This window comes from Halomonas sp. AOP25-F1-15, assembly GCF_052378675.1.
In the GTDB taxonomy this organism is placed as follows: Bacteria; Pseudomonadota; Gammaproteobacteria; order Pseudomonadales; family Halomonadaceae; genus Vreelandella; species Vreelandella casei.
Genome location: NZ_JBQSXV010000008.1, coordinates 56,731 through 114,401, shown reverse-complemented (window position 1 = coordinate 114,401; position 57,671 = coordinate 56,731). Strand labels below are relative to the sequence as shown.

General features: G+C 52.2%; 51 protein-coding genes and 1 pseudogene (2 of these 52 only partly in view). 16 read left to right on the top strand and 36 right to left on the bottom strand.

Features of this window, described 5'->3' with window-relative positions:
- The 7 genes from truA to leuC form a co-directional block, all read right to left on the bottom strand.
- Window positions 1-785: the 5' portion of a tRNA pseudouridine(38-40) synthase TruA gene (truA, locus tag ACT3TF_RS15085; protein WP_444672452.1), read on the bottom strand. The gene continues 151 nt to the left of window position 1, outside the view; only the first 785 of its 936 coding nucleotides appear in the window; it begins with the start codon at window positions 783-785; its stop codon lies beyond the left edge, outside the window.
- Window positions 786-942: 157 nt separating this feature from the next.
- On the bottom strand, window positions 943-2,595 hold the full coding sequence (locus ACT3TF_RS15080; RefSeq protein WP_441684307.1) for a glucan biosynthesis protein D: 1,653 nt from the start codon (window positions 2,593-2,595) through the stop codon (window positions 943-945).
- A 135-nt stretch (window positions 2,596-2,730) separates the two neighbouring features.
- Complete coding sequence (locus ACT3TF_RS15075) at window positions 2,731-4,107, bottom strand: type IV pilus assembly protein FimV (RefSeq protein WP_444672451.1); 1,377 nt, start codon at window positions 4,105-4,107, stop codon at window positions 2,731-2,733.
- A 177-nt stretch (window positions 4,108-4,284) separates the two neighbouring features.
- Window positions 4,285-5,397: an aspartate-semialdehyde dehydrogenase gene (gene asd / locus ACT3TF_RS15070; protein WP_096279665.1), complete on the bottom strand. Its 1,113-nt coding sequence runs from the start codon at window positions 5,395-5,397 to the stop codon at window positions 4,285-4,287.
- A gap of 204 nt (window positions 5,398-5,601) precedes the next feature.
- A complete protein-coding gene (gene leuB, locus ACT3TF_RS15065; protein WP_096279662.1) occupies window positions 5,602-6,681 on the bottom strand; it encodes a 3-isopropylmalate dehydrogenase in 1,080 nt (359 codons plus the stop codon).
- A gap of 37 nt (window positions 6,682-6,718) precedes the next feature.
- Window positions 6,719-7,366 (bottom strand): 3-isopropylmalate dehydratase small subunit, encoded by a 648-nt coding sequence (leuD, locus tag ACT3TF_RS15060; protein WP_096279660.1) that lies wholly within the window; start codon window positions 7,364-7,366, stop codon window positions 6,719-6,721.
- Between the two features lie 3 nt (window positions 7,367-7,369).
- Complete coding sequence (leuC, locus tag ACT3TF_RS15055; RefSeq protein ID WP_096279658.1) at window positions 7,370-8,821, bottom strand: 3-isopropylmalate dehydratase large subunit; 1,452 nt, start codon at window positions 8,819-8,821, stop codon at window positions 7,370-7,372.
- Between the two features lie 155 nt (window positions 8,822-8,976).
- Between leuC and ACT3TF_RS15050 the strand changes: the two genes are divergently transcribed.
- From ACT3TF_RS15050 to rlmF, 3 genes are all read left to right on the top strand, one after another.
- Entirely contained in the window at window positions 8,977-9,894 is a 918-nt protein-coding gene (locus tag ACT3TF_RS15050) for a LysR family transcriptional regulator (RefSeq protein WP_096279656.1), read from the top strand.
- A 240-nt stretch (window positions 9,895-10,134) separates the two neighbouring features.
- Window positions 10,135-10,473, top strand: a complete 339-nt coding sequence (locus ACT3TF_RS15045) for a hypothetical protein (RefSeq protein WP_444672450.1) — start codon at window positions 10,135-10,137, stop codon at window positions 10,471-10,473.
- An 88-nt stretch (window positions 10,474-10,561) separates the two neighbouring features.
- The gene (gene rlmF / locus ACT3TF_RS15040; RefSeq protein WP_096279652.1) at window positions 10,562-11,506 is read left to right on the top strand and encodes a 23S rRNA (adenine(1618)-N(6))-methyltransferase RlmF; all 945 of its coding nucleotides are present in this window, start codon (window positions 10,562-10,564) and stop codon (window positions 11,504-11,506) included.
- A 66-nt stretch (window positions 11,507-11,572) separates the two neighbouring features.
- On the opposite strand, the gene ACT3TF_RS15035 is transcribed toward rlmF, so the two are convergent.
- The 5 genes from ACT3TF_RS15035 to ACT3TF_RS15015 all read right to left on the bottom strand — a co-directional run bounded on the left by ACT3TF_RS15035 (window position 11,573) and on the right by ACT3TF_RS15015 (window position 14,160).
- Complete coding sequence (locus ACT3TF_RS15035; protein WP_096279650.1) at window positions 11,573-11,806, bottom strand: hypothetical protein; 234 nt, start codon at window positions 11,804-11,806, stop codon at window positions 11,573-11,575.
- 119 nt (window positions 11,807-11,925) lie between these two features.
- Window positions 11,926-12,330 (bottom strand): GFA family protein, encoded by a 405-nt coding sequence (locus ACT3TF_RS15030; RefSeq protein WP_444672449.1) that lies wholly within the window; start codon window positions 12,328-12,330, stop codon window positions 11,926-11,928.
- A gap of 232 nt (window positions 12,331-12,562) precedes the next feature.
- Window positions 12,563-12,832 (bottom strand): tautomerase family protein, encoded by a 270-nt coding sequence (locus tag ACT3TF_RS15025; protein WP_441684321.1) that lies wholly within the window; start codon window positions 12,830-12,832, stop codon window positions 12,563-12,565.
- Between the two features lie 123 nt (window positions 12,833-12,955).
- Window positions 12,956-13,441: a transposase gene (locus ACT3TF_RS15020; protein ID WP_444625604.1), complete on the bottom strand. Its 486-nt coding sequence runs from the start codon at window positions 13,439-13,441 to the stop codon at window positions 12,956-12,958.
- A 161-nt stretch (window positions 13,442-13,602) separates the two neighbouring features.
- Entirely contained in the window at window positions 13,603-14,160 is a 558-nt protein-coding gene (locus tag ACT3TF_RS15015) for a TetR/AcrR family transcriptional regulator (protein WP_444672448.1), read from the bottom strand.
- An 86-nt stretch (window positions 14,161-14,246) separates the two neighbouring features.
- Here ACT3TF_RS15015 and ACT3TF_RS15010 point away from each other — a divergent pair, with 86 nt between their 5' ends.
- From ACT3TF_RS15010 to ACT3TF_RS15000, 3 genes and pseudogenes are all read left to right on the top strand, one after another.
- The gene (locus ACT3TF_RS15010) at window positions 14,247-14,990 is read left to right on the top strand and encodes an SDR family NAD(P)-dependent oxidoreductase (protein WP_444672447.1); all 744 of its coding nucleotides are present in this window, start codon (window positions 14,247-14,249) and stop codon (window positions 14,988-14,990) included.
- A 177-nt stretch (window positions 14,991-15,167) separates the two neighbouring features.
- Window positions 15,168-15,932, top strand: coding sequence for an alpha/beta fold hydrolase (locus tag ACT3TF_RS15005; protein ID WP_444672446.1), 765 nt, complete (start codon window positions 15,168-15,170; stop codon window positions 15,930-15,932).
- Between the two features lie 358 nt (window positions 15,933-16,290).
- A pseudogene (locus ACT3TF_RS15000) lies at window positions 16,291-17,366 on the top strand (IS3 family transposase).
- A gap of 281 nt (window positions 17,367-17,647) precedes the next feature.
- On the opposite strand, the gene ACT3TF_RS14995 reads toward ACT3TF_RS15000, so the two are convergent.
- The gene (locus tag ACT3TF_RS14995) at window positions 17,648-18,364 is read right to left on the bottom strand and encodes a DUF6882 domain-containing protein (protein WP_442347393.1); all 717 of its coding nucleotides are present in this window, start codon (window positions 18,362-18,364) and stop codon (window positions 17,648-17,650) included.
- A gap of 544 nt (window positions 18,365-18,908) precedes the next feature.
- Window positions 18,909-19,487, bottom strand: coding sequence for a DUF416 family protein (locus ACT3TF_RS14990; protein ID WP_444625608.1), 579 nt, complete (start codon window positions 19,485-19,487; stop codon window positions 18,909-18,911).
- Window positions 19,488-19,705: 218 nt separating this feature from the next.
- Here ACT3TF_RS14990 and ACT3TF_RS14985 point away from each other — a divergent pair, with 218 nt between their 5' ends.
- Window positions 19,706-19,933 (top strand): phage integrase N-terminal SAM-like domain-containing protein, encoded by a 228-nt coding sequence (locus ACT3TF_RS14985; RefSeq protein ID WP_444672445.1) that lies wholly within the window; start codon window positions 19,706-19,708, stop codon window positions 19,931-19,933.
- A 534-nt stretch (window positions 19,934-20,467) separates the two neighbouring features.
- A complete protein-coding gene (locus tag ACT3TF_RS14980; RefSeq protein ID WP_444672444.1) occupies window positions 20,468-21,784 on the top strand; it encodes a hypothetical protein in 1,317 nt (438 codons plus the stop codon).
- 86 nt (window positions 21,785-21,870) lie between these two features.
- Here ACT3TF_RS14980 and ACT3TF_RS14975 read toward each other — a convergent pair whose 3' ends face one another.
- Window positions 21,871-22,392 (bottom strand): zinc ribbon-containing protein, encoded by a 522-nt coding sequence (locus ACT3TF_RS14975; RefSeq protein WP_096279638.1) that lies wholly within the window; start codon window positions 22,390-22,392, stop codon window positions 21,871-21,873.
- Window positions 22,393-22,553: 161 nt separating this feature from the next.
- Here ACT3TF_RS14975 and leuS point away from each other — a divergent pair, with 161 nt between their 5' ends.
- The 5 genes from leuS to ACT3TF_RS14950 all read left to right on the top strand — a co-directional run bounded on the left by leuS (window position 22,554) and on the right by ACT3TF_RS14950 (window position 28,196).
- Window positions 22,554-25,139: a leucine--tRNA ligase gene (gene leuS, locus ACT3TF_RS14970; protein ID WP_096279636.1), complete on the top strand. Its 2,586-nt coding sequence runs from the start codon at window positions 22,554-22,556 to the stop codon at window positions 25,137-25,139.
- Entirely contained in the window at window positions 25,136-25,630 is a 495-nt protein-coding gene (locus ACT3TF_RS14965) for an LPS-assembly lipoprotein LptE (RefSeq protein WP_096279634.1), read from the top strand. The genes leuS and ACT3TF_RS14965 overlap by 4 nt, the downstream gene beginning before the upstream one ends.
- Window positions 25,627-26,694, top strand: coding sequence for a DNA polymerase III subunit delta (holA, locus tag ACT3TF_RS14960; RefSeq protein WP_096279632.1), 1,068 nt, complete (start codon window positions 25,627-25,629; stop codon window positions 26,692-26,694). The genes ACT3TF_RS14965 and holA overlap by 4 nt, the downstream gene beginning before the upstream one ends.
- Before the next feature lie 157 nt (window positions 26,695-26,851).
- Window positions 26,852-27,256 (top strand): PA2779 family protein, encoded by a 405-nt coding sequence (locus tag ACT3TF_RS14955; protein WP_441686036.1) that lies wholly within the window; start codon window positions 26,852-26,854, stop codon window positions 27,254-27,256.
- A gap of 10 nt (window positions 27,257-27,266) precedes the next feature.
- Window positions 27,267-28,196, top strand: a complete 930-nt coding sequence (locus ACT3TF_RS14950; RefSeq protein ID WP_441686034.1) for a PA2778 family cysteine peptidase — start codon at window positions 27,267-27,269, stop codon at window positions 28,194-28,196.
- Window positions 28,197-28,324: 128 nt separating this feature from the next.
- Here ACT3TF_RS14950 and sthA read toward each other — a convergent pair whose 3' ends face one another.
- The 9 genes from sthA to ACT3TF_RS14905 form a co-directional block, all read right to left on the bottom strand.
- Window positions 28,325-29,716: a Si-specific NAD(P)(+) transhydrogenase gene (sthA, locus tag ACT3TF_RS14945; protein ID WP_096279626.1), complete on the bottom strand. Its 1,392-nt coding sequence runs from the start codon at window positions 29,714-29,716 to the stop codon at window positions 28,325-28,327.
- Window positions 29,717-29,808: 92 nt separating this feature from the next.
- Window positions 29,809-30,063 (bottom strand): (Na+)-NQR maturation NqrM, encoded by a 255-nt coding sequence (nqrM, locus tag ACT3TF_RS14940; RefSeq protein ID WP_441673294.1) that lies wholly within the window; start codon window positions 30,061-30,063, stop codon window positions 29,809-29,811.
- A gap of 306 nt (window positions 30,064-30,369) precedes the next feature.
- The gene (nqrF, locus tag ACT3TF_RS14935; protein ID WP_096279622.1) at window positions 30,370-31,602 is read right to left on the bottom strand and encodes an NADH:ubiquinone reductase (Na(+)-transporting) subunit F; all 1,233 of its coding nucleotides are present in this window, start codon (window positions 31,600-31,602) and stop codon (window positions 30,370-30,372) included.
- 71 nt (window positions 31,603-31,673) lie between these two features.
- Window positions 31,674-32,291: an NADH:ubiquinone reductase (Na(+)-transporting) subunit E gene (gene nqrE / locus ACT3TF_RS14930; protein ID WP_096279620.1), complete on the bottom strand. Its 618-nt coding sequence runs from the start codon at window positions 32,289-32,291 to the stop codon at window positions 31,674-31,676.
- Window position 32,292: 1 nt separating this feature from the next.
- Window positions 32,293-32,961 (bottom strand): NADH:ubiquinone reductase (Na(+)-transporting) subunit D, encoded by a 669-nt coding sequence (locus tag ACT3TF_RS14925; RefSeq protein ID WP_096279618.1) that lies wholly within the window; start codon window positions 32,959-32,961, stop codon window positions 32,293-32,295.
- Between the two features lie 2 nt (window positions 32,962-32,963).
- Window positions 32,964-33,785, bottom strand: coding sequence for a Na(+)-translocating NADH-quinone reductase subunit C (locus ACT3TF_RS14920; protein ID WP_096279616.1), 822 nt, complete (start codon window positions 33,783-33,785; stop codon window positions 32,964-32,966).
- Window positions 33,785-35,011: an NADH:ubiquinone reductase (Na(+)-transporting) subunit B gene (locus ACT3TF_RS14915; RefSeq protein ID WP_096279614.1), complete on the bottom strand. Its 1,227-nt coding sequence runs from the start codon at window positions 35,009-35,011 to the stop codon at window positions 33,785-33,787. Before ACT3TF_RS14915 ends, ACT3TF_RS14920 begins: the two co-directional genes overlap by 1 nt.
- Window positions 35,011-36,390 carry a Na(+)-translocating NADH-quinone reductase subunit A gene (locus ACT3TF_RS14910; RefSeq protein ID WP_441686030.1) on the bottom strand — a complete coding sequence of 460 codons (1,380 nt, stop codon included), beginning with the start codon at window positions 36,388-36,390 and terminating at the stop codon, window positions 35,011-35,013. The genes ACT3TF_RS14915 and ACT3TF_RS14910 overlap by 1 nt, the downstream gene beginning before the upstream one ends.
- A 312-nt stretch (window positions 36,391-36,702) precedes the next feature.
- Window positions 36,703-38,157, bottom strand: a complete 1,455-nt coding sequence (locus tag ACT3TF_RS14905) for a glyceraldehyde-3-phosphate dehydrogenase (protein WP_096279610.1) — start codon at window positions 38,155-38,157, stop codon at window positions 36,703-36,705.
- 256 nt (window positions 38,158-38,413) lie between these two features.
- Between ACT3TF_RS14905 and mfd the strand changes: the two genes are divergently transcribed.
- Together mfd and ACT3TF_RS14895 are read left to right on the top strand one after the other, a co-directional pair.
- Window positions 38,414-41,863, top strand: coding sequence for a transcription-repair coupling factor (mfd, locus tag ACT3TF_RS14900; RefSeq protein ID WP_444672443.1), 3,450 nt, complete (start codon window positions 38,414-38,416; stop codon window positions 41,861-41,863).
- Window positions 41,864-41,947: 84 nt separating this feature from the next.
- On the top strand, window positions 41,948-43,063 hold the full coding sequence (locus tag ACT3TF_RS14895; RefSeq protein ID WP_096279606.1) for a L,D-transpeptidase family protein: 1,116 nt from the start codon (window positions 41,948-41,950) through the stop codon (window positions 43,061-43,063).
- 140 nt (window positions 43,064-43,203) lie between these two features.
- Here the strand turns inward: ACT3TF_RS14895 and ACT3TF_RS14890 are convergent, their stop codons facing one another.
- From ACT3TF_RS14890 to ACT3TF_RS14870, 5 genes are all read right to left on the bottom strand, one after another.
- Window positions 43,204-43,467: an Lpp/OprI family alanine-zipper lipoprotein gene (locus ACT3TF_RS14890; protein WP_096279604.1), complete on the bottom strand. Its 264-nt coding sequence runs from the start codon at window positions 43,465-43,467 to the stop codon at window positions 43,204-43,206.
- 214 nt (window positions 43,468-43,681) lie between these two features.
- Window positions 43,682-44,311 carry a L,D-transpeptidase family protein gene (locus ACT3TF_RS14885; protein WP_096279601.1) on the bottom strand — a complete coding sequence of 210 codons (630 nt, stop codon included), beginning with the start codon at window positions 44,309-44,311 and terminating at the stop codon, window positions 43,682-43,684.
- A gap of 182 nt (window positions 44,312-44,493) precedes the next feature.
- Window positions 44,494-44,955 carry a DUF6586 family protein gene (locus ACT3TF_RS14880; protein ID WP_096279598.1) on the bottom strand — a complete coding sequence of 154 codons (462 nt, stop codon included), beginning with the start codon at window positions 44,953-44,955 and terminating at the stop codon, window positions 44,494-44,496.
- Window positions 44,952-47,579 (bottom strand): type I DNA topoisomerase, encoded by a 2,628-nt coding sequence (topA, locus tag ACT3TF_RS14875; RefSeq protein ID WP_096279596.1) that lies wholly within the window; start codon window positions 47,577-47,579, stop codon window positions 44,952-44,954. Before topA ends, ACT3TF_RS14880 begins: the two co-directional genes overlap by 4 nt.
- Before the next feature lie 291 nt (window positions 47,580-47,870).
- Entirely contained in the window at window positions 47,871-50,297 is a 2,427-nt protein-coding gene (locus ACT3TF_RS14870) for a DUF3141 domain-containing protein (RefSeq protein ID WP_096279593.1), read from the bottom strand.
- Between the two features lie 405 nt (window positions 50,298-50,702).
- Between ACT3TF_RS14870 and lipA the strand changes: the two genes are divergently transcribed.
- A complete protein-coding gene (gene lipA, locus ACT3TF_RS14865) occupies window positions 50,703-51,761 on the top strand; it encodes a lipoyl synthase (protein ID WP_096279591.1) in 1,059 nt (352 codons plus the stop codon).
- 118 nt (window positions 51,762-51,879) lie between these two features.
- Here lipA and lipB read toward each other — a convergent pair whose 3' ends face one another.
- From lipB to mrdA, 7 genes are all read right to left on the bottom strand, one after another.
- Window positions 51,880-52,545 (bottom strand): lipoyl(octanoyl) transferase LipB, encoded by a 666-nt coding sequence (lipB, locus tag ACT3TF_RS14860; RefSeq protein ID WP_444672442.1) that lies wholly within the window; start codon window positions 52,543-52,545, stop codon window positions 51,880-51,882.
- 2 nt (window positions 52,546-52,547) lie between these two features.
- Window positions 52,548-52,859, bottom strand: a complete 312-nt coding sequence (locus ACT3TF_RS14855) for an HP0495 family protein (RefSeq protein WP_096279587.1) — start codon at window positions 52,857-52,859, stop codon at window positions 52,548-52,550.
- Window positions 52,860-52,918: 59 nt separating this feature from the next.
- A complete protein-coding gene (locus ACT3TF_RS14850; protein ID WP_096279585.1) occupies window positions 52,919-54,118 on the bottom strand; it encodes a D-alanyl-D-alanine carboxypeptidase family protein in 1,200 nt (399 codons plus the stop codon).
- Between the two features lie 85 nt (window positions 54,119-54,203).
- Entirely contained in the window at window positions 54,204-55,226 is a 1,023-nt protein-coding gene (locus tag ACT3TF_RS14845; protein ID WP_444672478.1) for a septal ring lytic transglycosylase RlpA family protein, read from the bottom strand.
- Window positions 55,227-55,258: 32 nt separating this feature from the next.
- A complete protein-coding gene (gene mltB, locus ACT3TF_RS14840) occupies window positions 55,259-56,308 on the bottom strand; it encodes a lytic murein transglycosylase B (RefSeq protein ID WP_096279583.1) in 1,050 nt (349 codons plus the stop codon).
- A gap of 87 nt (window positions 56,309-56,395) precedes the next feature.
- On the bottom strand, window positions 56,396-57,556 hold the full coding sequence (gene rodA, locus ACT3TF_RS14835; protein WP_096279581.1) for a rod shape-determining protein RodA: 1,161 nt from the start codon (window positions 57,554-57,556) through the stop codon (window positions 56,396-56,398).
- Window positions 57,557-57,559: 3 nt separating this feature from the next.
- Window positions 57,560-57,671, bottom strand: the 3' portion of a protein-coding gene (gene mrdA / locus ACT3TF_RS14830) for a penicillin-binding protein 2 (RefSeq protein WP_096279579.1). The gene runs 1,796 nt beyond the window's last position; 112 of the gene's 1,908 nt are visible here — the last part of the coding sequence; its start codon lies off the right edge, out of view — the gene reads right to left on this strand; its stop codon occupies window positions 57,560-57,562.

The window sequence follows — 57,671 nt, the reverse complement described above, 5'->3', positions numbered from 1 at the left end:
TCAAACCGCTCATCATAAACGGAATCGACAAAATGCAGCCCGCAGGCTGGCGCGGTAACGTCGCCCTGACGGCGATTCTGCAGCGCTAACAGTTCGCCAATATAGGCCTCGCTCTTCGCACCACGCCCAACGCTAACTAGCGCGCCGGCAATGTTACGAATCATATGATGCAAAAATGCGTTGCCTTGAATATCGATCATCACAAGCTGGCCATAGCGTTTTACATCAACAAAATGCATATGCCGCCAGGGCGTTTTAGACTGGCAGCCAGCGGCACGAAAGCTGGAAAAATCATGTTCGCCCACCAGCGACTGGGCGGCACGATGCATGGCGTCTGCATCTAGCGCGTCACGGCACCAGGTCACATTCGCCCGCTCTAGCACCGGACGGCTGACTTGATTTAGCAACACGTAGCGGTAACGACGGCCAAGCGCGCATAGGCGCGAGTGAAAGTCATCCCCCACAGGCTTTACCCAGCGCACGGCAATATCTCGAGGCAGATGGGTATTGACACCAAATATCCAGGCTTTTTCTGAGCGCCCGACCGGCGGGTCAAAATGCACGACTTGACGCGTGGCATGCACCCCGGAGTCGGTGCGCCCGCTGGCGTGAATCTGGATCGGCTCATTGGCCACCTTGCTCAGCGCGCCTTCTAACGACGCCTGAACGGAAGCTGCATGCTTTAGGCGCTGAAAACCACAGTAATGGGTACCGTCGTATTCAATACCCATTGCCAAACGGCCAGTAAGCGGAATTTTCTCATCGAAGTGATAGGACAGCGTCATCAAGCCACGTCATTTTAAAGATTTTGAAGGTTCGCTATTATCCCGGCCTCGCGGCTTGAATGCCACCTCTTCAATTGTTCACTCTTCCTCAACCTGCCTGCGCAGCTTTTTAGCAGGGACTATTGTTGCCGTTCTGACGCTCGGGGTGAATTCAACCTCAGCGTGCTGGGACTCTCTCCGGGAACTGGCGGTCTTCCGGCATCGGCGGGAAGTACTGATAGACCCAGGTCTCACTGATGGTTACGCCCTCGGCGCTTAGCGTCAGGCGCATGTCGAGTGGGTCTAAAGCGTCGCTGGTGGGATACCAATCGAACTGAATACGGAAGCCCTCGAAGTCATCTACCCAAAAAATCTGAACATTCTTGACCTCGCCTTCGGGCACGTCGAGGTGGGTCTGAAGCCCGATCTCATTGTCGTGGAAGTGCTTAACATCACCACCGACAAAATCGATAGCGATGCGCTGAGCCCAGACGTCCGGAAAGTGCTCACCCGGCGCCCAGCCCTCGGGGAAACCACCGATACCGGTAAACGTCTTGCGGACTCGCGCTAGGTCGCTCTGCACTGGCGGAAGAGCACTCCAGTGAAGCTTGTAGGCGTAGTGCAGTGCCTGCCCCGCCTCTACCGCCGCTTCCGGCTTCCAGAAGGCCACGATGTTGTCCATGGTCTCACCAGAGGTGGGGATCTCAAGCAGCTGAATTTCACCTCGCCCCCAGTCGCCCAGAGGCTCAACCCAGAGACTAGGACGGTTGTGATAGTTGCCCACGATATCTTCGTAGCTGTCGAACTCGTGGTCAGTTTGCAGCAAGCCAAAGCCCTTGGGGCTGTTGTCGCTGAACGAGTTGAACTGCAAACGTGGCGGGTTATTAAGGGGCCGGCAGATCCACTCGCCGTTGCCGCGCCAGATCGAGAGACGATCGGAGTCGTGGATCTGTGGGTGGAAGGTCAGGCACATGTCGCGCTGCTGGGTACCGCAGCTGAACATGCTGGTCATCGGCGACAGCCCGAGCTGGGCAATCGATTCTCGCGGAAAGAGATGCTTGTCGATCTCCATCACCACTCGGTTATCTTCACAATGGATGACGAAGCGGTAGGCGCCAGCTAGGCTCGGAGAGTCAAGCAGCGCATGGGCCACGAAGGTCGTGGCGCCGGCTTCCGGTGTTTCGAACCAGAAGCGAGTAAACGCCGGAAACTGCTCGTTGGCTTCATCGGTGTAGGTATTGACGGCAATACCGCGGGCGGAGATGCCGTACTGATAGGTGTCATCGACCGCGCGGAAGTAACTGGCGCCGAGGAAAGACACGATATCGCGCTCGGTCAGTGAAGGCTCCTTAAACACCCGAAAACCGGCAAAGCCAAGTTCGCCCTGCCCTTCGAGCTGCGAGACATCGACGTGAGCGCCCGAATAGTTGAACAGGTCGGGACGAAAGTGAATCTCTCTCGCCTGGCTGGTCTCAGGGTCCACCGAATACATCCGCACCGGCTGGTCGAATGCCATCCCCACGTGGAAGAACTGTACGTCAAGCGGGCCATTCAACTGATCCCAGAGAGAGTGGTTGGGATCGTAGCCGATTTCGTTGTAGCGCTGTGGCGTGAGATTGCTCAGCGTCGGCGGCAACTGCTGGACAGTGCTCTGATAGGGTTTGACGGCGAGGTCGCGGGCATAATCCTGAAGCCAGTCGAAACTGAAGGCTTGAGAATCGCCATCCGCGATACGACTAGAGGCGCTGGCCGCGGCGAACAGAGGTGCCGAAGGCAAGCCATACCAGGCCGCTAGCGCCAACGCGCTCTTGAGCACACTTCTACGATCCATGAACACCTATCCTTTGTATGTAGACAGTCAATTCGCAGCATTTACGATCCGAGACCTCTTAGCTGCAAGCGAGATGCGAATTTCAGACGCCGTATTTCGACGGCAGTTCCCTACATCAAGCCTTGAGCGCCCTCGTCACCGGTTATCAACCGGCTTGAATGCCACCTCCTCAATTTCCCACGACGCCTCGATTGAGCCAGGGGCGCGATTAGCGCCAGTTGCACGATGCGTAGCAAGCTGTTCGTTAGGCGGATGATAATCAACCTGCCAGTGGTCGGGGTTTTCATCCCTTTCACCCTCTCCCAGTGGGCGTCTATTGTGATCATCATCGACCTTCTTATCCGGCCCGGGCATTAACGTGGGTGAAGCAGAGGGCTTTATCACGGCCTTCGCCATCGCTGCGTCGTCCCAGGTCTCATCTTGATGCTTACGCCGCCAGATCAATAACACAACCAGTAGAACGATGGCCGTTAGCCCAAGCGGCCACTGGTAATCCGCGATGAAAGTGTTCGCACTCTGCCCCTCGCTCGTACTGGCAGCGGGTCGCGCAGGAGATTGCTCCGCAGCAACCGCTTGGCTAGAGAGCGCATCGCTGAGCGCCTCCGCCAGTGAGGCAATATCGCTGCGCAGCTCACTTAACTCGGTACGCATTAGTTCGCGCTCGTCACGCACCTGTTGAAGCGCCGCCTGGTTTGAGCGCAGCTGCTCGGCCAGCCCGCCGGGAAGTAAGGCCTCAGGCGGCTCAATGTCCTCTTCAATCGCCGCGGGCCGGTCTACTGTCAAAAAAGCATCAGCATTAGCAGCACCGCTGGAAAGATCAGTCTCGCTTGTCTGCAGAGCTTGGGTAGAGTCTGCTGGGACATTCGGCATGTCCACACCTGAGCGTGCCATTACGCGCTCTTCATTCGGCACCCGCAGCGTTTGGCCTGCTCGGATCTCGTTAGCATTACCTGACGGAAAAATATTAGGATTAGCGTCAACAAGCGCTGCCATCATCTGCTGAACGCTAGCCTTTGCAGGCTTAGTTCGCTCGGCAACGCTCCATAGCGTGTCGCCACGATTGATATAAGCGCGCTGTTGGTCTTCATTAGAGAAATTATTTAAGACCACGCGCTGGGCGTAATCTTGCGGATCAAAGAGTAGCGTGACATCGCGGGTCTGCGACCCGCCTGGGTACTCCAGAGTCAGCAGCAGCTCAAGCCAAGGCTCCTGCATGGTCTGCTGTGAACTTAAATATACCTGGCGGCGGCCCTGTCGTTCCTTAACTTGGGCAGTCACGCTAGCGGCTGACGGCGTCCACTCAAGCCCTGCAGCAGCGAAATCGGTCTGATTGGCAACCCTAACGCTAATATCTTCTAACGGGTAATCACTGTTTCCAAGCAGCGATAGAGAAGCCTTCAACGGCTCATTTAAATAAGAACTGACGTTCGCGTACCCCAGCTCAACGGCAATGGCGAGAGGACTCACCAAGCTCAGTGAGACACACACAGCCCATGCGCGTATTGGTTTCATAAAGCTCCCTAGCGTATTACTTTATTTCTCCCACCGGCTAAACTTGGCGGCGTTACTTCCCTCCCCATAACTTAACTAAATATTGGCTTATTTCCCATTCGTGAGCGTTGTTGCCACGAAAAAAAACGGGAAGCTGCGAACAGCTTCCCGTTTAGACTGATGTACAACCGCCGTCAATTACTGCTCGCGTAAAATCTTAAGCATGCGCTTAAGCGGCTCTGCGGCGCCCCAAAGCAGTTGATCGCCAACGCTGAACGCAGACAGATACTCACCGCCCATTTGTAGCTTACGAAGGCGCCCTACCGGCACTTGCAGCGTGCCGGTAGCGGCAGCAGGCGTTAGCCCAGCGATGGTGGCGTCTTTATCATTAGGAATCAATTTGACCCATTCATTGTGCTTAGCAATGCGGTCTTCAATCTCATCTAGCGGCACATCATGCTTAAGCTTGATCGTGAACGCCTGACTATGGGAGCGCATCGCGCCAATACGCACACACAGGCCGTCAATGGGAATCGGGTTGTTGTCGAGGCCCAAAATCTTGTTGGTCTCAACGCTGCCCTTCCACTCCTCACGACTCTGGCCGTTATCCAACTTAGTGTCGATCCACGGCAACAGGCTGCCCGCTAGCGGTGCGCCAAAGTTATCGGTCGGAAAATCGCCGCTGCGCATAGCAGCCGTTACTTTACGGTCGATATCTAGAATCGCACTTGAGGTATTCTTCAGCTCATCGCCAACGCTTGAATGAAGCTGTCCCATTTGATTGAGCAACTCGCGCATGTGCTTAGCACCGGAGCCTGAAGCGGCCTGGTACGTCATGGACGTCATCCACTCGACCATATCGGCTTCAAACAAACCACCCAACCCCATAAGCATGAGGCTGACGGTGCAGTTACCGCCAACAAAGGTTTTAGCACCTTTGGCGAGCTGGTCATCGATCACCTTGCGGTTAACCGGATCCAGTACGATTGTTGCTTCGTCTTCCATGCGTAGCGTGCTAGCGGCATCAATCCAGTAGCCTTTCCAGCCAGCGCTACGTAGATCTTTATAGACAGGCTTGGTGTAATCACCACCCTGGCACGTCACAATGACATCCAGCGCTTTAAGCGCCTCGATATCAAAGGCATCTTTCAGCGAAGGTACCTCTACACCGATGTCGGGGCCGGGCTGGCCAACCTGGGAAGTGGTAAAGAAAACCGGCTCTATGCCGTTAAAATCACCATCTTCTTGCATGCGTTGCATCAGCACCGAGCCAACCATGCCGCGCCATCCCACGAAACCGACTTTCAACATATGAAGTCCTCCTGCAAAGAATGAGTCCTTGTATTATACACAAATCGTTAGGGTAATTTTGGAACCAGCAGGGAGGTAAGAGGTGTCCCTGCGACAAGCCTTCGAGGGGGCGCTGTAAACCCGTCCCTGGGCGCTATATTTGCCATCCATGGCAAATGACCCCCTCTACGGCTTGTCCCAGGCGCCCTTAAGGCAGTCGCTACTTTACTGCTTGGCAAACGCGGCGAGTACCGCATCACCCATTGCCTCGGTGCCAATGGTTTGCATGCCGTCAGAAGCAATATCCGCAGTGCGCCAGCCATCATCCAGCACGCTGCCTACGGCGGCTTCTATGCGCTCTGCCATCGCGGTCTCATCGAGCGAATAGCGCAGCATCATGGCAACCGACAGCATCATCGCCAGCGGGTTAGCAATATTCTGCCCAGCGATATCTGGCGCGCTGCCGTGGCAAGGCTCAAACATGCCCTGCCCGCTCTCATTTAACGACGCCGAAGGGAGCATGCCGATAGAGCCGGTCAGCATCGCGGCGGCGTCAGAAAGAATATCGCCAAACATATTGCCGGTAACAACAACGTCAAACTGCTTGGGCGCGCGGACCAGCTGCATGGCTGCGTTGTCGACGTACATGTGCGAAAGCTCAACGTCCGGATATTCCGGTGCCAGGCGCTCCATCACTTCGCGCCATAAAATCGTCACTTCCAGCACATTGGCTTTATCGACCGAGCACAGCTTCTTGCCACGCTTTTGGGCCATTTTAAATGCCACGCGACCAATACGCTCAATCTCGCTTTCAGAATAAATATAGGTATTAAAGCCCACGCGTTCGCCGTTGCGCACTTCAATGCCACGAGGCTGGCCAAAGTAAATACCGCCGGTGAGCTCGCGCACAATCATAATATCAAGCCCAGCTACCAGCTCAGGCTTCAGGCTAGAGGCGCTGGCTAGCTGCGGATAAAGCATGGCTGGGCGCAGGTTGCCGAACAAACCAAGGTTTTTACGCAGCCCCAGTAAGCCTTTTTCAGGACGCTTAGAGAGATCTTCAATTTTATCCCACTTAGGGCCGCCCACTGCGGCTAGCAGGATAGCGCTGGCCGCTTTGGCTTTAGCCAGCGTTTCCGCGGGCAGCGGGTCGCCGTGAACGTCGTAGGCAGAACCGCCCACTAAACCCTCTTCTACTTCAATATCCAAACCTGCTTCTTGGCACGCTTTTAATAGGCGCGCCGCCTGGGCAGCAATCTCGGGACCAATACCATCTCCCGGTAACAACAAGACCTTATGTGTCATGCAGATTCCTTAACAATAAAATCGATAAACGTCAGGCTTAGGCAGTATCACGGAATAACCAGGGCCGCGCAGCCCTATGTTTTTGCTCAAAGGCGCGAATAGCATCTTCGTCTTTTAGCGTCAGGCCAATATCGTCCAATCCTTCCAACAGGCAGTGTTTGCGGAAATCATCCACTTCAAACGCTAGAACCTCACCGCTGGGCGTAACGACACGCTGGTTTTCTAAATCTACATCCAACTGATAGCCTTCATTGGCGTCCAGCTCGGCAAACAGACGGTCTACCACATCTTCTTGGAAGGTGATCAGCAAAATGCCATTCTTGAACGAGTTGTTATAAAAGATATCGGCAAAGCTGGGCGCAATCACCACTTTAAAACCAAAATCTTCCAGCGCCCAAGGCGCATGCTCGCGAGAACTGCCGCAGCCGAAATTGCGCCGTGCCAGCAGCACTTCAGCGCCTTTAAAGCGTGGTTGATTCAGCACAAAATCAGGGTTCAGCGGGCGCTGCGAACAGTCCTGCCCTGGCTGCCCCTCATCTAGATAACGCAATTCATCAAACAGGTTAACGCCAAAGCCGGTGCGTTTAATCGATTTCAAAAATTGCTTTGGAATAATCAAATCGGTGTCGACGTTAGCGCGATCAAGCGGCGCGACCACACCTTCAAAACGGGTAAACTTTTTCATGGCTTAGGCCTCCTGAGCGTGAGTGGCGTCATTGGCTGGCAAGGTGCGCACGTCAACAAAATGACCCGCTATGGCCGCTGCAGCGGCCATAGCGGGGCTGACCAAGTGAGTGCGGCCACCGTAGCCCTGGCGGCCTTCAAAGTTGCGGTTAGACGTTGATGCACAGTGTTCCCCGGCACCCAACTTATCCGCATTCATGGCCAAACACATAGAGCAACCCGGTTCGCGCCACTCAAAACCGGCTTCAATAAAGATTTTATCCAAGCCTTCGGCTTCTGCCTGACGCTTTACCAAACCAGAGCCCGGCACGACCATAGCAAGCTTAATCGAGCTAGCCACTTTCTTGCCCTGGGCAACCTTGGCGGCCTCACGCAGATCTTCAATGCGCGAGTTAGTGCAGGAACCAATAAAGATTTTATCCAGCTTGATATCGGTGATTTTCTGGTTGGCGTGCAGCCCCATGTACTCCAGCGCGCGAGTGTGGCTACGTTGAACGGTTTCATCTTGCGCGGCGAACGGATCAGGCACCTGGCCAGAAATACCGGTGACCATCTCAGGGCTGGTGCCCCAGCTCACCTGGGGTTCAATCTCTTCAGCTTTCAGAGTAACGACTTTATCAAATGCGGCATCTTTATCGGACACCAACTGGCGCCAGTCAGACACGGCCGCTTCCCACTGCTCCGCGGTAGGGGCAAAGGGGCGCTGGCCAAGGTAATCAATCGTGGTATCGTCTACGGCAATCAAACCCACCCGGGCACCCGCTTCAATGGCCATATTACAAACGGTCATGCGGCCTTCCATAGAGAGCGAGGCAATGGCGCTGCCCGCAAACTCAATCGCATAGCCAGTACCGCCAGCGGTGCCGATTTGGCCGATAATCGCTAGCACAACGTCTTTAGCAGTAACGCCTAGACCTAGCTCGCCTTCGACGCGCACCTGCATATTCTTCATTTTTTGCGCCAGCAAGCACTGAGTTGCCATCACGTGCTCAACTTCCGACGTGCCGATACCGTGAGCCAATGCGCCAAAGGCACCATGAGTGGCAGTATGAGAGTCGCCGCACACCACGGTCATGCCCGGCAGTGTTGCACCCTGCTCAGGGCCCACTACGTGAACAATGCCTTGGCGTGGATCGTTAATTTTGAACTCTTCAATGCCATACTCAAGGCAGTTGTCGTCCAGGGTTTGCACCTGAATAAGCGACACAGGGTCTTTAATCCCACTATTACCCTCGGCACGTTCTTTCACCGTGGTTGGCACGTTGTGATCGGGCGTGGCTAGGTTGGCATCTAAACGCCATGGCTTGCGATTAGCTAAGCGCAGGCCTTCAAACGCTTGAGGCGAAGTCACTTCGTGAAGCAGCTGGCGATCGATATAAATCAACGCGGTGCCGTCATCGCGTTGTTTGACCAAGTGCTGGTTCCAGAGTTTGTCGTAAAGCGTTTGACCTGACATGTGGTTCTCCCGGGCTGCGCCCTTTTCTTGCTAGTTGGTCGTGCTAATGGGTCTTGCTGGCATCTCTGTGCCAGTGATGGTTAGAGTGTTACGCGGGCTGCGCATAAAAGCAATTCATGTTATTCATAGTTTAGATTCCAATCAGGAATACCAAAATGGATACTCAAAGCCTACAGGCTTTTCTGGCCGTGGCCGATACGCAAAGTTTCTCGCGCGCGGCCGAACAGCTCCACTTAACCCAACCGGCGGTGAGCAAGCGCATTGCGACGCTGGAATCCCAGGTGGGCACGCGTTTATTCGATCGCATAGGGCGGCGCATTGCATTGACCGAGGCCGGAAGCGTGCTGCTACCCCAAGCCCGAAGCATTCTATTTACCGTAGAAGATAGTCGCCGTGCGCTAGCCAATCTTTCAGGCCAGGTGGGTGGGCGTCTAACGCTTGCGACCAGCCATCACATCGGTTTGCACCGTTTACCGCCGCTACTCAAGCAGTACACTCAGCGCCATCCAGAGGTAGAGCTAGACCTGCACTTTCTTGACTCTGAACAGGCGTATCAAGGTGTTTTAGACGGCACCCTGGAAATGGCAGTGGTGACGCTGGCACCTCACCCCTATGCACAGCTGCACGTTGTCGAGTTATGGCGTGACCGGCTGTGTTTTGTGTGCGCGACGGACCACCCCCTTGCCAATCAGCCCCAGTCTCATCATAAATCGGCAGGTCATAAAGGCCTTTCACTCGCGGCGCTGTGTGACTATAGCTGCGTGATGCCCGGGGCCAAGACATTTACCGGCTCGCTCATTGCTCAGCGGTTCCATGAAGCCGGCCTACAGCTACCGGTAAGTATGGCAACCAACTATTTAGAAACGCTTAAAATGATGTGCAGCGTTGGCTTAGGCTGGAGCCTGCTACCAGAGAAGATGATCGACAGTGAGCTCGTAGAACTCAATGTCGACACGGCGCCCATCTATCGCTCATTAGGCTATTTAGTACATACCAACCGCACGCCTTCTAACGCCGCTCGTCGCATGGTTGAACAGCTAGAAAAGGCGTCAAGCCATGCAGCAATGCTATAGCGGCTTAGCAATACGGTCACGCTGAAACATCTGCGTATTTCTTAATTAAAAGCAATGGGCTAAAAAGTAACGGGCACTTACTCAGGGCGAGCTGAATGTCTACGAATAGCGGCTTTGTAAGAAAGAAGATTACCACTGGACTACCTTCCGCCGGTTGAGTACCTTTTAAGAGCGACGTATTAGTGGCAATACCGCCGAGGCAGCGGCACTCATTTAGATAAAAATGTGAGATGAAACGACATGAAGCGTACTCTTCTTAGTATCACCACTACATGGGTGCTTTTTCCATTGGGCACCGCTTTCGCTCAATATGCCCCTGTCGATCCTATGCCGCTGGGGCAGTCCTCTACAAGCGTAATGGCCAATAAGCTTTCAGGAGATATTGCCAGCGGAACCACGGGATCTAATTCCGTGTCAAGCCGCTGCTTCGCGAACTCCGGCCCAGGACCCGAGCGCCGCGCCATGGAAGCAGAATATGAGCAACGGCTAGCAACAGAGGGTAAAGCCCAAGCGGACGCTTGGTTGGATCAACATGGCCGAGAGTATCGCGCAGGGCTGGTGGCGGAAGGAAAGTGTTAATAGCGATGCGCCTAGCATAAGCAAGCGTTATCAAGTGCATTTACCTGTAATGTAAATCCATCGAACGCCAAGCCCCAGGCCTATTACTGTGACCACCCTGCATAGAAGTGAAAAAAGCCGAGCCAAGTCTGTTCGCAAAGGCCTGCACCCGAAGAATCTACATAACCAAGGCTATGACTTCCCAGCGCTCGTAGAAAGCCACCCTGCACTAGCCCCCCATGTGAAACCGAACGCTCATGGCGAGCTTTCTATCGATTTCGCAGACCCGTTGGCAGTTAAAACGCTCAACGCCGCGTTATTAAATCGCTACTACAACATTACCGATTGGGATATTCCAGAGGGCGCGCTTTGCCCTCCCATCCCAGGCAGGGCTGACTATATCCATTACATGGCCGATTTAATTGAGCTCGGGCTTGGACGTAAAAATCCCAGCATCAAGCTACTCGATATAGGAACGGGGGCGAATGGAATCTACCCGCTACTGGCCTGCCAAATTTACGGCTGGCAGTGTGTCGGTAGCGAGATTAGCGCTCAGTCACTTGAGAACGTCGCCACGATTATCGCCAACAACCCTACGCTCAAAGATCGCTTCACGCTGCGCACGCAGCACGATAAAAACCACATGTTTGAAGGGATCATTCAAGCTGGGGAGTTCTTTGACGTCAGCGTATGCAACCCACCCTTCCACGCCTCGCTTGATGAAGCACTGAAAGGCAGCCAGCTTAAACTCAATAACCTTGCGCGTAGTCGCGGTGAAAAAAAAGCAAAGACCAAATCTCCTACGCTGAATTTTGGCGGGATGGGGGCAGAGCTTTGGTGCAAGGGAGGCGAACAGCTGTTTCTTAAAAAGCTAATAAAAGAAAGCCAAGTGTATTCCACTCAATGCCAGTGGTTTAGCAGCCTGATTTCAAAAGCCGACAATGTGAAACCTGCCACGAAGTTGATGCGTAAGCTCGGTGCCGTTGATATACGGGAAATAGAGATGACGCAGGGAAATAAGATGACGAGGATATTGGCCTGGACATTCATCTGAAGCGTTTCAGAAGTGGCGTATGAGCATGCTGTGATATGGTAATCCCTCCTTTTCAGAGGATGAGTTTCATTCTCTCGGGATCTCAGCAAGAACTTCCCCAGTCAACACGCGAACGTACTTTGCTGCTGAGGCTTCGCTAAAACTGACCTCGATCTCTTCGTTTGAATCAATTTTAGACAGCTTTTTGACCAACTCTCGAGTCGCGATCTTAACTGCTGAACGTGGATTAGTGATGCCTTCTTCCTGCATCCCCAATCGAACTTTCATCGTCTCGTAAAGCTCGCCAGCACTCGCCGCCATTTCAATCCTCTCGTGAACTCATAACCCTGTCATAAACGGCGCGGGCTTTTGAGCGTCGGCGACCGAAGGGAGCGAATTTAATCGCCTTGTTAGGCAAGTACTCATAGACACATATGATTTTAATAACCTTTATATGGCGGAGCTTCTGGATACTGCGGGAGTTCATCGGCTATCTCTAGCCAAGACTGCTTAGATGATATCCAAAAGTGCATATCAGGATTAAAAAGTGACGAATCGTCAAGGCTGCCAGCCGTCAATCCAATAACTCCGGCGGAGGTACGCCGAGAAAATATGCTTGAACCACAACGCGAACAAGATCCTCGCTCTAGAGTTTCTGAGGAGTAAAATGTGCTAATTGGGCCTGTGATAGACACATCTTCAATCCGCATTAATACACGGGCGTTAAAAGCAGCCCCGATAGCTTTTTGACATTCCTTACAGTGGCACACTCTCTGATTTAATGGATCAGCAGTCGTTTCGTAACGAACAGCTTTACATATGCACCCGCCGCAAAATCTGGTCATTTAGTAAACCTTCTCCTCAAGTGGCCAACGTTAAATTAACAGGCTGGCTTTAGCCGGTTCCAACGAGCGCAGCGAGTGGCTTGAATGTCTGGTTAGCCTTTCTCACAGCGGCTTGCCACGTATATAGCGATACTCTTGCGTATGCCCCTCGTAACCCCAGGCGTCCGCGTGGACCTTGTGGATTACAATGTAACTCGCAGGTGCCAACGGCCCAAATATGTTGGCAACTGCATCAAACACCTGTGGATGTATTCAGACTTTCGTTTTTAGTATTTGTGCCCTCAGTAACCTTGATGTCCAAGTAAAAAGTCACTAGCGACTGGCTGGCAAGACTCTTGCCCCCTATGTACCAGCTTTTAGCCGATGTGGCATTGACCTCGACAGAAGCAAGCTCGTGCTTCTTGCCAAGAGCGGTTGCAGTAATTTCGGTAAGGGCACTTGCGACTTGATCTGACTGATCTTGCGATACATCGGCAGAGATATGGAAGCTTAGGTATGGCATAAGGAACCTCTCCAAGACTGACTAACGAGGCTGTAGAAAACCCCGAATTTGTCATTGGTGAAGCCAGTACCGGCGGTAACGACAGTGCTCTTTTGATAGCTATTTTCCGAAATACCTAGCTTCTTAAAGCGAGCATCGACCGTTTCCAGTACGGGTTGCAAGGTGCGGTATTCCTGTCCTTCGCCAAAGGCCTGGGCTGTGCGTCTTTAGGAAACGATCCACTTTGTTCATAGCGGCATCTAGCGAGAGAATCGTCTTGGCGCAGCGGATATCTCGATCCAGATTGGCTTCCGTTTCAGCTTCATAACGCGCGTAGTGTTCCACTAAGTGATGCCGAATCAGACCTCTCCGTTTCTCACGTTTCTCGCCTAGCTCTTTGAACGTGCCAGACAGCTCTTTAGAGGCATCAGATGACATTTTGCAGCCGTCAATGGCAAAGAGTTCGTTGCCCAACAAGCCTTGTTCATGGCACACCAACAGCACTTGCTCGAAAAGCGCTTCAATCTCGTCAGCATGGCGGCTGACAAAACTTGCCCGTGTGGTGAAGTGGGGAACGGTATCGCAGGAGAGCGCTTTGAAAATGATATTGGTCTCGCAGCACCATTGCATCCGTGTTTTTTGTGTTGAGTAATTTCAGAAAAATCAACTTGATCGATAAGAATTAAAAGCGTGCCGCTCTCGTTTAGTAGGTACTCCACTCCTCTTGAATGAAAGCTTTCCAAAACGTCTACTTTGCTGGAGCTTTAAAGAGTCGTCATCTAAATCTGCGCTCAATCTTTTACGCTTATGCCATTCAGGAACAAGCCTACAAGATGCCCAATACGCGATTTCGATGAACGGTCATTCTCGATTGCGATGGAAATCGCCGTTACCACGTAAATTAAATCCTCGTAAGTGACATCGCGGCGGATGGCACCTGCTTCTTGTCCACGCAGAAGCAGCCGATGCCCTTCTGCGGTGATCGCATTACATCCGGGCGTACCGCATTGGATAATGGTCCCAATCGAAGCAGCAAGGCTCTGGTAAATGCTCATGTTCATAGCAAGTTCTTCAAGATAAGCTCGTATCGCGTCACCTGGTGTGACATGAGGGTCGCGCGCATGGCTGGTCTGTGCAAGCGACAAGAAACGCTCATTGCTAGTCGCGGCCAAGAGTGCCTCACGCGTGGGAAAGCGACGATAAAGCGTACCTATACCAACGCCTGCGCGCTTGGCAACTTCCTCCAGCGGAACCCCCGCTCCTCTTTCTAAGAAAAGCTCCTCGGCGGCAAAAAGAATAAGTTCGCGGTTCTTCTGTGCGTCAGCCCGGAGGGCAGGTTTATTACTCAATTTTTTTCCTCTTTCGCTTGTTAAGTGGAGCTTACCTCCATATTATAAGTGGAGCAACTCTCCACTTATAACAGAGGTATTAGAAAATGACGAAACGCTTCGAAAACAAAGTTGTGGTGATAACGGGAGGCAGCGACGGCATCGGTCTCGCAACGGCGAAACTTTTTGCCATCGAAGGTGCACACGTTTACATCACAGGGCGTCGGCGAGAACTACTCGACGAAGCTGTGAAAGAGATCGGCCAAGGGGCGGTAGGCGTACAAGGTGACGTCACTAACTCTGCCGACGTCACTCGGCTTTACGAACGGATCCAACGCGATCACCAAAGGGTCGATGTCGTGTTCGCCAATGCGGGCATTTACGAGGTCATTCCACTCGATGCGATAGAGGATACGCATTTCGACTCGACCTTCAACGCCAATGTGAAAGGCATGGTGTTCACTGTGCAAAAAGCACTACCGCTGATGACAGCGGGAAGTGCTGTCGTGCTCAACGGCTCCATCGCTGGCAGCAAAGGCCTGCCAGGCCAGTCTCTTTACAACGCCAGCAAGGCAGCAGTGCGCTCTTTCGCTCGAAGCTGGACGAATGACCTTAAGGAGCGAGGCATCCGCGTGAACGTGGTTTCGCCTGGTGGAACAGAAACGCGCCTGATAAGGAGCTACCTTGATTCGCAACCGGAGGTCGAAAAGGCACTAAATAAAAGCGTTCCGCTTGGGCGGCTGGGGGAACCGAACGAGATAGCACGAGCAGTCCTCTTCCTGTCATCAAGCGAGAGCAGCTTTGTCGCTGGACATGAACTTTTTGTCGATGGCGGTGCAGCCGCAGTTTAGGCCCCGGGCAGGTCTCGTTCAGTTCTAAAGATATTGGAGTCAGATGAAGATTAGCTCTCAGAGTAATTGCAGTAATTTTCATTTGGCCCCCCACCCCCTCCTCTCCAATGTGGAGGAACCCTCCATATTGCAATGTCATACTCACACCGATTTCAACTCTCAACAGAGGTAGTCAACATGATCAATCTCCGCACTCTAACCTTGTCCGTAAGCGTCACGCTAGGCGCCATAATTGCGCTGCCGGGCATGGCTATCGCTGACGTACAGAACATCATTCTGGTTCACGGCGGAAACGTCGATGGCAGTACTTGGAGAGGGGTTTACGACCGGCTGACTGCCGAAGGCCTAAAGGTCACAGTTACTCAACTGCCAATGACATCCGTCGAGGATGACGTCGCGGCGGTCCAGAGAAGCCTGGACGTGCAGGACGGCCCGGTTCTGCTCGTGGGGCATTCTTATGGCGGCGTGGTTGTAACCGAAGCCGGCATCGACCCAGACGTCAAAGGTCTCGTCTATGTCACAGCGTTCCAGCCTGATATCGGGGAAAGCGGCGGCGACCTGCTAGCCTCAGTGGCCAGCGATTTCACGGCCGACAAGCTGACGGTCACCGACGATGGCTTTCTTTTGGTCAATGACGACGCGTTCCTCTCCTTGGCAGGTAACGGTCTTTCAGAAGAAGACGCACTCTTTTTGGCAAGGTCCCAAGCATGGGCCAACGCGGGGAATCTTGCTCACAAAGTTACTTCTGCGGCATGGCAGGATAAACCGAGCTGGATGACGGTCGCTACCGAGGACCTTCTCATCTCACCGGAGTTGCAGCGCCGTATGGCAGAGCGCGCCGGTTCGACAATAATTGAGATCAAGAACGGCCATATGCTGCCGATGACGAGCCCCGATGAGGTGGCCGAGGTGATCGCGCAGGCCGCCAAGGCGGTTAACTAGAACAGCCCTCCCGTGCGGACCGCGACAGCGGTCCGTACGCTTCTCCCTTTGCACAAGATCATCGTTTTAGTAGATATTTTTATCTGACCCAAGCTTCAAACGCAGTAAATAAATCAGCTCCGCATCCCGTTACTGCCGTAATCGCGATGGCTTCCATTGTACGCCAATTATTCTTAGCAAACTTTCCAAGCTTTTTGAAAAAATATCTACTCGGATCGATATGACTCATCGGGTGATTTAACACATAACTGTACCGATTATAATTCTGGCTATTATGTGGATCAGCCTGAATAAATTGAATCGCCCCAGGTTTCGTAGACAACTTCCGGCCTTATACTGACGGCATCTAGGAGGATCCATGAACCCTCCCCGTTACACTGAAGAATTAAAAATCGAAGCCATCAAACAGTGGTAGAACGCGACCATCGCGTTGCCGAGGTCTCTGAGCGGTTAGGCGTGCCAGGCCACACCTTGTACCAGTGGATCAAGCGCTACGATAAGCCGGTAGAACAACGGCATGAAGATGATGATCTCCAAGCTGAAAACCGTCGTTTGAAGGCTGCACTAAAACGCGTGTCAGAAGAGCGAGATATATTAACAAAGGCCACCGCGTACTTCGCCAGGGAGTCCGACTGAGGTACGCGTTTATTCAAAAGCATGCGAGCCAATATCCGATACGGCGTTTGTGCCGCATGATGGCTGTGCACCCTAGCGGCTACTACGCATGGTGCAAAAAAGCACTGTCTAATCGAGATCGGTGTGATCAGCATCTCTTGGGATTGATCAAGCATGCGTGACTTGAAAGCGGCGGTTTATATGTCTATCGCAAGGTATATCAGGACTTGCATGAGGCTGGTGAAGCCTGCAGTAAGCACCGAGTAGCCGCCTGATGCGCAGGGAAGGTTTACGCTCTCAGACGGGCTATCGACGACGCCCTGGCTGCTATGGCGGTGGAAAACTGGCTGTTGTATCACTCAACTATTTAGACCGTCAGTTTGAAGTAGCAGCGCCAAATATTGCTTGGGTGACGGATATCACGTACATCTGAACGTACGAAGGCTGGCTTTACTTAGCGGTGGTTATCGACCTGTTTTCTCGTCAAGTGGTTGGCTGGTCGATGAAGTCTCCTATGACCACAGAATGAGTGCTGGATGCTTTGTTATCGGCAGTCTGGCGACGAACAGTGAGGGTGTGTTCGGATCAAGGAAGCCAGTTCAGCAGTGGAGACTGGCAAAGCTTTCTGAAAGCTTCTTTCAACTCCTCAAGCGAGAGCGAATCAAGCGACAGATTTATTCGACACACGAAGCGGCTAGACGTGACGTGTTCAATTACATTGAAATGTTCTACAACCCAAAGCGCCGACACGGGACAAGTGATAACTTATCACCGGTTGAGTATGAAAGGCGTTACTTTAAGAGCCTAACGGGTGTCTAAAATATCCGGGGCGATTCATTTTGAGCACCCTGGTTTTGCGGGGGGATTACCAAGCGCCGCCAAAGCTTTATGGAAGAATCGTGACCATCCACTGCCATCACTTTCAAGCAGCTCGATCATGGCCAACAAGTCATTGCGTGTCTTCTCGTACATGGCTTCCTTCGACAGCTAAGGCTCAGCTCAGCCGCAGGCTGGGCGAAGCTTGTTTTGTGTTAATTTGAGAGCGACAGCGAGCAACACAAAAGCAAGTGGAGCCCAGGCTGTCGCACTGCAGCTTTTTGTTATGCTTTGACCCAAAACTTCCAACCCTTTTTCTCTTTTGGCTGTTTATTTGATGAACTTAGTGTGCCTTTAATATTAGACAGTCGACCTTCAGAATCAAACTCAACACTTATATTACCCCTCTCGCAGTCAGCTGATATTAATGATTCACCCTCCATCACATTGTAACCTTGCGAAGAAAGAAATGACTTCGTCATTTGGCGATGATCAACATCAAATGTAGAAATAACTTGAGATATTGTGGTTATTGCTTTTTCCGGAGAAACTGGTGATATTACTTCTTGCGGGAGGCCTCTAACTAGAAAATATAAAGCTCCACCTTCATAAGGTCCGCGATAATAACAACTAGTTGAGTCAAGCCCTGATGCAACCATTGCTATGGAGTGGCCATCAGCAATACTCGTCGAATAGCTACGTTCTGTCAGCTCTGAAACTTCTAATTTATTACCTAATTCTTTTAATTCACGACAGCTTTTAAGCAACGCAGAAGGAAGATTACTTGCTTCGTTTGCCCAGGCCCAAAGCCATGACTCATCACCTTCTGATTCTGAGCCTAGCAATTGAATTGGAAACATTAAGTCATCACCGAAAGTAACCTGACCCTCTATAAGGTCTACTTCCCACCCTCTTTCTCCTAGTAAATCAGCGAAAGCAAGTTGTTTGGCAAATCCAACACCTACATGTTGAGAAAACAACATTCTAAATTCAGGGCTCAATTTATTATCCTCCTTGATGCATAAAAGGTATTACGTTGATGGCTTGAGGTGAGGCGCATTTTTCTTGGCTACGCTCGCCAGCCCTTTAATTTTCTTTGAAGTCCCCGTTGAAGATTCAACTTCAACGGAAGCCAGTGATTTCAAATCAATAGCTCCAAAATCGAAATTCGTACTATCAAGAAAAACTCGAAAAACTGACTTTCACTCAAGTACGGATTACTTAGACCTCAACTCTCCAACGGATAGCCAGCCCGCTCACCAATGGATTTAGTAATTCTAAATTTGTGATCCTTCCCATCACTGTTGACGAACCTCAAAGCATAGAGTGCTATTGGCCTACAGCCAGAATTTACGATCTTTACGTAAATTCCATCAACAATATTCGCGAAGCTTTCTTTATACGATCCTGATACATCAAATCTCGTTCGATCACGGAACATGAGGTAAAAAGCTATACAAAAACTAGCTACAGAAATGTAGATACTGATGATGGGAAAAGCCTCTTTCATAGTCATGACGGTCGATCAGTTGCTTCAACGTAACGCTATGCGACCTGGTTAAGTATTGGTTCGATATCTTGTCCATGGATGAGTTGCACGAGGTCCTTCGTTCCTTTGACAATATTGAATATACCTAATTGCCAATTAATTTCACTAACCATAGCTGGGTGATTTTCGATTTCAGACTCCGATGTACCGCCCTTACAATCCAGCTCGAGACACTCCTGAACATATAAATCGACTGTATCGTAACAGCTGCGCAGAACATAAATTAAAAAAGAAGGATCGTTATCTTTAATTTGGTCGAGCAAATATTCATGAGCAACACCTGCGTTTAGGGCGTATGAACCTAAAACCGTACCGAAGTCCTCAGTGTCAGGAATTACCTCACCGACTTGCTTTGATAACTTATTTGAATTGACTCTTTTACTACTGAACCAATCTATTGCTAACTCTCGACATTGTGTCAATAGCGATTCATTCCCCCAATCCTCAAATTCACTAAACTTTGAATAGAGCGGTGATAACCGAATACAGCAAATTAATATGATAGCCACCTTCTCCTTTTGGTTGAGTGCAGCGGCTTCAATTTCAATCTTTTTAATATAATTTTCGTAATTCATTGTTTCATTCTATTCGCATAACAGGTATTAGACGGCGCATCCCATGATTGGATGAACGCGCTAGCATGATTCCTTAGCAAAGGTAGCCTACTTGTTCCCATATAACCATATGATTTTAAATTAAATTAATAATAATTAGGCTGTATTTGCAGAGTTTGCGCGCTTTGCCAAACTCAATAATTTTGTATATCCATACAACATCATGGAGCAATGACCATATGGATATGCAAAACAAGCCACCGAAGCTGATGGATCGTGTCAAGGTAGTGATGCGGGTAAAGCGCTACAGTCCACGTACTGAAAAAAAACCTACTGTTATTGGATGCGCTACCTCATTCGCTATCATGGGGTGCGTCACCCCTGCCACTATGGGCCCTGCCGAAGTGCAGGATTTTCTTGAACACCTTGCCGTTGAGCGATACGTAGCAGCATCAACAGAGAACTAAGCGCTTACCGCGCTTGTATTCATCTATCGCCATGTACTCGATAAGCCACTGGGCGATATTGGCATTTTTTTCCAAGCAAAACGCCCACATCGACTCCCCATTTGCTATTAAACCACTTATCTGGCTCGATGAATTTAATGGCTACTTTGATGTATGGCTGAGGACTGCGGCTCATCGAAACATGTCGTTTGCGCATCAGAGATATTGATACCGAATGCCATATCATCACCGTCAGGGCAGGAAACTTGTTTATCGGCTAGCAGTGGGTCGCATACCAGTCACTTTCGCCCGTGCGCTGGATCGCAGTATCTAAACGCGGGTATTTCCTCGGGTTGGCAATGGCTGTTTTCTGCAAGCCGCCCATGCTGTGATAATGCCGTTTTATAAAAGCGTTGCCTTTGAGGACAACAGCTTGCTGGTTGCATTGATCTGGCACCGCTGTGCGGTACTTTCGCAGGTGCCTCGCTCTTAGCTTACTGCTGGCCTTCTTCCGCAAATCCGATTAGCCTGCTAATTCATTACTAAGGGCTTGGCATGCAAGAGACCACTTCTCAGCAGCGTTTAGCGGGCGTGCTGATTTTGTTTGGATTAATCGCTCAGATTATCGGTTTTACGGGCTTATTACATACGGCGCACGTGGTGAGCTATTTGCTGTGGCTGGCAGTGGCGCTGCTTTGGCGAGATATTCCTAAACGCTCGCGCATTCAAGCCGGAGTATTGATGGGCTTGGGCCTATTAATGCTGTTAGTGGCGCGCGTTGTGTATGACGCCGAGGTGGACTGGCCTGCCATGCTACAAGGGAATGCCTTTGTGGCGGCCATGCTGGTAGGCGTTAGCTTTATTACTTTAGTGGGCAAACAGCAGGGGCGAAAAAAAGCGCCGGGTAAAAAGTTAACGGGCTACGGCGGCATTTTACGTACATGGCTGGGCGTGCATTTTCTGGGCACGATTTTGAACATGTCGACGATTATTATGGTGGGCGACCGGCTGGCACGTTCAGGTCCGCTTTCCATGCCCCAGTTTTTAGCCCTTAATCGCGGGCTTTCAAGTGCCGCCACGTGGTCACCCTTCTTTGCTTCTATGGGCATCGTGATCGCCCTAGCCCCAGAGATGCAGTACTCCTATGTGGCAATGTTTGGCTTGCCGCTAGCTTTGTTATCGGGGTTATTAACCACGCTTGAACTTGGCCGTCGGTTTGACCTGCGTGAGGTGTATGGCTTTTCCCTCGCGCCGAGCAGCCTGCTAATGCCGGGGATAATGGCGCTTCTGGTGATGGTGTTTCACTTTTGGCTCACACCTAGGCTATCCATTGTAGGCATTATTACCTTTTTAATCCCAATGGTGGCCTTGCTCTATAACTTGCGTGATGGGCCACGCTACACATTTCGCCGCATTCGCCAGCATACCACTACTCGCTTACCGGCAATGCGCGGAGAGATTTCGCTATTTTTAGCAGCCGGGCTTTTAACGCTAGGCCTGTCGACATTAGTCGCTTCAATAGCAGGCAACGATTGGACACTGTTTGCATCGTTTGGGGCTGCACAAGGCATGATCAGTTTTCTCGCGATTGTGCTAAGTGCGCTGGCGGGCCTTCACCCGATCATCGGGATTTCGGTACTGGCTTCTATGGTGAGTTTGCAAGGCAGCGAACATACCCTTTTTGCATTTGCGGGGCTGTGCTCATGGGCAATAGGCACTAGCGTGGGGCCACTGTCGGGTATCAATCTATCCCTGCAAGGTCGCTATGGCGTTAGTGGTTATCGCATGATGAAAAACAATTTATTTTATGCAGGCGTGATGAGCCTGCTTTCACTGGCTTCGATTGCCGGATTGAGCTACTTGGTGAATTAATCGTTGCCCTTAAGCCATACCAAGTTCAGCCTGGCAGCCCTATTAAGAGCTGCCAGGCCAAAGCCTTTACGTCAGATAGCGCCCGCTTAAGTTTCGATAATTTTATTAGGGAAGCGATAGAAATAACGATGGCCACACTCGTGGCAGGGCTCTAAACGCGCCACGGTGGGCAGCGTGACCTGGGCATCGCAATGCACGCAGGCCATTAAACCGGGCGCCGCCATTTCACCTTCGCAGTAATCGGCACGGGCTGCTTCTAAATCATCCTCGAAGCGCTCACGGTCCACCACGCTGCGGTCGGCAACCGACAGCAGTGATTCAGCCACGCGGCGGGAAAGGCCGTCCAGGTCGATACCTAACCAGCTGGCCACCTGCTTACCGGTATCCGCCATGTAGTAGCGCATATCTTTCAAATCGCGCTCTACCCAGGCTCGCAGCAGGGCTAGCTCGTCTTTGGTGTACTCTTCAAGGTCTGATTCGAATTCAACTGCATCGTCCAAATCCTTCTGTAAATTTTGCCAAGTTAGGTCGTTTGCGCCTCCCTGCATCCGCTCTAACAGTCGTTCATAGCCTTCGCGTAGGCGATTGTCATTCTGATGTTCACTCATGGTGCCTCTCCTTTTGTCGACGCATGCGGTTTCCTATCATCGGCTTACCGTTCAAGGATACACCTGCATAGGATACAATCAGCCTTACTTATCTGACAGATGTCATCTCACATTCACTTTGCGCCCCTTTTGGGCGAATACGCCAAGGCATGAATAAACCGATGGACGCACATTATAGCCCTCGTGAAATTGAACGCGACGCCCAGCAGTACTGGGACAAACATCAGTGCTTCAAAGCAGTAGAGGACGCGAATCGCGAGAAGTTTTACTGCCTTTCCATGTTCCCCTACCCCAGCGGTAAGCTGCACATGGGGCACGTGCGTAATTACACTATCGGCGACGTTGTATCGCGTTTCCACCGCATGCAGGGCAAAAATGTCATGCAGCCCATGGGCTGGGATGCGTTCGGTATGCCGGCGGAAAACGCCGCCATCCAAAACCAGGTCCCGCCGGCCGAGTGGACTTATCAAAACATCGACTACATGCGTAACCAGTTGAAGGCACTGGGCTTTGCCTACGATTGGAGCCGCGAGTTCGCCACCTGCGATACCAGCTACTACCGCTGGGAGCAGTGGTTCTTCACCAAGTTAGTCGACAAAGGCTTGGTGTATAAAAAGATGTCAACGGTCAACTGGGACCCGGTTGATCAAACCGTGCTCGCTAATGAACAGGTCATTGACGGCCGTGGCTGGCGTTCCGGTGCGCTGGTAGAGCGTAAAGAGATCCCGCTGTGGTTCTTGAAGATTACTGATTACGCTGAAGAGTTGCTCACGGACCTCGATAAAGTCGAGTGGCCGGAGCAGGTTAAAACCATGCAGCGCAACTGGATTGGTAAATCTCGCGGCGTCGAGCTGACCTTTGATGTGAAGAATGCTGATGGCAACGCCAACGAGCCGCTAGCGGTCTACACCACTCGCCCAGATACGCTGTTAGGTGTGACTTACGTAGCGGTAGCCGCCGGCCACCCGCTGGCCAAACAGGCGGCTGAGCAGAACGCGGCGCTTGCGGCCTTCTGTGACGAGTGCGCCAAAGGCGGCACCTCAGAAGCCGAAATGGCCACGAAAGAGAAGCTGGGCATGGCGACCGGCCATTTAGCAATTCATCCGCTGACGGGCGATGAAGTGCCGGTGTTTGTCGCAAACTTCGTGTTAATGGAATTCGGTACCGGCGCGGTCATGGCGGTACCTGCCCACGACCAGCGCGACTGGGAGTTTGCGACTAAGTACGGGATTGAGATCAAAGCGGTGATTGCCGATGAAAATGGCCAAGCGCCTGATCTTTCCGAAAGCGCCTATACCGAACATGGCGCCCTGATCCATTCAGGCGAGTTTGATGGCCTTGAGTTTCAAGCAGCCTTCGACGCCATTGCCACAAAACTTGCCGAGCTTGGCCGCGGCGAAGTAAAAACCAACTTCCGTCTGCGTGATTGGGGCGTTGCCCGCCAGCGTTATTGGGGCGCACCCATCCCGGTTAAATACGGCCCAGAGGGCCAAACGGTACCGCTTACCGATGCTGAGCTGCCGGTCGCGCTGCCCATGGAAGTCACCGTTGACGCTTCTGGTTCGCCGCTGAAAAAAATGCCGGCGTTCTCTGATCTAGGCGATGGATGGACACGTGAAACCGACACCTTTGACACCTTTATGGAGTCATCCTGGTATTACGCGCGCTTCTGCTGTGCTGATAATACAGAGGCGATGCTGGATGAGCGCGCCAACTACTGGCTGCCCGTTGATCTTTATATCGGCGGCATCGAACACGCCATTTTGCACCTGCTGTATGCCCGTTTCTTCCACAAGCTAATGCGTGATTTTGGTCTGGTGGATTCTGACGAGCCTTTCCAACAGCTGCTGACCCAAGGCATGGTCATTGCGGAAACGTTCTTCCGCATAAAAGATAACGGCGGTAAAGAGTGGTTTAACCCAGCGGATGTTGACGTTAAGCGCGATGAGAAAGGCCGCCCATTAAGCGCCATTCTCATGAGCGATGGACAGCCGGTAGAGATGGGTGGCATCGAGAAGATGTCCAAGTCGAAAAACAACGGCGTTGACCCGCAGTCGATGATCGACAAATTCGGTGCGGATACCGTGCGGCTATTCATGATGTTCGCCGCCCCGCCTGAGCAGTCGTTGGAGTGGTCTGATTCCGGCGTTGAAGGCGCCCATCGCTTCTTGAAGCGCCTATGGCGCCAGGTCAATGAGCATATAGCCGCCGGTACGCCGGGCTCGCTGAATATTGACGCGCTCAATGACGACCAGAAAACGCTGCGACGCAAAACCCACGAGACCATCAAGAAAGCCAGCGATGATATCGGCCGACGCACCACGTTCAATACCGCGATTGCCGCCGTTATGGAGCTTTCCAACGCCATCAGCAAATTCGACGATACGTCTGAGCTGGGGTTAGCGGTAAGCCGCGAAGCCTTGGAAGCGGGCGTCTTGCTGCTAGCACCGATTACGCCACACTTGTGCCATAGCCTGTGGGAGACGCTGGGACATAGCGGCCCTGCTATTGAAGCAACGTGGCCGGTGGTTGATGAAGCGGCGCTTACCCGCGATAGTATTGAGCTCGTCGTGCAAGTCAACGGTAAGCTGCGCGCTCGCCTTGAAGTGCCCGCCAGTGCCGATAAGGCGTCTATCGAAACACTCGCCATGGAACACGAAAACGTCCAGCGTTATCTTGAAGGTAACACCGTGCGTAAAGTGATCGTGGTGCCCGGAAAATTGGTCAACATTGTGGTGAGCGGATGAACCGACGTACGTTTTTAACCACAAGCATCGCCGCCTCAGCGGCGGTGCTCTTAAGCGGCTGTGGCTTTCGGTTACGTGGTCGTGATTCATTGCCCACCCTGCCCACGCTAGCACTGGAAGGCGATAACAACAGCGCGGTTGCCCAGCAGCTAACAACTCGCCTGCGGCAACTAGGTACCCAGGTAGAACCTGGCGCCCCTTGGCGTGTAACGCTTGGCACGCCGTCGCTCGTTGACCGTCGTTTGGGTGGTGATGGCCGCGCAAGTCGCGAGCATGAACTCACCCTAAGCATATCGCTGTCCGTGCAAGAACGAGCCTCTAACGCTTACCACATTAATAACGCGACGCTATCCTCTAGCAGTCGTATTCGCGTTAATGATGATGACCTGCTCAATCGCGAATCGCTGTTTGCAGAGGCTGAGCAAACGCTGGCTCGCGAGCTGTCGCAGCGGATAATAGAACGCCTTGCCAACATTGAGGCCATGCAGTGAAAGTATTTGCCGACCAGCTACCCGCTGCTTTGGCAAAAAAACTGCCGCGCGTGGTCATTGTAGCCGGCGACGAGCCGCTACAGCACCGCGATGCCTGCGATGCGGTAAGAATGATAGCGCGGCAATCTGGTATCGAAGAGCGCGAAGTCCTGGACGTTGAAGCGAACTTTGCCTGGGGGCGCTTGATTGAAGTGGCCAGCAACCTATCGCTCTTTGCGACCAATAAGCTGCTGGAATTACGGGTAGGCAATCACAAGCTTGGGCAGGATGGTAGCAAAGCGCTGGCACAGTACGCCGAAACCTTGGATAACAGTGACGACGTACTGCTCATCAGCATGGGGAAGCTAGACGCCAAGCAGCAAAAAAGCGCCTGGTTTAAAGCATTAGATAAGCAGGGCTTGTTTGTACCGGTATGGCCCGTCGATGCCTCGCGGTTGGGTTATTGGCTGCGTGATCGCGCCTCAAGGCACGGCTTGCAAATAGAGCTGGATGCGGCCCGCCTATTGGGCGAACGTACTGAGGGCAATTTGCTCGCCGCTGATCAAGAGCTGCAAAAACTGGCCTTGATTCATCCTCAGGGCACGCGCTTAAATGTAGAAAGCATTGCCCAAGGCGTCGAAGACAGCACTCGGTTCGATGTATTTAATTTAGCCGACGCCTGTTTGAAAGGTGAGCCCAGTCGCGCGTCTCGCATTGTTAATGGATTAAAGAGTGAAGGCGTCGAAGCCCCGATTGTACTTTGGGCACTGAGTCGCGAGCTGCGAACGCTGCTTTCGCTGCATCAACATTTGGATCAAGGGCAAAGCTTTGAGCACGCCTGTAAAACCCAAAAGCCGATGATCTTTGACAAGCGACGCCCTGCTTACCAGAAAGCTATTGCCCGCCTGCCCATGAAGCGTCTTCACAAACTGCTGCTAATGGCCCAGCGGCTAGATCTGGCCGTAAAAGGCGCCGCGGCAGTCCCCCTATGGCCCGGGCTGCATGATTTGGCCATGACCATTGCCGGTGGGCGTGGGCTGCTTGCAGAAACAGCCTGGACCTATCGCGTTAATGCGCACGGTTAATCGGCAGCGTAAATACGATGATGAACACTAGCCACGTTAGTGCAAATAATGAGTACTTTTGCTCTTGGGCTTAAAAATTTGGCAAATTATTTCTATACTGTTGATTCAAGCGACAAAAAAGCTTGTACTCCCCCTGACTAGTCTAAGGAACAAGACGATGAAAACATTGCGTGCTTACCTCTCTACCCTGCTGATTGCAGCGCTCGTTATTACCAGCTTGCCCGTTGCTGCAGCACCTGTTACGCCTCACTCAATGGATCTAGTCTCTACCCAATCTGTTTTAGCAGGTGATCGTGCTGGCGCTGATCGCGAGCGTATCAATGAAGTGTTAGCCCGCGCAGACGTGCAGGATCAGCTACTAAAGCAGGGTGTTGACCTAGACGAAGTAGATGCGCGTGTTGCGGCGCTTAGCGATTCTGAAGCACAGCAGATGGCTGATCAGCTAGAACTAATGCCTGCTGGTGCGGGTGGCGGTGTTATCGGTGTACTGTTTGCGGTATTTATCATTCTGCTGATTACCGACATTCTCGGCCTGACAGACGTTTATCCGTTTACTCGTTGATAGGCAGCACATGACCAACACGTTTTTTTACGCCCGCTTTGCGGGCGTTTTTATGATCCTTCTGCTACTCAGCGCCTGTGCCCGTAATCCGGTATTGCTACAAAGCAGTTACAGCAACCTGCCGGCGCACGCCGAAATTGAAAGCGTGCCTTTTTACGCTCAAACGGAATTCCAATGTGGGCCTGCCACGCTGGCCATGGCGCTCAATTACCAAGACGTGGATGCAGAGGTTGATAAGCTCATTCCTCAGGTATTCTTACCCGGGCGGGATGGCAGCGTACAGCCCGAAATGCTGGCAACCGTTAGACGCTATGAGCAGTTGGCATATCCTATTCGTGGCACAATGGATGCGTTACTCGGCCACTTAGCGGCAGGCGATCCAGTAGTCGTAATGCAAAATTTATCTCTGCCGATTTACCCTATGTGGCACTACGCTATCGCGATTGGCTATGACCTCCCTAGCGAAACGCTTATTCTGCGCAGCGGCGAAATTGAACGTCATACCCTGTCCTTTAGCCGCTTTGACGCGACCTGGGCACGCACCCAGCGCTGGGGATTTGTGGTCGCAGAGCCAGGCTCCCTGCCTGCCGGCATTACCGCACGCAATGCGTTAGAAGCCATTAGTGCCTATGAAGAGACCCACGGGCCTCGGGCAGCACTTTCAAGCTGGCAAACGTTCGTAGAGCACCACCCTGCTAACGCAATAGGTCAGTTTGCGCTAGGCAACGCTCTTTACGCAAACCAGCAGCCCGACCAAGCGCTTCAGGCATTTGAGAAGGCAACCGACATTGACCCTGAGATGGGCGCGGCTTGGCTAAATAGCGGCCTATTACTTGTTCAACAAGGATCGACTGAATTAGCTAGAGACGCATTAACTCAGGCGGCTTCATTACCAGGTAGCTGGCAAAAAAAGGCCCAGCAGTTATTGGATAGTTACTGAGATTGGATAGTTACTGAGATTGGATAGTTACTGAGATTGGAGCGTTGCTAGAATTGAGTAGTTGCTAAGGCATATCCATCAGGCTGCCTTCTCAAAGGAAAAGGCAGCCTGACTGGCTAGACAAAAACTTAGAAAACGCGATTTAAGCCATTCTGAGCCGCCACTCGATAAGCTTCAGCCATCGTCGGATAGTTGAAGGTCGTGTTAACGAAGTACTTCAGGGTATTGGCTTCGCCCTTCTGCTGCATAATCGCCTGGCCGATATGCAAAATTTCAGAAGCCTGATCGCCAAAGCAGTGGATACCGAGTATTTCCAGGGTGTCTTGGTGGAAAAGGATTTTAAGCATGCCCACGATATCGCCCGTAATCTGTGCCCTGGCGGTATCTTTAAAGAAAGCCTTGCCGACTTCATAGGGCACTTTAGCTTCCGTCAATTCGCGCTCATTGGCCCCGAATGAGCTGATTTCAGGAATAGTATAAATGCCTGTCGGCACATCGCTGACAAACCGATATTCTTTATCGAGCAGCTCATTACACGAGTTCAAGCCTTGATCGTAAGCGGCGCTGGCAAGACTTGGCCAACCTATTACATCGCCCGCCGCATAGACATGCGAAACCTCGGTACGATAATGTTCATCAACACTTAGCTGCCCCCGGCCATTCGCACTCAGGCCAATGTTCTCCAGGCCCAAGCTGTCCGTATTACCGGTACGACCGTTCGCCCATAGGAAAGCATCAGCGCGCAGTTTTTTACCTGACTTTAAATGCACTACTACACCAGACTCATCACCTTCCACGCTGGCGTATTCTTCGTTATGGCGAATCAAGACACCGTGCTTACGCAGATGATAAGACAGGGCATCGCTTATCTCATCGTCCAAGAACGACAGCAGGCTGTCCCGGTTATTAATGAGATCAACTTTGACGCCTAAGCCTGAAAATATCGACGCGTATTCACAACCAATGACACCAGCCCCGAAAATCACTAGCGTACGCGGCGTGTGCGAGAGGCTTAAAATAGTATCAGAGCAATAAATGCGCGGATGGCGGAAGTTAATATCCGCCGGACGATAGGGGCGTGAACCAGTGGCAATAACTATTTTCTTAGCGACTAGTTCTTCCATGCCTTCTTGGCGATCACGTACCACTAAGGTGTGTTCGTCTTTAAAACGCGCAACGCCATGGAACAGGTCAATACGGTTACGCGCGTAAAACGTGGTGCGCATCTCTACCTGTTTGTCGATGGTTCCGCGTGAGCGCTCCATCACTTTAGGAAAAGAGAACCAGCGCGGCTCACCAATATCGCGAAACATTCGGTTTGTGTTGAACGCCATGATCTGTTTGACCTGATGGCGCAATGCTTTAGAAGGGATCGTCCCCCAGTGAGTACAATTCCCCCCCACCTGGGCTTGTTTCTCAACAATCGCTACGCGCTTGCCATGCTTTGCAGCATTGATGGCTGCGCTTTCCCCTGCAGGCCCCGTACCGATTACCACGACATCGTAATTATGAACCGCCATACTCTCTGCGTCTCCCTCTTCCCGTTATACTCGTCTCACGAAATAAGCGCTGCACGTTTTAAACATACGCTTTTCGCCTAGTACATGCCTGGCTATCGACGGGTCACATCGTAACCTAGATCAGCGCCGCGACTTTCGTCGCTGCGGCGGCGAATACTGCTTTGCTTGCGGTTCTCTTCTTCACAGACTTCGTCTTTACCGCCACAAATATCGCAGCCTTCTTTTAATCCAAGCTGATTCAAGCCGCCGCATGTGCCCGCTATGGGTTTACGGCCCATAAGCACACCCACTGCCATGGCGCACATGATCAGTGCCATAAAACCAAATGCCAGTAGCCAAATAGTCATATCAATCTCCCAACACTGCTTATTTTGATAGCGATGCCTTGCTTGCACCTAAACTGTCGCTTGCAAGTAGCCCTCTCTACAAGTAGCTCTCTCTACAGGTAATTGTCGACAGCTTACCTGCCAAGAAGTGCCTTACAAGCTTATTTTGTACACTCATTATACATCAGCGGATCAGAGGTGATAAGCGCCCGCCTATTGAGGGTAATCCATAAACAAACGGGGCCAGCCAAAAAGGCCAGCCCCGCTTATCACGTCTATATCTGCTACGGCCTATCGAGGCTGTCGACTTACAATCTTGATGATTGATTAGCCGCCAAAGTCATCCAGTAAGATGTTTTCTGGCTCGACACCCATATCAAGCAGCAGCTTAATAACAGAGGCATTCATCATCGGCGGTCCACACATGTAGTACTCGCAATCTTCAGGCGCGGGATGATCCTTTAGATAGTTTTCGTACAGCACGTTATGGATGAAGCCTGTAGGGCCTTCCCAGTTATCTTCGTCTTGTGGATCAGAAAGCGCCAAGTGCCACTCAAAGTTAGGGAACTCTTCGGCTAACTGATCGTACTCTTCGTTATAGAACGTTTCACGCCAAGAGCGCGCACCGTACCAGAAGGTGATCTTGCGATCCGACTTCAAACGCTTTAGCTGGTCAAAGATATGGCTGCGCATTGGCGCCATACCTGCACCACCACCGATAAAGATCATTTCAGCATCAGTATCGCGGGCGAAGAACTCACCAAATGGCCCCATGACTGTCACTTTGTCGCCTTCTTTTAAGTTGAAGACGAACGTAGACATCAAACCAGGCGCATGGCTAGTACCGGGAGGCGGCGTTGCAATACGAATATTGAACTTAAGGATACCCTTTTCATCAGGGTAGTTCGCCATCGAGTAAGCACGAATAACTTCCTCGTTGCTCTTGTGGGAAACTTTGAACATGTCAAATTTTTCCCAGTCACCGCGGTATTCTTCCTCAATATCAAAATTAGAAAACTTGATGTCGTAAGGCGGTGCGACTAGCTGCACATAGCCACCTGCACGGAAGGCAACTTCCTCACCTTCAGGCAGTTTCAAGTTCAGCTCTTTGATAAAGGTGGCAACGTTGGGGTTAGCAACAACCTCACATTCCCATTTTTTAACGCCAAAGACTTCTTCAGGCACTTCTACTTTCATGTCCTGCTTCACAGGTACCTGACAAGATAGACGCCAGCCGTCTTTCTTCTCACGCATAGTGAAGTGCGATTCTTCGGTTGGCAGGATGGAGCCACCGCCCTCTTCTACACGGCACTTGCACTGCGCACAGGAACCGCCGCCACCGCAAGCTGAAGAGAGGAAAATACCGTTAGCAGCAAGCGTGTTTAGCAGCTTACCACCGGCTTGCGTACTCAACGTATGCTCAGGGTCGCCATTGACTTCAATGGTCACGTCCCCGCTACTAACTAGCTTACTGCGCGCTGCCAGAATGATCGCCGTTAAGCTAATAACGATGACCGTGAACATGACAACACCGAGCAAGATGACTGTTGTATCAACCATGTCGGTTTCCTATTGCTGAAGGTTTTGTATAACCCGGCGACGCGAGCATCGCCGAGAAAAACCGGCTCCGATTAAAGCTGAATGCCAGAGAAAGACATAAAGCCTAACGACATCAGACCCACGGTGATGAAAGTGATGCCCAGTCCTTGCAGCCCACCCGGCACATCGCTGTACTTCAACTTTTCACGAATACCCGCCAGAGCGGCAATCGCCAGCGCCCAGCCCGTGCCTGCGCCAAAACCATAGACCACTGATTCGCCAAAGTTGTAGTTACGCTCAACCATGAACAGCACGCCACCTAAAATGGCGCAGTTAACGGTGATTAGCGGCAGGAATACACCTAACGCGTTGTAGAGCGAAGGCACGTACTTATCAAGGAACATCTCCATGATCTGTACTAGTGCAGCAATAACACCGATATAGGAAAGCAGCCCAAGGAACGAAAGATCAATATTTTCAGCACCGCTGATACCCGTCCACGTTAGTGCGCCTTCTTGCAGCAAGTAGGTGAACACCAAGTTGTTGATGGGTACCGTAACGGTCAATACAACGATAACGGCAATACCGAGACCAATCGCAGAGGAAACCTTTTTGGAAACAGCCAAGAAGGTACACATGCCCAAGAAGAAGGCCAGCGCCATGTTCTCAACAAACACCGAGGCAACAAAAAGACTCAGATAATGTTCCATATTACACGGCCTCCTTGGGCTGGGTGTTTTCCTTCATTTTGAACTCATTACTTTCTACTTGCTCTGGATTAACCGAACGCATAACCCAAATCAGCAGACCAATAATGAAGAACGCCGAAGGCGGTAACAGCAGCAAGCCGTTAGGAACGTACCAGCCACCGTCTTGAACCGTCTGGAGGACGGTGAAGCCAAAGATGCTTCCAGCGCCCAGCAGCTCACGTACAAAACCGACAATCAGTAGTACAAAGCCGTAGCCTAAGCCGTTACCGATACCGTCTAAGAACGACAGACCTGGCGAGTTAGACATCGCAAAGCCTTCTGCACGGCCCATAACGATACAGTTGGTAATGATCAGGCCTACAAACACAGAAAGCTGTTTGGACATCTCATAAGCGTAGGCTTTGAGAATCTGATCTACCACGATAACCAATGATGCAATAATGGTCATCTGCACAATGATACGAATCGATGACGGAATGTGATTCCTGATCAACGAAACGAACAAGTTTGAGAACGCAGTCACAAAGATAACCGCCAGCGCCATTACCAGCGACACGCTCATGCTTGTCGTTACTGCCAGTGCTGAACAAATCCCCAAAATCTGCAGTGCGATGGGGTTGTCTCTAAAAATCGGCGCCGTTAAAACGCCTTTTGCATTTACGTCCGCCATGATTAAGCCCCCTCAACGTCTTCGAAGTCAGTATCGGTGCCTTCGGCATCTTCCGGCTCAGTACCGCTGCGGAATTTCGCCAAATACGGCCCGAATGCTTCCTCGCTTAACCAGAACCGCAGCATGTTTGTCACGCCATTACTGGTTAGCGTAGCGCCAGATAACGCGTCCACTTCATAGTCGTCGCTCGCGCCGCCCTTAGTAAGGTGAATTGCCGGTGAGAGGTCGCCCTCTTCATCGTAAATTTTCTTACCTTCCCACTGGGCCTGCCAACGTGGGTTGTTTACTTCCCCACCTAGGCCTGGCGTTTCGCTGTGCTCGTAGTAGGTGATACTAACGATCGTGTTGCCATCACCCTCTACCGCTAAGAAGCCCCGCATCAGTCCCCAAAGCCCTTGGCCACGAATAGGTAGCACAATTTGCTCTGGATCGTTTTCGTCACCAATCAGGTATACCGTCGCGTAGTTTTCTACCCGCGAAAGGCCTGCAATATCCTGATCGCCTGACAGCGTGCGGCCGGTAGCGGGATCCCGCGCAGCCTCAAAGCTATCAAACGTATCAGGATCAAACTCATCAGTGTATTCGCCGCTATCCAAATCGATAACGCGGGCGGTGATTTGCTCGCTAAAGGCCTCCTCAACGTCCATACCGGGCTCATAGAGCTTGGCAACGTTGAGGATATTGGTTTTACGGTCAAGTTCCTGATTGAGCTGCTGAGCGGGGCGCAATGCAACCGCCGCCGTCGAGACGATGACCGAGCACACAATACACAGTGCAAAGGCCACAATCAGGACTTTCTTGATGGAGTTATTACCTTGTGCCATTAGGCAGTCTCCTCGGCCGGTACACCGGTACGCTTAACGCGGCGCTTGATATTGGCCTGGACGAAGAAATGGTCAATCAGCGGTGCAAACAGGTTCGCGAACAGAATCGCAAGCATGATGCCTTCTGGGAAGGCCGGGTTCACAACACGAATCAAGACAGTCATCACACCAATCAGCGCACCAAATATAAGGCGGCCCTGGTTAGTCATCGAGGCTGACACCGGGTCAGTCGCCATGAACACCATACCGAAGGCAAACCCACCAATAACCAGATGCCAGTACCAAGGCATGGCGAACATGGCGTTGGTATCGGAGCCTATCAGGTTAAAGAGTGTACTGGTGGCCACCATGCCCAGGAATACACCCAGCATGATTCGCCAGGAGGCAATACGTGTCCACAGCAGAACCGCCGCCCCCATAAAGATGGCCAGCGTGGAAACCTCACCCACAGAGCCTGGGATAAAGCCAAGGAAGGCATCCCACCAGCTAAAGGTATTGGTCAACGCCGTCATGCCGTCCTGGAATGCTAAGGAAAGCGCAGTGGCTCCCGTATAGCCATCGGCTGCGACCCATACAGAGTCACCCGAGATTTGCGCCGGATAAGCGAAGTATAGGAATGCACGCGCCGTTAGTGCGGGGTTCAAGAAGTTCTTGCCCGTACCACCGAAGATTTCCTTGCCAATGACCACACCAAAGGTGATGCCTAAAGCAACTTGCCAAAGCGGGATAGTGGCGGGAAGAATCAGCGCAAACAGCACCGACGTCACGAAGAAACCTTCGTTCACCTCGTGGCCACGCTTAATCGCGAACAACACTTCCCAGAAACCGCCCACTGCAAACGTTACCAAATAGATAGGTAAGAAGTAGGTAGCACCAAGAACAAAGTTAGCCCATAAGCTGCTGGAATCATGACCCGACGCCAAGGTCATCATGATCGCTTCGCGCCAGCCACCCATTGACGCGTAACCCGCATCAATGGCGACGTTAGCTTGCCAGCCGGCATTCCACATACCAAATAGCATGGCAGGGAAAGTGCACAGCCAAACGGTGATCATCATACGCTTAAGATCAATACCATCGCGCACGTGGGCCGTCGTTTTAGCAACGCTAGGCGGTGAGTAGAAAATAGTATCTACCGCTTCAAATAACGGATAGAACTTTTCGTATTTTCCGCCCTTGTGGAAATGCGGCTCGATATTTTGGAGTGTCTGTTGAATACCCATCATCACGCCTCTTTCTCGATCATGGAGAGATTGTCACGCAGGATAGGGCCGTATTCGTATTTGCCAGGGCAAACGTACGTGCACAGCGCCAGATCCTCTTCGTCCAGCTCAAGACACCCAAGCTGCATGGCAGCTTCAATGTCACCCACGATCAGCGAACGCAAAAGTTGAGTAGGCATAATGTCTAGTGGCATCACTTTCTCGTAGACACCGATGGGCACCATCGCACGCTCAGAACCATTCGTTGACGTCGTCGGTGCATAGTTGCTCAGCCCTTTAATTTTGGAGATATAAATTCCCAAAACCGAGTGGCGATTAACACCGGGAGACATCCAACCCATGAATGTGCGCTTATTGCCTTCTTCTAGCAAGCTCACTTGGTTGCCAAAGCGGCCTAGATAGGTCAACTTGCCTTCTGCAGCAAAACCAGAAAAAACAGAGCCAGAAATGACGCGAGTGTCATCAGGCTTGATAACGTCGCCGTCCAGCAGCTCATCCGTATTAGCACCTAGGCGTGTACGAATAAGACGTGGATTCTCGGCACGCGGACCACCGATGGCAATAACACGGCTCACATCCAGCTTACCTTCTACAAACAGCTTGCCGAACGCAATCACGTCCTGATAGCCGATGTGCCACACTTTTTTATGCAGTGCGACCGGGGAAAGGTAATGAATGTGGGTCCCGACCAAGCCGGCAGGATGAGGTCCCCCAAAGCTTTCAATCTTCACACCGTCAATATCGCCGCCCGGAATAGAGGCATTTTCGCCTGTACCCTTTTCACCTGTACCCTTTTCACCTGTACATAGGAAAACGTTGCCCTCGGTAAGGCGCGCTAACACCTTGAGGCCGTCTTCAAATGCCTGCGGCTGCTCATTTATGATCAGCGCAGGGTCAGGGCTCAGCGGATGGGTATCCACGGCAGTCACAAAAATATCGACCGGCGTGCTGTCGATAGCTGGCGTACGCGAGAATGGACGCGTGCGTAGCGCTGTCCACAGCCCAGATTCCACCAGCTGATCAACTACGATCTGACGATCAAGCTGTGCGATGGCATTACGATCATGAGCTGCGAACTCAATCGCCTCCTCAGTCTCGTCAACTTTAATCACAACAGATAGCAAACGACGTTTTTCGCCACGGTTTATTGCAAGCACTTCACCGGCAGCAGGCGCTGTATAGCGCACGCCATCAATCTTCTTATCGGTGAAGAGCAATTGGCCTAGTTTGACCTTATCCCCTTCCTGAACTTCCATTGTTGGCTTCATGCCAACGTAGTCAGTACCCAGGATTGCCACGTGGCGCACAGGCCGCGCATCTTCAATACGCTGCTCGGGCGCTCCCGTGATGGGGAGATCCAGGCCTTTTTTGACTTCGATCATAGTCTCGCCCAGTTGTTGGATCGGATATACGAAGGTATGGGGTTCGAATGCTTCTTTTCTGCTCAGTGAATTCTTGTTTTCTGCTCAGATTGTTACCAGTCAGGCCCAAGCAGCACTTGAACCACCCCGAAAAATCCCTCTTATTATAAAGACAAGCGCGTCCAATGACCACATCCCTTATGACCTTCAAAAGTGCTATATACATACACAAGAAGGTGAATTGGGACCAAAAAAAGGCGCCACCCAAAGGTAGCGCCCGATAGTCCTGCTCGCATGAACGTCCAACGCACGGACTTTCCTACGACTAATTACTTAGCGTGGTAACTTTAAGAACTGCACATTAGACATCTGCTGCAAAATACGCACTACCTGACAGCTGTAGCCAAACTCATTGTCGTACCACACATAAACGACAGCATGATGACCGCTAGCAATCGTCGCCTTAGCATCAACAATGCCCGCATGGCGGTTGCCAACGAAATCAGATGACACCACTTCGGCGGAATCAACGAAGTCAATCTGCTTCTGATAAGCGGACTCAATTGACATCCGACGCAAGTAATCATTTAGCTCAACGGCATTGACTTCTTTATCCAGCGTCAGGTTTAGAATAGCCATGGAAACATTGGGGATGGGCACGCGAATGGCGTTGCCTGTCAGCCGGCCTTCTAACTCAGGCAATGCCTTCGCGGCAGCTTTAGCGGCTCCCGTTTCAGTCAATACCATGTTGAGCGCCGCGCTACGGCCACGACGATCGCCTTTATGGTAGTTATCGATCAGGTTCTGATCGTTAGTGTAGGCATGGACGGTTTCAACATGGCCATTCACAACGCCGTATTCGTCGTTGAGCACCTTCAATACCGGCACAATCGCATTGGTCGTGCATGACGCAGCAGAGACAATAAGATCGCTGTCACCAATCGACGCATGGTTAATACCATAAACAATATTCTTAATGTCGCCTTTGCCCGGTGCGGTTAGCAGAGCTTTAGCGGCACCTTTACATTTCAAATGCTGACCCAGGCCGTCTTCATCGCGCCAGATACCGGTATTATCAACAATCACAGCGTTGTCGATGTCGTACTCGGTGTAATCAATCTCACTAGGAGAATCGGCGTAAATAACCTGGATAACATTGCCATTAACCGTCAACGTGCGCGCCTGCGCATCGACGATAATCGTACCATCGAAAGGGCCATGAACAGAATCACGGCGCAGCAGGCTGGCGCGTTTTTCAAGATCTTTCGCCACGTCGCCACGGCCGCGCACCACGATGGCACGTAGGCGCAGAAGGTTACCGCCTCCGGCTTTCTCAACCATCACTCGCGCTAGCAAGCGGCCAATACGACCAAACCCGTAAAGCACTACATCTTGAGGCTCGCCCGTGCTTGCGCCCGACTGATAACCATCAATTATTTCGTGAAGCTCTTTACGTAGGAAAGCCTCAACGTCACCGCCACCTTGGCGCTTAAACATCACCGCCAGCTTACCGACATCTACATGCGCAGGCCCAAGGTTAAGCGCAATCATGCCTTTTAGGATTGGGTACGTATCGTCGACAAACAGCTCTGTCCCTTCCAGCTTGCGCACGAAGCGATGGTCTTTAAGAATGCGAATGACCGACCGCTTAATCAACGAACGTCCGAACATGGTGGCAACAACGTTATTTTGACGATAGAGCTGACCCACCATAGGGATCATCTGTTCCGCCAAAGCCTCGTTACCCTGCCATTCTTGAAAAACGTTTTCGAGAGCTTGCTGACTCACGTGCGGCCTCATTAATGTAGTGAAAAAGTGTAAAAACAATAAGTAAAAAACAATTTCCGTGCTGCATTATCCTAGCCAAGCGCCGCTGTCGCAATCAAAGGATGGTCGCACAGCGTGTAGGCGTATTACAGAATCGTCGATTTGACTACAAGCTTGGCCAATGATTAGTAACTATCGATAAGCGACAGCGCTCTAACTGAAACGGGCGATCGTGTATGATCTGCTTTCCGTTTCAGCGCAAAACGATATCTTGATTATGCCGACTTTTTCTCTGCTCGAACCGCCCCAGCCCGAAGGGACTCGCGATACGCTCTACTGGACATCGCCGCCGGGCAGTGCGACTGCACTGGCACTCTCCCGCGTTGCAACCCACGCGCCTCTATTGGTCATCACGCCCAATACGGCCAGCGCGCAGCGCCTTGAGCAAGACCTGTATTTCTACAGCGACGTACCGGTGCTGCCCTTCCCCGACTGGGAAACGCTGCCCTACGACAGCTTTTCACCCCATCAAGACATTGTCTCGGCACGACTACGCACGCTTCGTCAGCTGCAAGATGGCGTGCGCGGCATTGTGCTGGTGCCAATCAATACGCTGATGCAGCGTCTGCCCCCGGTTGAATATATTGCCGGGCGAGTGATGACCTTAAAAACCGGCGAGCGGCTGGATCGTGAGACCTTTCGCGAATCATTATCGCGAGCGGGCTACCGTGCCGTAGAAACGGTTTACGAACCCGGCGAATATGCCATGCGCGGCGCGCTGATTGATCTGTTTGCCATGGGTATGGATGAACCAATCCGTATCGACTTGTTTGATGATGAAATCGATACGCTGCGCCACTTTGACCCAGGCAGCCAGCGCTCTACGGATAAACTTGAGTCACTCGAGCTATTACCCGCTCATGAGTACTCACTCAGCCGTAGTGCCATTGCCTGTTTCCGCGAAAAATTTGAAACACTGTTTGACGTCGACCCGCGCCAGTGCCCGCTGTATAACGATGCATTAAAAGGCATTCCATCACCGGGCCTTGAGCACTACCTACCGCTATTTTTTGAGCATACCGCCTCTTTATTCGATCACCTGACGAATGACACGCGAGTAGCTTTACTGCCCGGCGTTTTCCAAGCAGCCGAGCAGCATTGGCAGGCAATAGACGCCCGCTTTGTCAACTTAGGCGTGGACAATACGCGCCCGCTTCTGCCTCCGCATCGGGCATTTTTTCCCGTCAGTGACGTATTTTCGGCCATCAAATCGTATCCGCGCATTGAGCTGACCGAAGACAGCCAGCAACGCCATGCGCAGCTGCCTGACGCCACATCGCTTCCTACGCTGCCGATCAACTCGCGAGCGAAAAAGCCGTTAAGCGATCTGTCCACGTTTTTAACCTCACACTCTAAAACACGCACGCTTTTTGTGGCGGAATCCCGCGGCCGGCGCGAGGCATTAGAAGAGATACTGGCACCGCTGAAGCTATCGCTGCCCCACACTGAGAGTTTCCATGCGTTTCTGGCTGGCAGCCAACAGTATGCGATTACCGAAGGGCTAGTCGACAGTGGCCTGTGGCTTAACAACCCCAGTTTGGCGGTGATCAGCGAAACCGAGTTATTTGGCGAAGTCGTACGTCAAAGTCGCCGTCGTGAAAAAGCCACCGATGACAATGAGCTAGCGGTACGTCATCTATCAGAGCTGCGTGAGGGCGCGCCGGTTGTTCACCAAGCCCATGGCGTGGGCCGCTACTTAGGCCTTGAGACATTAGAGGCAGGCGGGCAGGCAAATGAGTTTCTTGCGCTCTCCTATGCAGATGGCGCCAAGCTGTATGTGCCCGTCGATAGCCTACATATGATCTCCCGCTATAGCGGCGCCGACGACGAACTAGCGCCTCTGCATAAGCTGGGCTCAGATCAATGGGAAAAAGCGCGTCGCAAAGCCGCCGAGAAAATTCGTGATACCGCAGCCGAACTGCTGGACGTTTATGCACGCAGGGAAGCTCAGCAGGGCGTGGTCTACGAAGCCCCCGGGGAGGATTACCTACGTTTCTCAGCCAACTTCCCGTTTGAGGAGACGCCCGACCAGCATGCGGCCATTGAGGCGGTGATCAGCGACATGACGTCGCCACAGCCGATGGACCGCGTGGTGTGCGGCGACGTAGGCTTCGGCAAAACAGAAGTCGCCATGCGCGCGGCGTTTCTAGCCGTGCAGTCCGGCCGGCAAGTGGTCGTCCTGGTGCCGACCACTCTGCTCGCACGCCAACATTTTGAGAACTTCCGCGATCGCTTTGCCGATACTGCCGTCAATATTGGCCTGATTTCCCGCTTCACCAGTGCCAAAGAAGTCTCTCAGACGCTGGAAAGCATTAAAAACGGTCAAACCGATATTGTGATCGGCACTCACAAGCTGCTCTCGAAAAGTGTTGAGCTACCTAAAATGGGCCTGCTCATTATCGACGAGGAGCATCGCTTTGGGGTTGCCCAAAAAGAGAAGCTAAAAACGTTACGCGCTGAGATCGACATATTAACCCTGACCGCCACGCCTATTCCGCGTACGCTGAACATGGCCATGAGCGGCATCCGCGACCTATCGATCATCGCCACGCCGCCGGCCCGCCGTCTTTCGGTCAAAACCTTCGTGCAGCAGCATGACGACAGCGTGATAAAAGAAGCCCTGCTGCGTGAAATATTGCGTGGTGGCCAGGTCTATGTGCTGCATAACGAAGTTAAAACGATCGAAAACACCGCCGAAAAGATCCGCGAACTGATACCCGAAGCACGCGTTGGCGTTGCCCACGGCCAGCTACCTGAGCGCAGCCTGGAGCGCATCATGTCGGACTTCTACCATCGCCGATTTAACGTATTGGTCTGCTCCACCATTATTGAGACAGGCATTGATGTGCCTAGCGCAAACACCATCATCATTGAGCGTGCTGACAAATTTGGCCTGGCCCAACTACACCAACTGCGGGGACGAGTTGGCCGCAGCCACCATCAAGCCTATGCCTATCTTTTGACCCCTACACCAAAAGCCATGACGCGCGATGCGATAAAACGTCTTGAGGCCATCAGCGCTTCGGATGATTTAGGGGCGGGTTTTACGCTGGCTAGCCACGACATGGAAATTCGCGGAGCAGGTGAACTGCTAGGCGATGAGCAGAGCGGCCAAATGGAAACCATTGGCTACACGCTTTATATGGAAATGCTTGATCGAGCCGTGAAGGCGATTCGTGCCGGCAAAACCCCCAATATCGATGTTCCCTTCAATACCGGTGTCGAAATTAGCCTTAATCTGCCTGCCCTCATTCCCAGCGACTACATTCACGATGTGCAGCAGCGGCTAGTGATGTATAAGCGGATTGCCAATACGCAGAGCGATGGCGAGCTTAAAGAACTGCAGGTTGAGCTTATTGACCGCTTTGGCTTGCTGCCCGCGCCATTGAAAAACCTCATTCGGCAAACCAAGCTGCGCCATCGCGCTGAGCAGCTAGGCATCAGCCGAATAGAAGCCGGCGAAAGCCGTGGTCGAGTGCTATTTGAGAGCAGCACTCAGGTCGACCCCATGACGCTGGTGACACTTATTCAACGCTCACCAAAACACTACCGCCTGGATGGCGCAGACACCTTAAGATTTGAATTACCTATGGAAAGTGTTGATAAGCGTTTTCAGCAGCTAGAAAACTTACTCAGCACGCTTAATCAAAAAGTAGCGGCGGCGTGAACCTTGGGGCAAACTTGTCAATAGCTATGCCCTACTGGTCACCAAAACGCGCATCAGCAGTAAATTAACATATTAGGAACGACTATGAACATTCGACATACTTTCAATCTCTGGGGCCCCACCAGCTTGGCTGTGCTGTTTGCAGCTAGCCTGGCTACCCCTGCTTTTGCGCAATCCGCTGACGAGCAGGTAGACAGCCAACAAGCGCAAGAAATCAACCTCGATGCCGTTGACAGCGCATCACAAGTTGCTAGCCGAGACGAGCTGCCCCGCGGCCACTTCCGCCTACCTGAAACCGGCGACATCGTCGGGGAACGCTATACGGTCGTCGTCGAAGACTCTAGCCAGACACTCCTTGATATTGCTCGACGTCACAATATTGGCTATGAAGAAATTCGTATGGCCAATCCTGGCGTAAGCCTATGGGTTCCTGGCGCAGGTACCGAGGTCGTTATTCCGGCTCAGTATATTTTGCCCCCAGCACCTCGTGAAGGCGTCGTAGTCAACCTATCTGAGTTGCGTCTTTACTATTACCCGGCCAACAATCCGGGCATCGTTGAAACCTACCCGATTAGCGTAGGTCGGGAAGAGTTTGCAACCCCGGTTGGTATCACTCGCACAACCGTTAAGGTAAAAGATCCTGCATGGGCACCGCCAGCTTCGATGCGCCGCGAAGCGGCTGAACGTGGCGATCCTGCGCCTTCAATTGTGCCCTCAGGCCCTGACAACCCGCTTGGCGAGCACGCCATCCTTCTGGCGATGCCTAGCTACTTAATTCATGGCACCAATAAGCCAGACGGCGTAGGCATGCGTGCTAGCCGTGGCTGTATTCGCATGTACCCTGAAGATATCGCCTCGCTGTATGAGCGCCTGCCTAGCGGCACTCAGGTCAACCTGATGGATGCACCCTTTAAAGCAGGCTGGGGAGCCGACGGCACACTGTTCGTGCAGTCCTTCCCTCAACTTGAAGAAAACGTGGGTGATTTCGAACCGATACGCAACGCAATTGATCGCGTTACGGCGCTAACTGAAGATCAAGTAGAGATCGACCCAGAGCAGATAGAGCGTGCCGTTGACGCACCAGACGGCCAATTTATTGCCCTCTTTGGCCCCGGAGCACCTGAAATAAAACCCGAGCCTGTCGAACTTATCGACGAAATTGAGCTCACAGCAGCACCTAGCAGCGAAGAAAAAGCTTGATGAGCTGATAGCGCAGCAACAAAAAACCCCGCCGAGGCGGGGTTTTTTTGTGTAGCTGTGTGCAAAGCTTCTTGCATTACAATCTACACATACAGCAACCGCTGAAAGAGTCTATTGACTCCCCAACAGTCCAGGCAGAATTACTTCTGCATGGAACGCTGGAACATACGGTTCATTTCTTCACGGTTCTGCTCAGACATCTGCAGAGCAGCCTGCGCATCGCGCTGGGCTTGGTTTGCAGTGTTCATAGCCTGTGAAGCCATGCTGCGTGCTTCTGCAGCGTCAGCTTGTGCAGACTCAGCAGTCATGCGAACTTCTTCCAGAGCGCTGGTAGAAGCACAACCAGCTAGGATTGCCAGAGAAGCGGCAGCAGCAGTCATTTTCAGAGTATTTTTCAGAGTCATAATGTTCTCCTTGAGTCGTCCTTGGGTACTACGTTAAGGGTATGACAAAGGTAAGGCTAAGCTCTTAGCTTAAATTTGTCTACCTGCGGTGCAGGTTCTTTTCAATGACTTGTGCTGTTAAGCACACAAGTCAAACGCTGTTTTATAATAGTCCACAGCGCTTGTCTATAGCCACTTATTTAAAAACCTCGAACTTCCTTACAACGGCGCTAGCTTAACGGATCACTACACGGGTGCCAACACCCACTAGCTCTGCGAGGCGATCAATTTGCTCGTTGGTAACGGCAACACACCCCTGAGTCCAGTTATAGCGCCCATGAATATCGGGATCCGCGCCACCCAACCCATGAATACCAATAGCGCCGCCAAGCGCCGTATTTTGGGATGGGTGACCGTAACGGCGGTAGTATTCGAAGTAGTCTTCATAATCCGTTTGGGAGTAAACCCCACTTTCCAATGCCATGCGTGCATGGGCCGGCGTTGGATAGTCAATGGCCATAAAAGTGCGCCACTGGCTTTCGTAATTAAAACGATTGATACGAAACTCGCCCAAAGGGGTCACACTATCGCCACGTACGCGCTGCGTTTTTGCCCCCGCCCGCCCTAACGATATCGGCGCAAAGCGCTCTAGTAAGGCATTGCCACGAAACACGCTTAGCGTAGACTCTTGATCATCTATCAACACCCATAGTTCGTTGCTGTGCCTAGGTACATGAGCACGCGTGAGCATCGCCTCAACGAGATCCGGGACGCCTGATGGACTAGGCGAATTCACAGCAGCGCTCGCAACGGCGGGAAAGCTCAGCGCCATAGCGAGAAAACGACGGCGATTGACAGGCATCATGGTAGCTCTCGAAACACGTTAGCCTGTGGTTGACCCACAAGGCTCATCTGGTGGCTGTTATACATTATTCCCACATTCGCCGTTAGTATTTTCGTCATACGCGCAATACAGCTAACGCGCAGTGAATAACCGCGCTCACCAAGGCATTACTGCAATGAGCGCTTTTCGTTATTTTAGTAGACCTACCATTCCAAGCTAGTTTCCCGCAGAGCGCCTATTTCTCGCTTTGCTGCCTGGAGATTATCCAATAGCTGCTTGCGTAAATTCACTGGGCTACCCACTGCAATCATCGCGGGATTGTGCGCCGTACGCCGTGCGGCCCCATCGTCACTGTGCAAGCGCTCAAGCTGGGCCACGAGCCAGTGTAACCAGCTCTCAGGATGGGCTCTTAAATCGCGCAGGCGTTGCAGCTCTGCTAAATTCACACCATCTTCTGCTAGCAGAATACGCCAAGCATGTTCTGACAACCGTGCATGCTCAGTGACTTCACGCAACAGCGACTCTAAAGCCAGCTCAAAGAGCGCCAACGCGCCCTCCTCCTGGGCCATCTGTCTCGCCGTGGCATGTTCGTCATCCCCGGCTGATAACGTGGCTAGCAGCTCAGCCTGATAGAGCAATTGATTGGTTCGGGACTGCGCACTCACTTACGCTTATCCTCCACGTGCCATTTGCCGGCATCAAACGTGGCTTTCCAGCCAGTGGCCTTACCTTCCTCATCGGTCATCACAAACTGCTCTTTACTCTTGCGAGAGTATCGAATCTGAGCCGGGCGTCCATCAGGATCTTCACTAGGCGCCTTGAGAATAAAGTGATATTTCTCTGGCAGCTCATCAGCATGCGCTTTCAATTCTTTGACTAACGGCGGCCGCGTTTCACGATTTTTAGGAAACTTGCTGGCTGCTAAAAATAGACCGCTTGCCCCATCGCGCAGCACGTAATGGTCGTCAACCTTCTGACAGGCCAGCTCCGGCATCGGAATCGGATCCATTTTGGGCGGCGCCACTTCGCCACTTTTCAATAGCTTGCGCGTATTTTTGCAGTCACCATTGGTACAGCCAAAATACTTACCAAACCGGCCTGATTTAAGCTGCATCTCAGAGCCGCATTTATCGCACTCAATCACCGGGCCATCGTAGCCTTTAATCTTGAATTTACCACTCTCGACTTCGTAGCCATCGCAGTCTGGGCTATTGCCACAGATATGCAGCTTGCGCGTCTCATCGATTAAATAGCTGTCCATGGCCGTGCCACACTTGTGACAGCGATTCTTCGCCCGCAGCGCGTTGGTTTCAGCGTCTTCTCCCGCGTCTTCGGCAACGGCCTCCTCACCCGGAATAAGGTCGATAGTCGTTTTGCAGCGCTCTTTTGGCGGCAGATTATAGCCGCTACAGCCCAAGAAAACGCCCGTAGAAGCCGTTCGAATCTGCATATGACGACCGCAGCTAGGGCAATCTATGTCTGTCGGCACCGGCTGATTGGGCCGCATACCATCATCGCTCTCTGCTTTAGCAAGCTCTTCACGGAACTCACCGTAGAAGTCGTCTAGCAAACCCTGCCAGTTGCGCTCACCTTCGGCAACTTCATCCAAGCTATCTTCCATACGAGCGGTGAACGAGAAATCCATCAAATCCGGGAACGATTCTTTTAGCCGTTCGGTGACAATATCACCAAGTTTTTCAGCATAAAAACGCCGGTTTTCTAATTTCACATAGCCGCGATCTTGAATCGTCGAAATAATAGAGGCGTAGGTTGAAGGTCGACCAATGCCCTGTTTTTCAAGCTCTTTAACCAGGCTTGCTTCGGTATAGCGTGGTGCAGGCTTAGTAAAGTGCTGCAGCGGATCAAGCGCTTCCAGCGCCATGGGCGTCCCCTGCGGCAAGTCAGGCAGGGTCTGGTCCTCATTTTTACCGCCGGGCTTCATTACCCGCGTATAGCCATCAAATTTGAGCACGCGGCCTTTGGCACGCAGCTCATAGCCATCGACCTCAACGCTCAGCGTGCTTGAAAGATACTGCGCGGGGGTCATTTGACAAGCCACAAACTGGCGCCAAATCAATTCATAAAGACGCTCTGCGTCACGCTCCATGCCCGCTAAATCGGTTGCTTTGCGCTCAACGCTTGAAGGGCGAATAGCTTCGTGAGCTTCTTGGGCGCTTTCTTTACTGCTATAACGATTAGGCGCTTCCGGCAGGTAGCGCTCACCAAACTCTTCACTAATGTACTCACGCACGCTTTCCACGGCGTCTTTCGACAAATTGGTGGAATCAGTACGCATGTAGGTAATGTAGCCAGCTTCGTAGAGACGCTGAGCCATGGTCATGGTTTTCTTAACCGAAAAGCCTAACCGCCCACTCGCCGCTTGCTGCAGCGTAGAGGTAATAAAGGGAGCCGTGGGCTTTGAACTGGTGGGCTTATCTTCACGCGAGGTAATCGCTAGTTTGGCTTTCCTAAGCTGCTCAATACGCGCCAGCGTATCTTTTTCAGAGGTAGGCCTAAACGCTTTGCCGTCTTGGCGCACCAATGCGAAGCGCACTAGCTCGCCCTCTGGTGAGGCTAAGTCAGCGTGAACATCCCAAAACTCTTCAGGAATAAACGCACGGATTTCGCGCTCACGCTCAACAATTAAGCGCACGGCTACCGACTGCACTCGACCAGCTGACAGCCCCCGTGCCACTTTCGCCCATAGCAGCGGCGAGAGCATAAAGCCCACCACTCGGTCGAGGAAGCGTCGCGCTTGCTGTGCCTCTACACGGGGTATGTTAAGCACGCCAGGTGCTTTGAACGCGTCCTGGATCGCGTTTTTGGTGATCTCGTTAAACACCACGCGCTTGTAGCGGTCGTTATCGCCCCCGATGGTCTCGCGCAGGTGCCATGCAATGGCTTCCCCCTCGCGATCCAAATCCGTTGCGAGATAGACAGCATCAGCTTTCTCAGCCAGCTTTTTCAGCTCGGCAACGACTTTTTCTTTTCCGGGCAGCACTTCGTAGTGAGCTTCCCAACCGTTATTAGGATCGATGCCCATACGCCGAATTAGCTGATCTTGGCTTTTGCGCTTTTTATGCTCAACTTTCTCTTCCGCCGACATTTTGCGTGTCGCTGCGGCCTGGCGAGCGCGCTCCTTAGGGTCGGAGGCTGCCTTACCTGAGCCGCTGGTCGGCAGGTCACGGATGTGACCCACGCTCGACTTCACGATGAAATCGTTGCCGAGATATTTGTTAATCGTCTTCGCTTTAGCTGGCGACTCGACGATGACCAGTGACTTGCCCATAGTGCTCCACTTTCCTAATGCACGGGCTGACTCTAGCGCGTGCTCTGAATTCGGTGCCGTATCGCCGGGAAACAGGCCATTAAAAAGATACGGATGAAAAAATGCGCCTACCCTACCCCAGCCCTTGGCTAAGCGCCAGTAGCAACTAAGTAGTGGTGTGAATCCTTAAATTTCAGATAAAGAGTAGCTAGACACTAGACTGCCCTCGGCTTTACGGCAACCCAAAAAGTGCTGAAACAAACAACGCGCCCCCACCAAATAGGCGAGGGCGCGTTGAGCTAAGCGACTGATTTAGCGTTTGGGCGGTGTCTTTTTACCCGCGCCATTCGCAGGCTTCGCAACTGATTTACTGGCTGCCTTTTTCTCGGCACTAGCTAATGGCTTAACCGATTGCAATTTAGCGGGTGCACGCTCAGCGGCACTTGGCTTTGGCGTGGTGGGCTCAGCCACAGCGGCTGGTTTAGCGGCAGACTTGGGCTTAGCAACCGTTTTAGCGGGCGCTTTTGCCGGGGCGGCGGCGGGCTTGGCTGGCCTTGCTTTATCAAATAGCATTTTAATCTGTGCGAAGCGCTCTGCTGCACGTTCTGAAAGCTCACCGCTGGCGGCGAAAACATGCTCAAGCTGCTTCACATGGCCGCTAATATCGGCATTACTCAGCCCGTTGAGCAGTCCAGGCAACACATTTAACGCTTGCTCACGATCAAGCTTCAATATGAAGAACTGCTCGCGTACCAAACGCTTAAACTCACTGAGCTTAATGCCGGGCTCAAGCTCAGATCGCGAGGCGCGCAGACGCTTGAAATTACGTTCATCTGTCGCGGGTGCGCCGCCGAGTACATAAATAAGCGAGCGCATGACTGCTTCATGAGCGCCACCTTGCGCTATTTTTTCACGAATCTCTTCCTGGCGCTGCTTAACAAAGCGTCGGTGCTCAGGCTCTGCACCAGGGCGGCGACGGTGTACGTGGGCATCGCCATGAAGACCCACAGCTGCCTGCAAAAATGGCTGACCGTAGATATTCATGAACATTTTTTCGGTATTGGCGTCACGTAAATCGCGCATGCTGTTTAAGCTAGTCACAATCTGATCTGAGCCCATGGTCTCAAGTGCTTTAAACAAATTGTCTTGAGAGACAGAGTGACGATTCTTGCGCACCACCTCCGCCATTACCGGCAACGGCACTGACAATGGGTTACGGTCAGAAAATAGCTTATAGCCCAAACGAATGGGGTGCATGCGGCGTATCCAGCGCGCGGCTTCCGGCGTAATGCTCGCTTTTAGCCAAGGCTGAAGGAAAAGGCGGTACATGCCCAGATTAATTTCGGATACACGCGCAACCGTTGCAAAACGTCGGTCATCCTCCGGCTTATGCATCACGTCCCGATCAAGCTCTGCAAAATTACGGGGTGTAAACTCCAGCAAATAATCGCGCTCGATTAACGCCGGGTCGTGATGATCATCGGTATGCGTCACCGTGGTTTCATACAGCCCCGGTGGCATCACATCAATATAATCCATATTGGCGGTGAACTCGGTATGCTCTTTACGCGAGACACTGCTCGATACAAAAATTCCTAAATGGCCCGTAGTGTCGTGCTGGCAATAGACGATGGTCTGCTCATTGGCGATAAGATCATCTTCGTCTTCATAAAGATCACGAATCCAGCCCAGGGCTTGAGGCGGTGGCGTTATATCATCGCCTTTTGAACAGAAAACAACGACCGGTGAGCGAACATTACGCAGATCAATGCGACGACCGTCGTGAGTCACTAACTGTGCGGTCGAAAGCCGATTTCCGACAAACAAGTTATCGACGATGTATTGAATTTCTTCACCGCCCAACACAACGTGACCACCCCACCAGCGTTCAAAATCAAGGTAGCGACCCGCCTCGGTATCAATGTTGTCGTAAAGGTGATATTGCTTTTTCCAGTGGGTGTTTGCTGGATTGAGGCGCTCAAAATTCTGTACCAGCCAGGCACCGTCAAACATCCCGTCGCCGATATCGCTCGTTAACGCGGTAATCCAACTGCCGCCCGACATTCCACCGGTATAACGCATGGGTGCCTTACCGTGCTCGCCAGCCCAGTAAGAAAGCGGCGCGCCGGCAATCAATATAGGCCCAAACACATCAGGCTCTAAGGCAGCCCCCATCATAAGCTGCCAACCCGCCTGGCAGTTGCCTACGACCATGGGTCTTTCGGTGGTTTCCGGATGCAGTTCTATAACATGACGCAAGAAAGCGATTTCTGCCTCGACTACATCCTCAACGGTTTGACCGGGCTCAGGGAACGGCAGAAAACCAATAAAATAGCAGGGGTGGCCAGCTTTCAGCGCGACGCCTAGCTCGCTGTCAGGTTTAAAACCACCGATGCCTGGCCCATGCCCTGCGCGCGGGTCTACAACGACAAAGGGGCGCTTTTGTAGATCAACTTCGGTACCTTCGTGAGGTAGTACACGCAGTAGTTCATAGTTAGTGGGCCGTGGCAGCGTGCGCCCATCCATTAATACTTCAGTATCGAAGCCCAGCACACTGGGCTTAGTTTGCTCCATATGCTCAAGGTATTGATTGCCGCGTTCGCGCATTACATCTAAATACAAAACGCTGCGCTCAACGCTATCGCGCCAGTAATCAAAGGCCGCACGCCCAAATCCGAACGGATCAAATAAAGGCGTAAGCGTGGAACTAGAAAGCAAAGGATTTGCCAAAAAATTCATAGGTTCCCCCATTGGGTAGATGCACAAGCATCAGACCCGAAAGCAATGATGCTGCAACGCAACATAGTTTAGGACACTACCTGTATGACGTCGATCTTTAGCCCAAAATAAATGCCGGCACTATTTTTAAGGCTATTTTCAAGCCTCTTTTTTCAGGACTATCCTGTGCAGCATTCCGGTTATTTCAACTGGGCATCTGCCCCTTAGCACGCCAGCCCGCAGGCCGATTGGGGTTGAGCTGGCAGTAGTCCCTATCGGTGTCCTGTTGACGGCGAGATATGTTACATTAGCGCCCATTAGGTTAAAGAATTATCCAGCGAGTTACGCATCAACTGGCAGGCTGGGTGAGAGGTGAGCGCCCCCTCCGTCACCATGCCTACCGCACAATAGAGAGGCTCTGTCCCTATGAGCAAGATTCCCTCGCAGCGCGTGTCTAGCGGTGAAAAATTCCGCAATGAACATGGCATGTCGGTAATCAAGGATGGCATGAAGCAGCGCAAAGAGCAGGCAGAAGCCCCTACTCTTGAGCGCAAGCCAAAGTGGTTACGAGCTCAGATCCCGGGTGGCGAACGCTTTGAAGCGGTGAAGAAAAATGTCGCCACGCATCGACTTAGCACCGTATGTGCAGAATCACACTGCCCTAATATGGGCGAGTGCTGGAGCAACGGCACGGCCACTATCATGCTGATGGGGTCCGTCTGCACACGCGCATGCCGCTTCTGCGCAGTAGACACCGGCAACCCACAAGGATGGCTGGATCTTGAAGAGCCTGAAAACACGGCTAAGTCAGTCGAGCTGATGGGGCTGCGCTATATTGTACTGACCTCGGTAGATCGTGATGATCTAGACGATGGTGGTGCAACGCATTACGCCAACTGCGTAAGCGCTATTAAAGCGCGCACGCCGGACGTTGTCGTTGAGGCGTTAACACCCGACTTTGATGGTGAACTCACGGCAATTGAGCGCGTCGTTGATTCCGGGCTACAGGTATTTGCCCAAAACGTTGAAACCGTTGAGCGATTAACGGGGCGCGTACGTGACCGGCGTGCAGGCTATCGTAAAACTCTTGATGTGCTTGCTCATGCCAAGCGCTACCGTCCTGACATCATCACCAAAACCAGCATAATGCTGGGATTAGGTGAAACCGACGAAGAGATCTTACAAACGTTTGACGACCTGCGTGAAATAGGTGTCGACATTGTGACGCTTGGGCAATATCTGCGCCCAACCAAAAACCACTTGCCGGTAGAGCGCTGGGTAACACCAGAAGAATTTGATCGCTACCGTGAGATTGGTCTTGAAAAGGGCTTTATGGAAGTTCCATCAGGTCCGCTCGTGCGCTCAAGCTATCGCGCTGACCGCGTTTTTGAAAAGAATAACCTAGGCCTTGCCTCACCTGCAGCCATTCCCGGCCAGCATCAAGAACCCGATCCCAATCGTATTCCTACGTTCAATGTAGGCTAGGCATAAAAAAGCCGCTGTACTGAAAGCTAACCTCTAGGCTCCCGGTACAGCGGCAATTTATAGCATTGAGAAATCATGTATCTAGAACATAACGGTTCTAGACAAAAGCCTTAAAAAATTAGTGTGCTGGCAACGGCTCAACGAGCAATAAACGGCGCTTTAACTGAGCCGCTAACGCTTGCGCCAACTGATCGCCTACGCAGTGCTCATCAGGTAATGTCACAAAATCTGACAATTTCGCCATCGGCATGCCGGCATAACCACACGGATTAATGCGCTGAAAAGGCGATAAATCGCCATCCACGTTTAACGCCACCCCATGAAAACTGGCACCCCGTCTAATACGCAGCCCTAGCGAGGCGATTTTTTGCTCACCTGCCCCGCCAGCAACATAAACGCCAGGCGCGTCAGGTTTGGCATATGCGTTCAGGCCATAGCTGCTCAATACCTCAATCACCGCGCGCTCCAACGCGGTCACCAAATCACGCACACCGATCTTACCCCTGCGCACATCTAAAAGCGGATAAAGCACCACTTGGCCAGGGCCATGGTAGGTGACCTGACCGCCGCGATCAGTCTGCACAACAGGGATATCGCCGGGCATTAGCAAATGCTCCGGCTTACCTGCCTGACCCTGAGTAAATACAGGGTCGTGCTCAACTAGCCAGAATTGATCAGGCGTATGCTCATCTCGTGTATCGGTCAGCGAGCGCATCGCCTCCCATATCGGAAGATACGGCTGGCGACCTAAACGATGTAGCTCAATCGGCGCCGAATCTTGCACGATTACACCACCATATGGACACGACCGGTAGCCTTTAGAGCATCAAACAATTGTTTTATTTGCTGCTCACCCGTTGCTCTAATCACCACACGCACTGACTGGAAACGCCCGTTTCGACTGTCAACCACCTGCATCGTGGTCGCATCGAAATCAGCAGCGTATTGCACAATGACTTGGCATACGCTGGCCGGAAAATCGTCCGCGGCGTCTCCTACGATTTTTAATGAATAATCACAGGGAAAGGTGATTTTAGGCGGCTCCAGCACTGCCGGCTGGCGCAAATCGCGGACTCCCTGAGGGACACCTTTTTTCATAGCAAACCTTTCATCGTCAATATACGTTTGGACTAATCAGCGAACATACCAACGTCAAACTAGTCGGTAAAGTTACTGATCAGACCGCTAAAGAAGCGCTGAACCTGATCAAACAGACGCTTGAACAGCCCACCCTCTTCAACATTTTCCAAAGCGACTAAACGACGCTCGCCCACGATTTCATCACCCAGGTGCACTTCTAGCGTACCCACCTCGTCGCCAATGGCAATCGGCGCTTTCAGGTCTGGATCAAGATTCAGGCGAGCGCGAAGTTCTTCATTACGATTGCGCGGCAGAGTCATGAAGACTTCTTCATCAACGCCGACTCGCAGTTCGTTAATATCACCACCCCAAACGCGCGGCGTAGCGAGAACAGCGCCACGCTCGTAAAGCTTCATCGTTTCAAAGAAGCGGAAGCCGTAGCTAAGCAGCTTTTGCGTTTCCTGAGCACGCGCTTCGTCAGAATTGGTGCCCATGACAACAGAAATCAAACGCATGTCGTCACGCTTTGCCGAAGATACCAAACAGAAACCCGCTTCGGTTGTCCAGCCAGTCTTAAGCCCATCTACCGAGGTGTCACGCCACAGCAAGCGATTGCGGTTGGGCTGATCAATGCCGCCAAAGGCGAAGGAGCGATGCGAGTAGATTTCATAATGGTCAGGATAATCATTGATGATATGGCGTGACAAGCGCGCCAGATCATGGGCGGTTGAGTAATGATTTTCAGCAGGCAAACCAGTAGCGTTCTGGAAGTTAGTGTCGTTCATGCCCAAACGCGTGGCGTGCTGATTCATCAGGTCTGCAAAAGGCGCTTCGCCACCGGCCAAATGCTCGGCCATGGCCACACTCGCATCGTTGCCTGAAACGATAATGATACCGTGGAGCAGGTTATCGACAGAAACTTGGTCGCCTACTTCAATAAACATTTTCGAGCCGCCGGTGCGCCAAGCGTTCTCGCTGACATTAACCATGTCGGTCAGATTGATGGTGCCTCGATTAAGCTCGCGCTCAACCAAGTAAGCGGTCATCAGCTTGGTCAGGCTGGCCGGGGGAAGGCGTTCATCCGAGTTATGCTCGGCCAATATGCGACCACTATTGGCATCCATGAGTATCCACGAACTTGCCGCTAACTGTGGTGCCGCCGGAATAATTGTTTGTGGCTGAGGAATTACCTGGGCAGCGGCAGGCAAAGTAACAGTTGCCATGGCAGCAAAAAGGCACAGCCGTGCAGAGCGGCCAATGGATGTAAACACGTTCATAACGTCAGTCTCACTTACTTGAAAGCTTACTTGGAAAAAAACAGCGGCGCGTCAGTCGCGCCGCCAGAAATAGATAGGCAGTGAATTATCGCACAACAAACACTTGAGGGAAGCCCGCTTGACGTAACGCTTCACGTGCTTGAGATTCTTGCGCCGGTGCAATAGGGCCCACCTGCACTCGATACATATCCGCGTCGTTCATTATACGCACTGAGTGCGGTTGTTCACCTTCCAACCGTTGCTGTAACTGCTGTGCACCTTCGGGACTACCCAAAGCGGCAATCTGTAGATACATAGCCCCACTGCTATCACCGGCTGTCGTAGGTGCCGATGGCTCTTGAACAACAGGCGCTTGAGCAACCGCTGTTTGAACAGGAGCAGCGGGCACGGGTGCAGCGGGCTGCTGCGTGGCAACGCTAGGCGACGGACGAGTCGCGGGCACCTGACTCACGACACGTTCCGGGGTTGCCCCACCACGTTCAGCGACCCAACGTTCGGAATCAATAGCCTCCACTTTCACAGGCCCCGTACCGTTATCGAGAAAGCCTAGCCGAGCCGCTGCCGCGTAGGACAAATCGATTTCACGATCACTGTGGAACGGGCCGCGATCGTTAACCCTGACAATAATCGACTGGCCGCTATCGAGACTTGTTACGCGCGCATAGGTAGGCAATGGCAGTGAACGGTGAGCTGCCGACATTTTATACATGTCGTAAATTTCCCCGTTTGAGGTGGCATAGCCATGAAATTTTTCACCATACCACGACGCCGTACCGCGTCTTTCGTAGCCTGTCGCATCAGGCAATACGTGGTACGTTTTGCCCCACACTTCATAGGTCGAACGGTTACCACCTGCTGAGGGTTGCTCAATACGCGGCTCTGCATCCGGCACTTTGGCAACATCCGGCGGCTCAATCGGGTAAGCATCGCCCGTTAACGCGTAGCGCCCTCCAGCCGTATTGGCAGCCGTTGGCGCTGGGGCCGTAGCGGCAGCTTGATTGGCTGAGCTGGGCGTATCAGTACGCTGAACGTTGTTGCTCGCACAGCCGCCAACCAATGCCATTATGGCGAGTACACCGCCCGCTCTCAGAGGCACTGTAAGCTGCATTTTCGCTAATCGTAACGCTGATAAATGAGCATTCATTCCTCGTCCTCATATCGCTCAGCAATCGCTTCTGATAGCTCAGCCACGGCCATTGCATACAGGTGACTATGGTTGTAGCGGGTAATAGCATAAAAATTATACTCACCAAACCGATAGTGCGTTTCACCATCAGCAAACTCAAGTGCCAGCGGTATCACCGGCAAATCGCTGTCTAACGGCTCGTTAGGCTCAATGCCGTGCGCGGAGAGCTCAGCAACACTCACCGTAGGCGCTGAGGTTTGATTGAACGAAAGTTCATCCAATAGCTCGACGGGCAATACGTCGGGGCCACTGGCCAGGTGATAGATAGGCGCGTCCTGCTTCCAACCATGTACGGCGAAGTAATTAGCAACACTGCCTATAGCATCGACTGGATTCTCCCACAGGTCACGAATTCCATCGCCATCAAAATCGACGGCGTAGGCTTGATAACTCGTAGGAATAAACTGCGGGTAACCCATAGCCCCAGCGTAAGAGCCCTGTAACTCAGCGGGATCAACATGCTGCTCATACGCTATGCGTAAGAAAGCGGCCAGTTCACCACGAAAAAACGCACCTCTTGTGGGGTGATAAAACGCCAGCGTCGCAAGCGAATCTAGCACACGGTGCTGCCCCTTATGACGCCCGTAATACGTTTCAACACCGATAATGGCGGTGATAACTTCTGCGGGAACTCCGTAGGTGCTTTCGGCACGTGCTAAAGCATCAGCATGAGCGTTAATAAATTCAGCGCCTTCTTGAATACGCTGCTCGGTCATAAAAATATTGCGATACTCGTACCAACGCAGGCGACGCTCCGCCGCTCCTTCCATAGCATCTAGCACGCTTTGCGTGTAACTCGCCTGCCCCAGCGCTTCTTCCACCCACGCTTTTGGCAGGCCCTCTGCGACGAGTTCATCTACCAGCGCTTGACTATCCGTATTGTACTGCGGAGCAACCTGCTGTTGAGACGCCTGCGAAGGCTCGTCGGCTAGCGCCGCTGGCGTTACCCAGCACATCAGCGCTGCTAAAAAATAGCTGCTCGTCCTGCCGTGAATCCCGTTCATTTTTCTACTCCTGAACATTTCATTCCTGAGGCCTCCATTCCCGAGCAACGCGCGCGAACAGCACAAGTGGAGCCTTGCACATTATCTCTAACGCGACAGCAGCCGACGGTGGGCATGTATAGACATGAGAATACCGAAACCCGCTAACAAGGTCACGCTTGAGGTGCCACCATAACTCACAAGCGGTAGCGGCACGCCTACAACAGGCAGAATTCCGCTCACCATGCCCATGTTGACAAACACATAGATAAAAAACGTCAATATAATGCTGCCTGCGACCAAGCGACCAAAGGTATCCTGAGCAGAGCTTGCCATCCATAAACCGCGACTCACGATCAGCAGATACAAACACAGCAGCACCAGCATCCCCACCAACCCGAACTCTTCTCCTAATACGGCAATAATGAAATCCGTATGCCGCTCGGGTAAAAACTCTAGCTGCGACTGAGTGCCTTGAAGCCAGCCTTTACCCCATATTCCACCACTGCCAATGGCCGTGGTCGATTGAATAATATTCCAACCCGAACCCAACGGGTCGCTTTCAGGGTTTAAAAACGTTAGTACCCGTTGACGTTGATAATTATGCATATTCATCCACAGTACCGGAACGCCCGCGGCGCCCAGTACGGCAATAAATCCTATCAAGCGCCACGACAAGCCTGCTAGCAGCACCACAATTAACGCCGCGCTGGCGACTAAAAGCGAGGTTCCCAGGTCTGGCTGAATCGCCGTTAACACTACCGGCACCCCAATAATCACACCACATACGATGATATCGCGCAGGCGCGGCGGTAGTTCACAGCGGCTAAGGTAGGCCGCCACCATTATGGGAGCCGCTAATTTCATCATCTCGGAGGGCTGAAAACGAATCACGCCGGGAATTTCCAACCACCGCTTGGCACCCATCCCCACATCGCCAACTAAATCAACCGCCAATAGCATTGCTACACCGATCCCGTAGCCAAGTGGCGCCCAGCGTAGAAAAGTCGACGGAGAGAACTGCGCAATAATCACCATCACCGTCAGCGCTAGGCAAAAACGCACGCCTTGAGCAATGACAGAGTCAAGAGACTGACCAGAGGCGCTATAAAGAACCACTAAACCACCGCCCATCAAGACGAGCAGTAGCCCCAGTAACCAAGGGTCAAGATGGATTCGCTCCCAAATACTTTTACGCCGTGAAATACCGCTATCCGGCGGACGGACGGGATGGCCACGCATTGATCGAGCTATAAAATGCCACGGCATGGCTTAGTTTCCCTCCACATTGGCATTATCATCCGCTAGCGCTTCGCGCACTTCTTCCACGTCAGGCGCTTCATCCTCTAGAAGCCAAGCATCGGTCATGGCCCGCGCCAGGTGG

Coding starts and splice junctions, on each gene's coding strand:
- ACT3TF_RS15080 (WP_441684307.1), bottom strand. CDS start 2,595: ATGGATCGTAGAAGTGTGCTCAAGAGCGCGTTGGCGCTAGCGGCCTGG.
- ACT3TF_RS15075 (WP_444672451.1), bottom strand. CDS start 4,107: ATGAAACCAATACGCGCATGGGCTGTGTGTGTCTCACTGAGCTTGGTG.
- asd (WP_096279665.1), bottom strand. CDS start 5,397: ATGTTGAAAGTCGGTTTCGTGGGATGGCGCGGCATGGTTGGCTCGGTG.
- leuB (WP_096279662.1), bottom strand. CDS start 6,681: ATGACACATAAGGTCTTGTTGTTACCGGGAGATGGTATTGGTCCCGAG.
- leuD (WP_096279660.1), bottom strand. CDS start 7,366: ATGAAAAAGTTTACCCGTTTTGAAGGTGTGGTCGCGCCGCTTGATCGC.
- leuC (WP_096279658.1), bottom strand. CDS start 8,821: ATGTCAGGTCAAACGCTTTACGACAAACTCTGGAACCAGCACTTGGTC.
- ACT3TF_RS15050 (WP_096279656.1), top strand. CDS start 8,977: ATGGATACTCAAAGCCTACAGGCTTTTCTGGCCGTGGCCGATACGCAA.
- ACT3TF_RS15045 (WP_444672450.1), top strand. CDS start 10,135: ATGAAGCGTACTCTTCTTAGTATCACCACTACATGGGTGCTTTTTCCA.
- ACT3TF_RS15035 (WP_096279650.1), bottom strand. CDS start 11,806: ATGGCGGCGAGTGCTGGCGAGCTTTACGAGACGATGAAAGTTCGATTG.
- ACT3TF_RS15030 (WP_444672449.1), bottom strand. CDS start 12,330: ATGACCAGATTTTGCGGCGGGTGCATATGTAAAGCTGTTCGTTACGAA.
- ACT3TF_RS15025 (WP_441684321.1), bottom strand. CDS start 12,832: ATGCCATACCTAAGCTTCCATATCTCTGCCGATGTATCGCAAGATCAG.
- ACT3TF_RS15020 (WP_444625604.1), bottom strand. CDS start 13,441: ATGCAATGGTGCTGCGAGACCAATATCATTTTCAAAGCGCTCTCCTGC.
- ACT3TF_RS15010 (WP_444672447.1), top strand. CDS start 14,247: ATGACGAAACGCTTCGAAAACAAAGTTGTGGTGATAACGGGAGGCAGC.
- ACT3TF_RS15005 (WP_444672446.1), top strand. CDS start 15,168: ATGATCAATCTCCGCACTCTAACCTTGTCCGTAAGCGTCACGCTAGGC.
- ACT3TF_RS14990 (WP_444625608.1), bottom strand. CDS start 19,487: ATGAATTACGAAAATTATATTAAAAAGATTGAAATTGAAGCCGCTGCA.
- ACT3TF_RS14985 (WP_444672445.1), top strand. CDS start 19,706: ATGGATATGCAAAACAAGCCACCGAAGCTGATGGATCGTGTCAAGGTA.
- ACT3TF_RS14980 (WP_444672444.1), top strand. CDS start 20,468: ATGCAAGAGACCACTTCTCAGCAGCGTTTAGCGGGCGTGCTGATTTTG.
- ACT3TF_RS14975 (WP_096279638.1), bottom strand. CDS start 22,392: ATGAGTGAACATCAGAATGACAATCGCCTACGCGAAGGCTATGAACGA.
- leuS (WP_096279636.1), top strand. CDS start 22,554: ATGGACGCACATTATAGCCCTCGTGAAATTGAACGCGACGCCCAGCAG.
- ACT3TF_RS14965 (WP_096279634.1), top strand. CDS start 25,136: ATGAACCGACGTACGTTTTTAACCACAAGCATCGCCGCCTCAGCGGCG.
- ACT3TF_RS14955 (WP_441686036.1), top strand. CDS start 26,852: ATGAAAACATTGCGTGCTTACCTCTCTACCCTGCTGATTGCAGCGCTC.
- ACT3TF_RS14950 (WP_441686034.1), top strand. CDS start 27,267: ATGACCAACACGTTTTTTTACGCCCGCTTTGCGGGCGTTTTTATGATC.
- sthA (WP_096279626.1), bottom strand. CDS start 29,716: ATGGCGGTTCATAATTACGATGTCGTGGTAATCGGTACGGGGCCTGCA.
- nqrM (WP_441673294.1), bottom strand. CDS start 30,063: ATGACTATTTGGCTACTGGCATTTGGTTTTATGGCACTGATCATGTGC.
- nqrF (WP_096279622.1), bottom strand. CDS start 31,602: ATGGTTGATACAACAGTCATCTTGCTCGGTGTTGTCATGTTCACGGTC.
- nqrE (WP_096279620.1), bottom strand. CDS start 32,291: ATGGAACATTATCTGAGTCTTTTTGTTGCCTCGGTGTTTGTTGAGAAC.
- ACT3TF_RS14925 (WP_096279618.1), bottom strand. CDS start 32,961: ATGGCGGACGTAAATGCAAAAGGCGTTTTAACGGCGCCGATTTTTAGA.
- ACT3TF_RS14920 (WP_096279616.1), bottom strand. CDS start 33,785: ATGGCACAAGGTAATAACTCCATCAAGAAAGTCCTGATTGTGGCCTTT.
- ACT3TF_RS14915 (WP_096279614.1), bottom strand. CDS start 35,011: ATGATGGGTATTCAACAGACACTCCAAAATATCGAGCCGCATTTCCAC.
- ACT3TF_RS14910 (WP_441686030.1), bottom strand. CDS start 36,390: ATGATCGAAGTCAAAAAAGGCCTGGATCTCCCCATCACGGGAGCGCCC.
- mfd (WP_444672443.1), top strand. CDS start 38,414: ATGCCGACTTTTTCTCTGCTCGAACCGCCCCAGCCCGAAGGGACTCGC.
- ACT3TF_RS14895 (WP_096279606.1), top strand. CDS start 41,948: ATGAACATTCGACATACTTTCAATCTCTGGGGCCCCACCAGCTTGGCT.
- ACT3TF_RS14890 (WP_096279604.1), bottom strand. CDS start 43,467: ATGACTCTGAAAAATACTCTGAAAATGACTGCTGCTGCCGCTTCTCTG.
- ACT3TF_RS14885 (WP_096279601.1), bottom strand. CDS start 44,311: ATGATGCCTGTCAATCGCCGTCGTTTTCTCGCTATGGCGCTGAGCTTT.
- topA (WP_096279596.1), bottom strand. CDS start 47,579: ATGGGCAAGTCACTGGTCATCGTCGAGTCGCCAGCTAAAGCGAAGACG.
- ACT3TF_RS14870 (WP_096279593.1), bottom strand. CDS start 50,297: ATGAATTTTTTGGCAAATCCTTTGCTTTCTAGTTCCACGCTTACGCCT.
- lipA (WP_096279591.1), top strand. CDS start 50,703: ATGAGCAAGATTCCCTCGCAGCGCGTGTCTAGCGGTGAAAAATTCCGC.
- ACT3TF_RS14855 (WP_096279587.1), bottom strand. CDS start 52,859: ATGAAAAAAGGTGTCCCTCAGGGAGTCCGCGATTTGCGCCAGCCGGCA.
- ACT3TF_RS14850 (WP_096279585.1), bottom strand. CDS start 54,118: ATGAACGTGTTTACATCCATTGGCCGCTCTGCACGGCTGTGCCTTTTT.
- ACT3TF_RS14845 (WP_444672478.1), bottom strand. CDS start 55,226: ATGCAGCTTACAGTGCCTCTGAGAGCGGGCGGTGTACTCGCCATAATG.
- mltB (WP_096279583.1), bottom strand. CDS start 56,308: ATGAACGGGATTCACGGCAGGACGAGCAGCTATTTTTTAGCAGCGCTG.
- rodA (WP_096279581.1), bottom strand. CDS start 57,556: ATGCCGTGGCATTTTATAGCTCGATCAATGCGTGGCCATCCCGTCCGT.